Source organism: Arthrobacter sp. OAP107, assembly GCF_040546765.1.
Taxonomy (GTDB): domain Bacteria; phylum Actinomycetota; class Actinomycetes; order Actinomycetales; family Micrococcaceae; genus Arthrobacter.
The window spans coordinates 402704-457719 of sequence record NZ_JBEPOK010000001.1 but is presented as its reverse complement, the minus strand read 5'-3'; the positions used below and the strand labels follow the sequence as shown (position 1 = coordinate 457719).

Below are 55016 nucleotides of genomic sequence, written 5' to 3'. Positions count from 1 at the left end.
ATCGCGACGGCCGCCAGAATGGGTCGTGAAAGCGGCAGGATGATCTGGGTGAAGATCCGCATCCGGCTGGCGCCGTCCATCACCGCAGCCTCCTCAAGTTCGCGCGGGATCTGGTCGAAGAACTTCTTGAGCACGAACACCATGGCGGGGTGGATGACCTGCGGCAGGATGACGGCCCACGACGTGTCGATCATGTGCAGCGCCACCATTTGGTAGAACAGCGGGATGATCAGCACCGGCGGCGGGATGATGATGGAGGCGATGATCACCGTCATCAGCACCCTCTTGCCGCGGAAGTCGATGCGGGACAGGGCGTAGGCCACCAGCGCGGAGATGGCCAACGTGATCACGGTGATGGCGGCGGACGTGTAGAGGGAGTTCCAGGTCCACAGCGGGATGTTGCCGTCCTGGAACACCTTGATGAACGCGTCGGCGGTAAAGCCCGACGGCGGGATCCAGCTTACTTTCGGCGCTGCGGCGTCTGTTTCGCTCTTAAAAGCGGTGACGGTTGCCCAGGCGAAGGGGATGAGCCAGAGGACGGCCAGGACGGCGGCAACGGCCAGGACGACGGCCCTGCCGGCCGTCAATTTCTTACGGGGCTGGCGGAATCTGGTGGCAGGCGGTGCGGGTCGGGTGAGGGTCTGGGTTGCCATGGTTATGCACTCCTGCGGCGAGTGATGAAGAACTGCATGGCCGAGACGGCCACTATCAGCCCGAAGAAGATGTAGGAGATGGCTGCGGAGTAGCCCAGCCGGTAGCCGGTGAACCCGGTTTCGAAGATGTACTGCACCACCGGCCGGGTGGAACCCGCGGGGCCGCCGGCGGTCATCTGGTACACCTGATCGAAGATCTTCAGCGAGGCCAGGATCTGCAGGAGCACGATCATCACGGTGGTGGGGGTGAGCTGCGGCAAGGTGATGGAGAAGAACTGCCGCCAGGATCCTGCGCCGTCCAGCGATGCAGCCTCGTAGTGCTGGGCGGGGATGTTCTGCATGGCGGCCAGGTAGAGCAGGAAGTTGAAGCCCACCGTCCACCAGAGGGTAGCGATGACGATGGCCCACATGGCCACGTTCGGGTCGTTCAGCCAGGCCACCTTGGGCAGTCCGATCTTCGCCAGGGAATCATTGATGAGGCCCAGTTGCGGGTTGTACATCCAGGAGAAGAACAGGGACACGACGGTGGAGGCGAGCAGGTAGGGGGCGAAGTAGGAGAGCCGCCATAGCCACTGGGCCGGCAGTCCGACGTTGACCAGTGCGGCCATGACGAGTGCCACGAGCACCAGGGGGACCGTGCTGATCACTGTGAAGTAGAGGGTGTTGCCGAGTGAATGCCACATGTCGGCGTCGGCCAGGGCTTCGCCGTAGTTGGCCAGGCCGATCAGGCTGTCATTGGCGCCGGTCAGGGACTTGCCGGTGAGGCTCATGTACAGGCCGTACACGAGCGGCCAGACGAGGAACACCAGGAAGAATGCCAGGAACGGGGCGGCAAAGCCCCAGCCGTTGCGGTTGTCCCGGGTCCGCCGGGGACTGGGCTGGGCCGGGTTGGGTGGGGCAGCGTTTCTGCGGGGCTGGTTTCGACGGGGCTGGCCGGACAGGGACCGCGCCGTCCGCTCCGCGCCTTGGGATGTTGCTAAGGAACTCAATGGGGACTCCTTCGTCGCTCAATGCTCTCGGATGCTCAGACCGGGTTGGGCCGGGAAAGAAGGGTGTTGGTGCGCCGGACAAAGGCGTCCCAGCCGTCGGCTGCCTTGTCGCGGCCGAGGAGTACGTTCTCCACGTTTTCCGCAAAGTAGGTCTGCCAGTCCGAACCCGAGCCGCTGAACCAGGCCTCGGGGTCGTAGGCGATGATGTCCGCGGCGTTGGCGTAATGGATCTGCGGCGTGAGGTCCCGGTACGCCTGCGACTTCACGATGGGCTGGTAGGCCGGAATGTGGCCGGCCTCGGCCCAGGACAGCGACCCCTTGAGGATGTCGCTGACGAACTTGTATACGTCGCGCCGCTTCTTGTCGTCGACGTTCAGCTGCCGCGGCAGGACGAAGGAATGCGAGTCGGCGTAGGACGCCGGGGTGCCGTAGAGCGTGGGGATGGTGGCGGCGTCGACGGGCAGCTCCGCCTTCTTGAAGGTGGGCAGTTCCCAGACGCCGCTGAACAGCATGCCCGAGCCGCCGCGGGCGAATTCAGCGATGCCTGTGCCGATGTCCCCGCTCTTTGCGGCGACGGTGTCGTCGAACAGCGAGGCCATGAATTCCAGGGATTCGACGGCGGCATCCCGGTCGGCCTTCATCGGCTGGCCCGGGGTCAGTTCCATGTCAGCCCCGTGCTGCTTGTAGAGCGTGTAGAACAAGCGCCACATCTGCGACCCGCTGCCGAGGTAGCCGAAGGACAGTCCGTGCGCCTGCGTCACCTTCTGCATCTCACGGGCCATGGCGAGGAAGTCCTGCGGGGAGCTCACTTCCTGCAGCTGGCCGCTGGCGCCCAGTACGCCTGCCTTGCCGGCGATGTCCGTGTTGTAGAACATGACGAAGGGGTGGGAATCCAGCGCGATGGAGAACACTTTGCCGTCGTGCTGGCTCTTCTCCCAGATCCTCGGCGCGAAGCTCTCGGCCGTCACGCCGTGCTCAGCCAGCAGGGACATGTCCCACGGGTCGATGAGTCCGCCCGGCGCGTAGCCGGGGACCCTGCTGGCGTGCATGATGGCCAGCTCCGGCGGCCGGCCGCCTGCCGATGCCATGGCGAGCTTCGTGTAGTACGGCGGGCCCCAGGCCAGGACGGTCGGATGGACTGTGAAGCCGGGGTTGGCCTGGTTCGCCGTGCTGATCATGGCCTGCATTTTGATGCCGTCGCCGCCGGACAGCAGATGCCAGAATGCAATGTCCCGCACGGCTGCCGCCGAGGCGGTTCCCCCGCAGCCCGTGAGGCCGGCCGCGGCAAACACGCCGCCCAAGGCTGCCGTCCCCGCGAGCAGTTGCCTGCGGGACACCTGCCTGCCGGCTACCTGTTTTCCGGGGAACTGCTTCCCGGCGAATAAATCAAACTGCTTCACCCGTCACTCCTTTGGATGGGTCCGCTGAAAGTAATCCTGATGGCACCGCGCCAGCCTCTCCCATTTGCTTCCTCCCGGGTCCGGTGAAGGCTGGCGTGTGACGCAGGCCTCACATTACATCGTTGTAAAAGCTAGTACAAGGGAAAATTGTTAGCGCCAACAATCTGATGCCGCAGTCTCGCTTAGCTGCAGTTTTCCCTACGAGGCGGTGCTGTCCCGCTCGACGATCCTGTAGTCCACCGTGACCACCCGCTGCCCGCCGGCCCGGTCGGCCATCCGCTCGGTGAGGAGCCGCAGCGCCTCGGTTGCCACCCGGCGCTTGTCGAAGGAAACGGTGGTGAGCGACGGCACGGCATATTGCCCGTCGGCGATGTCGTCGAAGCCGGCCACGGCGATGTCGTTGGGGACCCTGATTCCGCGCTTCCACAGCACGCTGAGCGCGCCGATGGCCATGGAGTCGGTGAAGCAGAACAGCGCGTCGGGGAGCGGGTGCGCGTCCAGGTGGGAGTCGAGCGCCTCCGCCGCCGTCTGGGGCGTCCATTTTTCGCAGGGGATCAGCAGCGAGTCATCGCGGTCAATGCCGAGTTCCTCCAGCGCGGCCTGGTAGCCGCGGGTGCGCAGGACTGCCGCTGCCGAGTGCCGTCCTTCGGCGGTTCCCAGCACGGCGATCCGGCGGCGGCCCGTCCGGCCCAGCGCGAGGGTCATGTCACGGGCGGCGGCAACGCTGTCCACCCACACCCGGTCCGCCAGCTGTTGGGACACCTCCCCCAGCATGACCACCGGCGGCAGGGAGACGCCCACTTTGACGGCAGACTCGTCCAGCACCACGGGGTTGAGGATCAGCCCATCGACGAGGTTGGACCGCGCCCGGGACATCAGTTCGTATTCGCGGCGGGGATCGGACCCGGTTTCCTCGATCTGGACGCTCCAGCCCTGTTCGTGGGCCACTTCCACCACGTGGTGCGCGATCTCGGCTGAGTAGGGCGTGGCCAGGTCCGGCAGCGCCAGGGCAATGACGCCCGACCTGCCGTTGCGCAGGCCGCGGGCGGAGAGGTTGGGCACATAGTCGAGTTCGAGGATGGCCTGTTCCACCTTGAGCCGGGTGGCTTCGCTGACCTGCACCACACGGTTCATCACGTTCGAGACGGTCTTAGGTGAAACCCCGGCACGGCGCGCGACGTCCTTGACCGTTGCGCGCACTGCTCCCCTTTCAACCACGGATGTGAACGATGTTACAGCCCGCTACCCCGCCTGGCTGGCGCCGGCGGCCAGCCCGGCCCTCCGGCGTCGGGCGTTCACCAGAATCCAAACAACGACGCCGACGACGGCGGCCACTACCCCGCCGGCAACTGCGGGGAGAGCGTTCCACGAGCCGGAGGATGGGCGGGCCGCGGCTTCACCCGCCCGGGTTGCAGCCGGCGCTGCGGACGCAGGCGGCGGTGCCGCCGTCGAACCTTGCGACGCCTCTGCCAGGGCTGCCGCGCTAAACCGGACCACCGAGCCACCGGCGGCGCCGGTTTCGGGGCTGATCACGATGACGGAACCGTCCGGGGCCACCGCGAGGTGACCGGGGCCGCCATCGGTGGGGAGGGAGCCCGACACGTCCGTGGCGTCCGGACGGATGACGGACAGCTTCTGGGTCAGCAGGCTCGTCACATACAGCGAGCCGTCCTGTGCGATGGCCACGTCCTGCGGTCCGCCCTCAACGAAGATCCGATCAGACACGGTGTCGGCACCGGGTTTGATGACGGCGATGTCGCTGGACCGGATGTTGGCTACATAAACGGTTCCGTCGGGGCCGGCGGTGATGCCGTGCGGCTCCTCCGAGGTTCCCGTGTCCGAGACCAGTTCTATGGACTTGGAGACGGTGTCCGCCCCGGCCGGGATCACGGAGACTGTACCGGCGGTCTGGTTGGTCACGAACGCGGTTCCGTCCTTGGTCACCGCTACCTCCGCCGGGCCCGCCCCGACTTTGACAGTCCGGTCCACGGCCGTCCCGTTCGGCGCAATGACGGAGACGGTGTTTCCCGCGGGGTTGGCGACATACACCGTGCCGTCGGGTCCGGCGGCGAGCGGGTGAAGCCCGGCCGACACAGGAATGGACCGGGCAATGCCTGTATCTCCTGCCGGGACAACGCCGACGACGTTCTGATTCGTGTCGTCCGCTGTGGCAACGTAGAGCGTGCCGTCCGGTCCGAGCGCGAGCCCCGTGGTCGGGTGACCTCCCGTGCTGATGGTGCGGGACGCTCTTGCTGCACCGGCGGGAACCACGAAGATACCGCCGCCCTGGCCGTAGTTGCCGAGGAAGGCCGTGCCGTCGGCGGCAATCGCCACCCGTACCGGGGTGCCTGCGACGTAGATTGCCTCGTCAGGCGCCGCTACGGCCGGCGCTGCGGCCAGGCCCATGATTGCGCCGAAAACGGCGGTGAATGTGGCCCAGCGGTACTTCATGAAATTTTCCCCCGACAGATTTCCGAATGATGCGCCAGCGTAAAACCAACCGGAAGAAGCCTACTAGTTGCCGGGACCGGCCCATTGACCGGCGGCTCGGGAGTCCGAATAGTGGGGGCATGGCAACCGCGATTTCCGATGCAGAGTTCTCATCCGCCGACGGCGTCGCGGAGTGGCGCGTGCTCTTCTGGGGCGCGACAACACTCTACGAAACAGGCGACTTCGCCACCGGCGCCAGGTTCGTTGACGCGATCGCAGAGGCCGCCGAAACCCTCGGCCACGCCCCGCTGGTGGACCTCAGGCCGGACACCGTCACCGTCCAGGTCATCACGCCGGGCGTGGGGCTGAGCGACCGTGACCTCGAGCTTGCGCGCAGCATCTCCGGAGTAGCCGCGCGGCTGGGCCTCAAACCGGACCCGTCGGCCGTGCAGCACGTCCAGCTCGCGTTCGATGCCGCCGACCGGCCAGCCGTCATGGAGTTCTGGCGGGCGGCTCTGGGCTACGTCGCCGTCGGGGACGAGGACCTGATTGAGCCCAACCTCATCGGCCCGCCCGCATGGTTCCAAGACAAGGAGTTCGTCCCGCCGCGCAACCGGATCCACATGGACGTCTCGGTCCCGCACGACCAGGCGCAGGCGCGCATCGACGCGGTCCTGGCCGCCGGCGGCCGCATCCTGGGCGACCGCTACGCTCCCGCCTGGGTGTCCCTCATCGACCCCGAGGGGAACGTGGTGGATATCTGCACGTGGCAGGGACGCGACTGATGTATCCGGAAATAGGCAGCTGGCCGAATCACATACGGAACGGACGACGGCGGGAAGTTCTGCCGTCGTCCTCCCTCGCCTAGGCGAGGAAGCGCTGAAGGAACGGGAGGGTCGCGAGCATGGACTGCAGGTCGCCGTCGCTGGCGGCGAGTTCACCGAGGTAGTCGCCGTGGCCGCCGGGCACGATCAGCAGCCGGGCACCGGGGATGGCCCGGGACATCCGCACGGCGTGGTCGGGACTCATCACGTCCTGGTCGGCACTAAGCACCAGGGTTGGCGCGGTGATCCTGCCGAGATCCTGTTCGGACCAGCCGGGGAAGCCGACGATGCGCTGCCGGTCCAGCTCGAAGAGCCGTTCGAGGTGCCCGGGTTCCGGATTGAGGCTGCGGTCGGCGTCCTGGTAGACAGCAGGCATGTTGTCCAGAGTGGCCATTTTCATGCCCTCCCAGAACTCGTCAGGCACGGCGTCGCGGCTGAAGAACGTGGAGGCGGCAACAAGGCGGCGTACCCTGTCCGGGTGCTGCATGGCCAGGGCGAGAGCGGTGTGGCCGCCGGCGCTGAAACCGAGCACGTCCACCGAGTCCAGCTGCAGCTGGTCGAGGACCGCCAGCACGTCGCCGGCGGAGTTTTCGGCGGTGACCGGCCGATCGATCGGCAGGGTGCGGCCGTGGCCTTCCTCGTCGACGGCGATCACCTGCCGTTCTGCTGCCAGGAGCGGGATGACGCTGGCGAAGTTCGTCTGGATGGTGGAGCCGCCGCCGGGGATGAGGAGCAGGGGCGTCTTGTCGGTGATCGCGCTGCCATGGACCTCGTAGTACATGCGCAGGTCGCCGTTGGCCGCGTATCCGTGGGTGAAAGTCACACGGCATCCTAACGCCGTGCGGTTGCAGGCGGATAGGGGTTCCCATCCGGCCCTCCGCCGGTTCCGAATGCTCTTCATCCACCACGTTCGCAGTGGCCGAGGTGAAGATGAATGGTGGATGAATGGTTGGGGAAACCGGGTCCGGCACAACGTCCCGATGGCTATCCTTGCCCAATGGTTCTCGATGCAAAGGGCTCGGGGGAAGCGCATCCGGAGTGGACCCTCATGTACCGGATGGGCCTGTCCCGGAAGAAAATCGCCGAACTGGCGCGGGTCAAGGTCTCTGCCGTCACGGCCCACGTAACGGCGGTCAAGGCAGCGGATCCAGTCCTGAAAACGGACCACCGGGCAGCAGCCGCAGCAGCGACCAGCCAAGCGGCGCCCGGCACCAAACGCATGTACCAGCTGCTCGCCGTAGTGGAGGCAACAGGCCGCTACCCCTCCCGCAACGCGGAGGACAAGGCGGAACGGGAACTCGCCCAATGGCTGCGCCGCCGTCGCCGTGATGCGGATGCCGGCATCCTGAACCCTGTGATTGCGGCAGGCCTGTCAGTGCTGCCTGATTGGCGGCGCAAGCCCCGCGAGGCCAGGGAAGACGAGAAATGGCGGGACCACCTGCAGCGGCTGGCCGCCTACCTGGCCGCGGGGAATCCGTGGCCCCGCACAACACCCGGTGTGACCGGGCCGGAAAAGGCCTCGCGGCTACGAAGCGGCCGAATCCAGGTGCGCGCTCTTGACCTCCGGAGCGGTTGCGCCCTGAAGGACCCAGCGGTTGCCGTCCGGGTCGCTGAGGAAGGCGAACTGCACCCCTCCCATGTCCTGGACCTCGCTGATGCCGGCGCCGCGGTCCAACAGCTCGGCGCGCACCGCGTCGATGTCGGGCACGACGAGCTGCAGCCCCTCCAGGCTCCCCGGTGCCATACCGGTCATGCCAGTGCCGATGACGATCGAGGCAGCGGAACCGGGCGGTGTCAGCTGCACCACCCTCATGCCGGGGATGTGCTCCACGTCGTGGTCCAGGACAAAGCCCAGCTTCTCCACGTAGAACGACTTCGCCGCGTCAACGTCGGCTACCGGCACTTGCACAACTTCGAGGCGCATCTCCATGCGCCCACCCTACCGCCGACCATCCTGCGGAGACGCATAGCTCAGGCTCAGCTGGAGGACGGGAGCGCCGGGGGCTTCGACTCGGAACGCCGCCTTGCCGCTTTGAGCCCGCGCTTCCGGGCCAGAACAGCCCGCCTTGGGACGTGGTTTTTGTGGTTCTGGCGCTCCTTCATGCGCAACGCCTTCCGTTGCTGCCTTACGGCCCGCCGCACATCCCGGTTGATCCTCGAGAGCAACAGCACCGGAACAATGAGCCAAAGCAGCGCCACGGCGAACACCAACATGATCGACACCAGCGGTTCCATGCCATAAGTGTAGGGTCGTTCCGGAGGAATAATAAGCAGCCTTACCAACTCGTTATAAGACGGCCGTGCAGGTCATCCCGCCAGGACCTGCCGGATGCCGAACTCCCCCACCGAAAACATCCGCGGATTGTCGTCGGAGTTGCTCAGCATGGCGGTGGACAGGACGAGAGCCCAGCCGCGGGCGCGCGCCCAGGTGTCCCGGTCCACTGCGCGACCAAAGGCGCCGATGAAGCGCTGCCGTGTGCCGGCGTCGAACATTAACCAGCCGACGGCGAGATCGACGGCGGGATCCCCTGCCCCGACGTCGCCGAAGTCAATCACGCCGGCCAGCGACCCGTCGGCCGCCAGCAGAATGTTGGCCGGATGCAGATCGCCGTGGAGCATCATCGCCGGACCGTCCCAGGCAGGAGCCGCGCAGGCTTGGGCCCATACCGCCCCCAGCTCCGCGGCCCGCGGGTAGCGCTGCCGGTCCCCGAGCCGTTCCAGCACCACCGAACTCCGGTCCAGCAGCGGCACCCCGCGGACGGGGTTCACCGGTACTTCTGCGTCGGCGGGGACGTGGAGCCCCGTGAGAAAGGCGGCCAGGCCGTCTGCGGCCGGCGCACGGTCCGCCGGTCCTGCGTCCACAGCAGGGACGCCGGGAACCCACCGGGCGATGCTCCACGGCCAGGGAAAGTCCGGCGTCGGCCGGCCGGCATGGACGGGCACGGGAACCGGAACCGGGGACCGGCTCGCGATGCCGGGAAGATACCGCTGCTCGTGCAGGATCAGCGGCACGGCCTCGTCCCGGCGGGGCAGCCGGACCGCCAGGCCGTCACCGAGCCGGAAGGTCGCGTTGTCCCAGCCGTTGGCCACCCGCACCAGCGGGCTGTCCACCAGGTCGGGTTGCTGGTCCCGGAGGAGGGCGCGGACGACGGCGGCACTCACCTCCACGGTGGCCGGCGGCATTCCTGCCATGCGACCCGCCTTCCTCTCAGCTTTGAGGCCTGCACTCCCATGGAGAGCCTCAGTAGACGGTTCCCTCCAGCAGTTCAGCGAGCCGGGCTGCAGCGCGGCGCAGTTCGGGCACGCCCGCCTTCAGCCCCTCCTCGGTGGCGGCTTCCACCGGGCTGGTCAGGGCAATGGATTCGCTGGGCAGCCCCGACCTCTTGATGGCCATCGCCACCGAGAGGACACCGGTGGCGCGCTCGTCGGCCGAGTATGCGAAATCGGTTCCAGGCTCGGGCAGGCGCTCTTTGAGCTCTGCCAGGCTGAACGTGGGCTTTTCGTGCCCGGCCGCCACCGCCCCCTGCACCACTTCCTGGAGATGCCCGTCCGGAGCGCCGGCCAGCAGGACCTTGCCGGCTGCGCCGACCGTCAGGGGAAGCCGCTTGCCCAGGGGCATGTCATACCTGAGCGGGGCATCACCGTCGACGCGGACCACCAGGATGCGCTCAAATCCCAAACGGGTGTACAGGGATGCGGTCATTCCCGTCTGCGCCGCCACCTGCTGGAGCACCGGGCGGGACGTGGTGACCAGGGGGTCATTCTCGATGTAGCTGCGTGCCGCGGGCAGCACTGCCGGGCCGATCCGGTAGGTCTTGTCGGTCTGGCTGACCATCCCGAAGTCCTGCAGCACCCGCAGGATGCGCAGCGTGGTGGGTAGGCTCATGCCGCAGTTCCGCGCCAGATCGCTAAGCCGCTGGGGGCGGTCCGCCCGCTGCAGTTCCGCGAACACCTCCATCGCCCGGGACAGCGAGCGCATGTTGGAGGGTTTGCCGCCGTCGTCCGCTGCAGTGCCGGACTGCGCATTGGTCACCGTCATTCTTTCATTCTATGTAAGTTTCGGCTCTTTCCACGCGCTTGACAGCGCCTGTGGGCCGTGTCACTATTTCTTCTGATGTAAGACACTTTCATTCTATGGAAGCAATTGGAAGGCATTTTGATGACAACGGAGTCGACCATGACCCAGTCCCCCGCCCGGGCGAGGCCGGCGCGCAGCGTGCTGGCCGGGATCGCCGCCTTCGGGGCACTGGGCGCCTACGTGCTCGTCAGCTCGGTGAGCCTCGGCCTCTGGACCTCTTTGGGTCCCGGCCCCGGGCTGTTCCCGTTCGCCATGGGCGCGGTGCTCGCCTCGATGTCAGTCCTGTGGCTGCTTCAGGAGCTAAAGCGCCCCAGCGCGGCAGGTGAGGGGGCCGACGGCGGACTGGTGCTCGCCGTCGTCGGAAGCCTTGTGCTGCTGGCGGCGCTGCTGGACCTGCTCGGCTTCCAGCTGGGCATGTTCCTCTTCCTGATGTACCACCTGAAGATCCGGGGAAAGCGGGGCTGGCTTTCCGCCCTGCTCACCGCCCTGGCTGGAAGCGTCGGAGCCTTCTACGCCTTCAACTACGGACTGAACGTGGCCCTGCCTGTCTCATCCATTCCCGTCCTGAACCTGATCGGACTCTAGACATGGACACCCTCAACGAACTGCTCGGCGGCTTTGCCACCGCCATGACCTGGCAGAACCTGATCTTCGCCTTCCTGGGCTGCCTGCTGGGCACCATCATCGGGGTCCTGCCCGGCGTCGGGCCCGTCGCCGGCGTGGCACTCCTTATCCCGCTCACCCTGAATCTGGACCCCGCCGGGTCCATCATCATGCTGTGTGCGATCTTCTATGGCACGCAGTACGGGGGCACCATCACCAGTGTCCTCCTCAACACTCCGGGTGAGGCATCCTCAGCGATCACCACCATCGACGGCTATGCGATGACCAAGATCGGCAGGGCGGGGGCGGCGCTGACCCTGGCCGCCGTCGGATCCTTCATCGGCGGAACCGTTGCCACCATCGGACTCGTCGCCGCGGCCAAACCCCTGGGCGAGCTCGGCCTGCTGGTCGGTCCGCCGGAGTTCTTCGCACTCATGGTGGTCGGCATTTCCCTGCTCGTGGCGCTGGCCGGAAAATCGATGGTCAAGGCCCTGATCTCCGGAGCCCTGGGCCTGCTGATCTCCATGGTCGGCATCGACCCCGTCGCCGGCGCCCCACGCTTCACGTTCGGCATGGACCGGCTCCTGGACGGCGTGAGCTTCGTGGCCGTCATCGTCGGCGTCTTCGGCCTCTCCGAGATCCTCTCCTACCGCAAAAACGCCGAGACTCCCTTGGTGCACGCACCCGGTTTCCGCTCACTGTTCCCCTCACGGACCGAATGGCGCCGCAGCGCACCGGCCATGGCCCGCGGCACGGGTGTCGGCTTCGGGCTCGGCCTGATCCCGGGCATGACCGGATCGGTGTCATCTCTTCTGTCCTACGCCTCGGAAAAGAAATTCTCACACTTCCGCCACGAACTCGGCAGGGGCGCCGTCGAAGGCGTTGCCGGTCCCGAAACGGCCAACAACGCCCACGCCAACGCTGCCCTCATCCCGCTGTTCACCCTCGGCATCCCCGCGTCGCCCACCATCGCAGTCCTCATGGGTGCCTTCCTCCAGCAGGGCCTGACTCCGGGCCCCAGCCTGTTCACTGAACACTCCGAGATCGCCTGGGCCATCATCGCCAGCCTCTTCATCGGCAATGTCCTGCTGCTCTTGCTGAACGTTCCCCTGGTAGGGCTCTGGACCTCGATCCTTCGGGTCCCCACTCCCATCCTGACCGCCCTGATCCTGCTGTTCATGGTCATCGGCGCGTACACCATCAACTTCAGCGTCTTCGACGTCTTCGTCATGATCGGCTTCGGCCTCCTCGGCCTGGCCCTGAGGAACCTGGATATCCCGCTGGCGCCGATGGTCCTCACACTGGTGCTGGGTCCCCTGATGGAACGGTCCCTGCGCGAATCACTGGAAATCTCCCAGGGCGACTTCAGCGTTTTCCTCAACCGCCCCATATCCGCAGTGCTCATCGCGCTGGGCGTGCTGATCATCTGCAGCCCGCTCCTGAAGTTCCGCAAGCCCAAGGCCCTCACAGAGGACCCCGAAGCCTGAGGTCCCCTTCATCCGTCCCATTACCTATCCACCCTGCAGTCCGAACATCTCTCTTCAAAGGAGAAGACCCTTGTCACCCAGGAACCAGTCACGAATGAAAATCTCCGCAGCCGTCGCTGCAGTTGCCCTGCTCGCCCTCACCGGGTGTGGCGCCAGCGCCGGTGCAAGCTCTGCCACCGGCGATGACTTCCCCAAGAAGGGCAAGTCCATCGACCTCGTCGTTGCGTTTGCTTCGGGCGGCGCCGTGGACACCGCAGCCCGCCTGGTCCAGCCGGTCCTGGAGAAGGAACTCGGCACCAACGTCGAGGTCATCAACAAGCCCGGCGCCGGCGGCCAGATCGGCTACACGGCACTGACCAGCGCCAAGCCTGACGGCTACACCATCGGCGCCACCGGCTCCCCGTCCGTCGTCGTATCCCCGCTGGACCCCAGCCGCGGCGCGAAATACACCCGCAGCAGCTTCCAGCCGCTGGGCCGCCAGGTCATTGATCCGGCCGTCATCGCCGTCCAGCCGGACAACCCGTACAAGACGCTGAAGGAACTGCTGGACGCCGTCAAGGCCAACCCCAAGTCCCTCACGGCGAGCACCACCGGCCTGCAGACCGGCGAGCACTTCGCGCTGGCCCAGATCCAGGAAACCACCGGTGCCGAGTTCGCACCGGTTCACTTTTCCGAAGGTGCCTCGCAGGCCACCACAGCATTCCTCGGCAAGCATGTCGACGTCCTGGTGGCCAACGTCAGCGATGTCACCGATTTGACCAAGCAGAACAAGGCGCGCGTCCTGGGCATCATGACCGCTGAGCGCTCCCCGTCGCTGCCGGACGTCCCCACGTTCAAGGAAAGCGGCTACGACGTCGAAGCCGGCACCGCCCGCGGCTACTCCGCCCCCGCCGGCCTTCCGGACGCCGTCGCCAAGAAGCTTGAGGCTGCCCTGCAGAAGGCCATTGAGGACCCCGAGGTCGTCAAGAAGATGAACGACCTCGGCCTGCAGACCAGCTACCTCTCCGGCAAGGACTACGAGACGTTCTGGGCAGGCCAGGAAGCGGACTTCAAGAAGGTCCTGCCCCTGGTCCAAAAGAAGGACTAGCCCGCCCGCGTTCGGCTCAGACTGCCCGTCCCAGCTCAAACCAACACACAAGGGAAGACACCGCCATGACAACCCCCGCCCTTCAGGACATCTCCTTCACCCGCCCGGACCAGGAACTCATCGACCGGCTGGCCAAGCTGCCCGCTGCGAACATCGGAGACGCGGTGGACCGGCTCGGTGTGGCGGATTCCGCGATCCAGGCGGTCTGGCCGGGAGCGAAAATCGCCGGACCCGCCTTCACCGTTTGGACCCGCCCGGGGGACAACCAAGGCATCCACGAAGCGTTGAAGCTGGCGCAGCCGGGGGACGTCATCGTTGTTGCGGGCGGCGGCGACGAGTCCCGTGCCCTCCTCGGTGAGCTGATCGGCGAGCGCGCCATCAGCCTCGGCATCGCAGGCTTTGCCCTGGACGGCGCGGCACGCGATGCCGAGGCCCTCGGCGAGATCGGCATGCCGGTCTTCGCCCGGGCGGTCACGCCGGCGGGCCCGTACAAGAACGGGCCGCACCGGCTCGGCGGTCCCGTTGCCTTCGGCGGCGTCCCCGTCCTGCCCGGCGACATCATCATCGGTGACTCCGACGGCATCGTGGTCATCCCCAGCGAGCAGGCCGCAGCCGTGGCAGAAGCCGCCGAGGCGGTTTTTGCCGACGAAACCAACCGCCGGGCGTCGATCATTGCCGCCCGCGGCCAGTAACGGACACCCAGTAAGTAAGGAACAAGTCTCATGACAAAGTGCACCATCATCGGCCTGGGTGAAGCGGGCGCGGCCTACGCCTCCGCGCTGGCAGCGGCCGGCCACCAGGTCACCGGCTTTGACCCCGTGGCCCCGAACACCCCGGCCGGAACAACACGGGCGGCCACGGCCGCTGAAGCCTGCCAGGGCGCGGACATCGTGCTGGTGCTCACCGGTGCGGCCGCTGCCCGCAGCGTGGCCAGGGACTGCCTGCCGGTGCTCCCCGCCGGCAGCACCTACGCGGACTTCACGTCATCGTCCCCCACGGTGATGGCGGAACTGGGCCGGCAGGCCGGCCAGGTCGAGTTCGCCGACGTCGCGATCCTTGGGCCCGTCGCCGCCCTGGGCGCCAAAACACCGCTCATGGTCAGCGGCCCGGGATCCGCCGCGGTGGTGCAGCTGCTGGCGCCGCTGGGCGTCGACGTCGAAATCGCCGACGGCGGGCCGGGGGCCGCGATGTCGCACAAGCTGCTGCGCAGCATCCTGATGAAGGGCTTGGCATCGGTGGTTGTTGAGGCCGTAACCGCCGGCCGGGCCGCAGGGCTTGAAAGCTGGATCCGGGAACAGATTTCCCGGCAGCTGGCGGGCGACGGCCAGGCCGTAATCGACCGGTTCCTGGCGGGAACGTCCAAGCACGCCGTGCGCCGGTCCCGGGAAATGCAGGACACCGCAAATTACCTTGCCGACCTCGGCGTCCCCGCGGAAATGACGGAAGCCTCAGCGGCCGCCCTGACCCGGATTGCGGCAGCACCGGCACAGGAGGCGGCCCTGCGCTGAGCGCATGAGGCAGAATCAATGAACACGGAGTCAACGATGAACCCGAAAGCATACGAACACGCCGAAGGAGCCGCCCGATGACCGGCATCTGGGCACTGGGAGCCTATCTGGCCGTCATCCTGCTGTGGACGACGGTCATCAAGCGGAGCGTCGGCGAGGCCATGCTCCTCGGGTTCCTCGTTGTCCTTCCGTTTACCGGAGCCGCCGCCCAGACCGGCTGGGACGCCTTCTACGAAGCCATCACCGATGAGATCGTCTATGCCACCATGGCCTTCGTCTTCATGGGGTACCTGCTGGAGCGGACCGGGGTGCTGGAGCGGCTCATCGACCTGCTGAACTCACTGATCGGCGGGGTCAAGGGCGGGCCGGCCTGGGTCTCCACGGTCGCGTCGGCCGGCCTGGGCGGCGTGGTCCACAACCAGGCCGCGATCGCCGCGACCGTGGGATCGGTGACCATCCCGTGGATGGAAAAGTCCCGGCTCGACAAGCCCTCCGCGGCAACGCTCGTGGCAGGCAACGCAGGCATGGGGATCACCTTCCCGTTCAGCGCCTCGATGTTCGTCCTGGTGGGATCCTCCACCGTCGGGCCGCTGCTGAAGGTCAACGACCTCGTCCTTCCCCTGCTGCTCGGCGGACTCTGGTGTTTCCTGCACCGCCTGATCGTCACGTACGTGCTGATCCGCAGGAGTGACATGGCACCCGTCGATGCGGCGCACCGGGCGCCCGTCCGCCGGGCGTTCGCCCAGGGCTGGGCCACCATGATCCTGTTCGTCGTGGTGGCCGTCCCGCTGATCCTCACCTCCGGTGCAATCGCCGAAGCCCTTTCCGGCTGGACGGGCTCGGACGTAGCCAAGTCCGTCAGCGTCATCGTCTGGATCCCCGTGGTCCTGATCATCACGGGCCTCATCCTGGGACGGAAACGGCTGCCGCGGGGCAGGAAAGCCTACTGGAACTTCCTGCAGCAGTCCGCACCCCGCTTCGGCGTCGTGGGCGTCACGGTGGTTTTCGCCTTCGCCGGCGCCAACGCCCTGGCCGCCACCGGCCTGCCCAAGCAGATGACGGCGCTGCTGAACCAGTTCAACCTTCCGCTGTGGCTGCTGGCCATCCTGATCGGACTGATTGTCATCGCCGTGGCCGCACCGCTGTCCGCGACGGCGACCATGGCCGCCGTCGGAACCGTGGGGGTGGCAACGCTGGTGGCCGCCGGCGTTCCGGCAACCACCGCGGCAGTCGCTGTGCTGGTCTTTTCCTCCTGCGAGGCAGCCGTGCCGCCCGGCGGCGCTCCGCTGTACGTCGCGTGCGGCATCGCGGACGTAGACCCGTATAAAACGTTTGCCCGCCTGTTCGTCCTCTACGCCCTGCCGCTGCTGGCCATCGGCGTGCTGATCGCCGTCGGCGTCCTGCCGATCTAAGGAAGCGTGGAAATGCAGAAGTTACGACACACCATCAACGCCATCTTCGTAGTCAGCCTGGCGGTACTCCTCATCGCCGGAATAGTTTTCGTGGCCGGGCAGGCCCTCGCCCTGGTCACGGGGCAGGGTGACTGGCTGGCTGTCCTCAACGAGGCCGTCAAGGGCCCGGCGTGCATCGCCGCGTCCGTCTGTGCCATCGCCGGATTCCTGCTCAGCTACAAGGCGCCCGCACAACAGAACAGCCCGCAGCAGGAAGCCCGAACACCATGACATCCACGGAATCCGGCACAACCTACCCCTCCTACGAGGCACTCCTGGAACGGGAAGGGCAGCTTTCCGGCACGTCCTGGGGCCTGTTTCCCGACCCCGGGCGCGGCACCCCGTCCTTCATCGGGCCCGGTTCCGTCCGGGACGCTGCCGGCTGCGTCAGGACCGGCACCGTCTTCGGCCTCGACTACCCCGCCGACGCCTTCGACCCCGGGATGTCCCTGAAACGGCGGGCTCCCCGGCACACGATCTACTCGGCACACCCCGCCCACCGGGACGACTACCTCGACGGGTACTACCTGCAGGGCTCCAGCCAGATCGACGGCCTTCGGCACCGCAGGGCGGACGACGTGGGCTTCTACAACGGCACGCCCGACGACGATGTCCGGGAAGGAACAGCGGCCCTCGGCATCCAGGCGTGGGCGGAGCAGCCCATCGTCGGCCGGGGTGTGCTGGTGGACGTCGATGGATATTGCCGTGAGCAGGGCACGCCCATCGACCATGCGGCCGGGCAGCCCCTTGGCCTGAACCTGGTCCAGGCCGCTGCCGAGGCCCAGTCTCTGGCTCTCCGGCCCGGGGACATCCTCATGATCCACACAGGCTGGTGCGAGTGGTTTCTGGCTCTCCCGTCCGGGGAAAAGGAGAGCCAGCGCGACAGCCGCCGGGCCAGCGGCATCGAACAATCGGCCGAGTTCGTCGCCTGGGCGTGGGACAGCCAGCTCGCCGTTATAGCAGCGGACAACTTCGCCGTCGAATGCCTGCCGCCCGTCCCTTCCAGCCCCTACCGGCCTATGGCGCCCAATGACCACGGCATGATGCACCAGCAGCTCCTCGCCAAACTCGGCCTCCCCCTGGGCGAACTCTGGCAGCTCGGCCCGCTCAGCCGGCACATGAAGGCCACCGGCAGCTGGGACGCACTTGTCACCATTAAGCCGCTGAACATCACTGGAGCAACGGGGTCACCGGCGAACGCCACGGCGGTGACGTAACCCGCTAAGGAAGATAGCCCCCGACCCTGTGGACCTGCACCGCCGCCTAAGCGGGTGCGCTACTACGCCTCCGGCTCAGACCGGCCGGAGCCGAACTCCCGGGTCGCGGCCCACGCGGCGAGCAGGAGGAGCTTGTCCGCCGATTCGGAGCCCTCGTCGGCGGTGTACGTGCCGATGGACAGTCCCGGCTCGCCCGGCATCTCGAACACGTCGTAGGTGAGGTCGAGGTCGCCAACCTCCGGGTGGCCGTACACTTTCCGGCCGGTGCGGTGCTCGTGCACGTCATGGTCCGCCCAGTCCCTCCGGAACTGGGGGCTGCGGGTGGCGAGTTCGCCGATGAGTTCGGTGATCTCGGCGTTGAGCGGGTCACGGCCGGCCTCGTAGCGGAGCATCGCGGCGGTCAGGCTGCAGGCGAGCGGCCAGTCGGCGTAGTAGTCCTTCGCCCGGGAGTCGAGGAAGATGAAGCGGGCCATGTTGGGCCGGTCGGATTCGAAGAGCGGCGAGAACAGCGCCCGGCCCAGCAGGTTTGCCGTCACGAGGTCCTGCCGGGAGTTGTAAACGACGGCAGGCACGGCGAGGCTGTCCAGCACCCGCTGTACCGACCGGCGCACGGTGACGGCCGCCGTCGTTCTTCCCGGAACGTTTGCTGCTGCGGAGGCGGGCCGCGCGAGGTCCAGCAGGTGCTCGCGTTCGACGTCGGTCAGGTGCAGTGCCCGGGCGATCGCGTTGAGCACGCCCTCCGATGCGCCGTGGATGTTGCCGCGCTCCAGCCGGGTGTAGTAATCGATGCTGACGCCGGCGAGCTGGGCGACCTCTTCGCGCCGGAGTCCGGGCACGCGCCGTTCGTCGCCGAAGTCGGGCAGCCCGGCCTGCGCGAGGGTGACGTTCGCGCGCCGGGAGACGAGGAACTTCCGGATGTCGTCTTTGTTGCTCATGTGATCACGCTATGCCTAAGTGGAAGGGCGGGGGTCAGGTCTGCTCTTGCCATTAGACCGCGGCGGCCACCCGTTCCGGGAGGCCCGGATAGGGCCTCCCGGAACGTCAGGCCGCCGCTTTCCGGCGCCGGGCCTGTGCCGTGAGTTCGTGGGCTCCGTAGCTGTTGTCCTCGGGGTTGACGGTCACGCCGGGCGCGACGATCTTGTCGATCCGGTCCAGCACGTCGGAGGACAGGGTGATGCCGGCCGCCGGGAGGTAGGACTCCAGCTGCTCCATGGTGCGCGGTCCGACGATAGCGGACGTGACGCCGGGGTGGTTGATCACGAACGCGATCGCCAGCTCGATGAGGCTGAGTCCGGCCTGTTCGGCGAGCCGGGCGAGGTCTTCGACGATGTCGAGCTTGCGCTGGTTTGCCGGGCTGGTCATGTCGAACCGGGCGTTCGGGCGGGCACTCGAGGTCGGTGCGGAGGCGGAGTCTTTGCGCCAGCGTCCGGAGAGCCAGCCGCCACCGAGCGGGCTGTAGGTGAGCGTGCCCATGCCGTGGCGCTGCACGGTGGGGAGGATGTCCTCCTCGATGCCGCGGACCAGGATCGAGTAGGGCGGTTGCTCGGTGACGAACCGCTCCAGGTTACGTTCGCGGGATGCCCACTGGGCTTCAACAATCTGAGATCCGGAGTACGACGACGAGCCGATGTACCGCACTTTGCCCTGCCGGACGAGGTCGGTGAGGGCGCCGAGGGTCTCCTCCACGTCGGTGTCCGGGCTGGGCCGGTGGACCTGGTAGAGGTCGATGTAGTCGGTGTTCAGGCGGCGGAGGGAGTTTTCCACCTCACGGATGATCCAGCGCCGGGATCCGCCGCGCTGGTTGGGATCGTCCTCATTCATGGGCATGAAGAACTTGGTGGCGAGGAAGACGTCGTCGCGGCGCCCGGCCAGGGCTTCCCCGACGATCTCCTCAGACACTCCGCCTGAGTAGACGTCGGCGGTGTCGATGAAGTTGATGCCGGCGTCGAGGGCGCGGTTGATGATGCGGGTGCTGTCGGCGCGGTCGTGGTTGCCCCAGGGGCCGAACATCATCGCGCCCAGGCACAAGGGACTGACCTGCACGCCGGTGCGGCCAAGGGGACGGTATTCCATGCTGGTTCCTTCTCTCTGTTTTAGGCTTCGGGGTTTTAGGCTTCGGGGTTTTAGGCTTCGGGGTTTTAGGCTTCGGGGATGAGCATGGCGAAGCGCTCCTCGCGGGCTTCGTCCGGATCGGGTCCGTTGCGCACGCCGGCGTCGAGGGCGTCGATGGCAGCGAGCTCCTGAGAGCTGAGCTCGAAGTCGAAGACGTCGAAGTTTTCGGCGATGCGTGCCGGGTTGGTCGATTTCGGGATGGCTGAGCGGCCCTGCTGCAGGTGCCAGCGCAGCATGACCTGGGCGGCGCTCTTTCCGTGTGCTTCCCCGATGGCGGCGATCGCGGGGTCCTCCATCACGTTCCGGCGGTCCTCGCCCCAGCCGGGGTAGAAGGTGATGCCGCCAATCGGCGACCAGGCCTGGGTGAGGATGCCGTTGTCGGCGTCGGCGGCCTGGACGGCCGGCTGGGTGAAGTACGGGTGCAGCTCGATCTGGTTCACTGCCGGAACCACGTCGGTTGCGGCGAGCAGCTGATTCAGATGGTGCGGCATGAAGTTGCTGACGCCGATCGCCCGAACGCGCCCCTCGGCGAGCAAGGTCTCCAGCGCCCGGTACGCGGCGATCGTCTTCTCGAACCTGTCGGGTGCGGGCTGGTGCAGGATCAGCAGGTCGAGCTGGTCGACGCCGAGCTTCCCGGCAGCCTTCTCGAAGGCGTGCAGGGTCTGGTCGTAGCCGTAATCGCTCACCCAGACCTTGGTCTCAATGAACACGTCCGAACGGTCGAGGCCGGAGCGGCGGATGCCTTCGCCCACCTCCCGTTCGTTGCCGTACGCGGCGGCGGTGTCGATGTGCCCGTAACCGGCGGACAACGCGGCCTCGACCGCCGCCGTCGTCTGCTCCGGCGGGCTTTGGAAGACGCCCAGTCCGAGGGCGGGCATCGTGACGCCATTGTTGAGTGTGAGTTCTGGTTTCATGCTTCAATGCAACCGTGATCTGCGCGCGGCCGGGAGTTCCTGCTGTTCCAAGTACTGCCAGTGCCTCCCTCGGGCGTCGGCCGCCGCGTAGCGTTGGTGCCATGACACACAGCGACGACGTGCGGAAGTTCCTGACCTCCCGCCGGGCCCGGATCACGCCCGAGGAGGCCGGCCTGCCGGTCTACGGCGGCAACCGGCGTGTGGCGGGCTTGCGCCGCGAGGAAGTCGCGATGCTCGCCGGGATGAGTGTTGACTACTACATCCGGCTGGAGCGCGGAAACCTCTCCGGCGCCTCGGACGGCGTCATCGAGGCCCTCGCCCGGGCACTGAAGCTCGACGACGCCGAAACGGCTCACCTGTTCGATCTCGCCCGTGCCGCCACGGCCTCCCCGCGCGTGCGGCGCAAGCGCAGCCCGCAGACGGTGCGGCCCAGCGTGCAGCGCGTCATTGATGCGATCACGACGGCGCCGGCCTGGGTCCGCAACGACCGCGGGGACGTGCTGGCCGCCAATGAGCTCGGAGGCGCCCTGTATATGGACCTGATGGCCGAGCAGGTCACCCCGCCGAACAGCGCACGGTTCACCTTCCTGAATCCCAAAGCGCGGGAGTTCTTTGCGGACTGGGAGCGCTCCGCGGACGACATCGTCGCCGTCCTGAGGTCGACAGCCGGGAAAAACCCCTACGACAAGGACCTCACTGATCTGATCGGCGAACTCTCAACCCGGAGTGAGGAGTTCCGCAGCCGGTGGGCGCGGCACGACGTGAAGTACCACCGGACCGGCCGCAAACGGCTGCACCATCCCATCGTCGGCGACCTGGACCTGAGCTTCGAGGCCCTGGAGCTCCCCTCCGACCCGGGGATGCGGATCAACGTGTACACTGCCGATCCCGGTACTCCGTCCGAGGACGCGCTGAAGGTCCTGGCCAGCTGGGCCGCCACCCAGCGTGAAACGGCGCAGGCAGCAGTCACGGAGAAACAATAAGCCACAGCCCCGGCTTGTTACCCGCGTCACATTCGTCTATCGTAGTCGGGGGCCACAGCGTGGTGGCCCTTTCTAAATTGGGGAGACAACTTAGTGAATGAGAAGCTGCGGGTGCTGGTCAGCGTTGACCTCGACGGCGCCAAGGCCCAGGTAAAGACCCAGGGCCACGTAACTGTTCAAAGCATTCAGGGCCTGTACGACGTCATGAAGCGCGCCGACTCGCTGGTTCCGGGACTGGCACTGGAATTGGATATGACCCTGGCCGATGTGGAGCCGCAGGCCATGGAGGAGCTCCGCGGCTGCGCCCGTTCCCATCACCTTCCGCTGCAGGTGGATCCGCTCCAGCGCGACTACCGGTTCAGCATCCTGACGCCGAAAATCACGGCCTCGAACACTGCAGCACCGACGCTGGCAGCACTTCCGGCCGTGCCGGCTGAACTGGCAGCCGCCTGACCTTCGCCGCACGAAACAGGGACTAAATCCCGGCGGCCCAGTCGTCGTCGTAATAGCGGCCGCGGAAGTGGGCACGGAGGTACTCCCCCACCACGGCGGCCCCCAGGTCACCGGTGTCGGGGGCGACCACCCGGCCGTCGATCCGGCGGGCCAGCCGCCGCACGAACCGTTCCAGGCCCGGGTCATCGCCGAGCCGGAAGAAGGTGGCTTGCGTGCCGGCGCGCGCCAGCCGGTCCAGCTCCGCGACGGTGATGCGGATGGTTTCCGGATCCGGCGGCCAGCTGAACCACGATTCGCCGTCGGCCAGCAGATGGGCGGTAGGCTCGCCGTCGCTCACCACCAGCAGGACGGGCTGCATCGACGGGTGCTGGCGGAAGAAGCGGCCGGCCAGCAGCAGGCCGTGGTGCAGGTTGGTCCCCTGTTCGCGGAGCGCCGGCAGAGCCGTGAGCTCGCCTATGTCCATGGACTGCGCATACCGGCCGAACGTGATCAGCTGCAGCCGGTCGCCGCGGAAGCGGGTAGAGACGAGGTGGTGCAGGGCCAGCGCCGTGCGCTTCATCGGCACCCACCGCCCCTCGGCTGCCATCGAGAAGGACACGTCGGCAAGCAGGACGACGGCGGCCTGGGTGCGGGCCTCCGTCTCCGTCACCTCAATATCGCCCACGGCGAGCCGCAGTCCCTGGCCGGGATCGCCGCCGTCGGCCATGGTGCGCCGGATGGCGTTGGTCATGGTCCGGGTGACGTCCCAGGGCTCCGCGTCGCCGAACTCCCACTGGCGGCTGGAGCCGGTCTGCTCGCCGGCGGCCCCGGCGACGCGGGTGTCCCGGCCGCCCTGCCGACCGGACAGCTGCTTGGCAGTATCCCGCAGAAGTGACTTTCCAAGCCGCCGCATGGCCTGGGGCGACAGCCTCAGGTCGCCGTCGGCACCGCGCCGCAGGTAGCCGCCGTCCTGCATCGCCCGCTCGATCTCCGCGAGCGTGCGGGCCGTCACGGCGGCGTTCTGCCCGAGCTGGCGCGCCAGGGCATCGAGGTCCAGGTCGTCGAGGGTCGATCCGTTGTAGGACTGGGACAGCTGTTCGGACAGTTCGTCCAGTTCGCCGATGTCCTGCAGCACTCCTGTGCCGTCGCCCAGACCAAGCCCCTCCTGGCCTTGGAAGCGTTCGGAGCCGTTCCAGTCCTCGCCGGGACGCAGGGCGCGCAGGCTGTCGTCGAGCTGGTTGAGCTGTGCCATGAGTTCCGCCGAGCCGAACGCCTGCGCGGACAGCCGCATCAGCTCCTCGCGTTGCTCGGGGGACATGGACTGCAGCATCCGCTGGGCCGCGGCGGCACGCTTGGCGAGGGCGTCCACCAGTTCCTCGACCGACTGCGGGTTCTCCGGAAAATAGTCGCCGTGCTTGGCCATGAACTCCCGGAAATCCGCGTCGGTGTCCTCGCCGCGGCGGTGCTTGCCGAGCAGCTCGTTGAGGTCACGCAGCATCTCGCCCACGGCTTCGCGGTCTTCGTCGGTGGCGTTCTCGAGCGCCTGCTTCATGCCGGCAAACCGCTGGTCCAGGACTTCGCGGCCCAGCAGGTCCTTGATCCGCTCGTAGGCTTCCCGTGCGGTGCTCGACTGCCAGTCATAGGACGCGAGTTCGTTGACCGCAGCCGCCGTGGACGGTGGCAGGTTCTGCAGCTGCATCTCCCGGAAGGCGCGGTCGTTGTTGTCCATCATGGCATCGCGGGCCAGCTGCTTGCGCTCCTCCAGGACGGCGGTATCGAGCAGCTTCTTGACCTCGTTGAGCGTGCCGTCCAGCCGGTGCCGGCCCAGCAGTTCACTCCGCCGCTGCTGGACGCGCCGGGCCAGGTTGTCCAGCCCTTCGCGGTTCTGGCCGCCGCGCCGCAGGAACTCCTGCAGGGCGTGGCGGGGGGAGTACCCTGCCATGACGTCCTCGGCGATCGCGTCGAGCGCCTCCGCCAGGTCCACCGGCGGGGCAAGCGGATCCGGACCTCCGGCGTACCGGCCGTACCTGGACCGGTTGTGAAGGGTCATGATGCCTCCTGTACTGGCTAATCTGGACCCGGCGGAAACTGGGTTTAGCCGTAGACCGTTTCCTCGTCGTCGGACTCCTTGGAGATCCGCCGGGCGAGGTAAAGGCCCTCCAGGGCAAGTTCGACGGCGGCCGCCCGCTGTCCGTCGTTTGTCGCGCCAAGGCGGTCACCGATTTTGTCGTAGAGACTTGAGCCGTTGAGGGACGGAAGGTTCTCGAGAAACTCCCGTGCCGTGACCTGGTCCCCTGTGGTCACGGTGGTGTGGCCGTCGAGCGCGGCCACGAGCGGGCCCATGTCGATGCCCTGGAAGTGCGCCCGGACAGCTTCCGCGGTGGCCGTCCGCAGGAGATGGTCGAGGACGCCTTGCTCACGGCCTTCCTCGCCCGACTCGAACTCGATCTTTCCCGTCAGGACCTCGACGGCGGTCTCGAGGTCGATGATGCGCGCCACGGCCGGATCCTCGCCGCGCACGCTGGCCCGGCGCAGTGCGGCGGCGGCGACGGTTTCGGCGCCGGCGATGGCGAACCGCGCGGAAACGCCGGAGGTCTGGTTGATGGCCGGCGACTGCCGCAGCGCCCGGGTGTAGCGGGCCAGGATCTCAAGGATGACGGGCGGCACGTCCGCCACCAGCTTCCCCTCCTGCCGAATGACAGAGACCTCGTCATCGAGCTCGATGGGATAGTGGGTGCGGATTTCGGCGCCGAAACGGTCCTTCAGCGGCGTGATGATCCGGCCGCGGTTGGTGTAGTCCTCCGGGTTGGCGGAGGCAACGACGAGCACATCCAGCGGCAGCCGCAGCACGTAGCCGCGGATCTGGATGTCGCGCTCCTCCATCACGTTGAGCATCGACACCTGGATCCGCTCGGCGAGGTCCGGGAGCTCGTTGATGGCGATGATGCCGCGGTTGGAGCGCGGGACGAGGCCATAGTGGATGGTCTCCGGGTCCCCGAGGCGGCGGCCCTCGGCCACGCGCATCGGGTCGACGTCACCGATCAGGTCGGCCACGGAGGTGTCCGGCGTCGCGAGCTTTTCGACGTAGCGTTCGGAGCGGTGGCGCCAGGCCACCCGCATCCGGTCCCCTTCGGTGAGGGCGCGGGCGCGGGACTGCTCGGTGATGGGTTCGTACGGGTGTTCGTTGAGCTCGGAATCCTCGATCACCGGCGACCACTCGTCCAGCAGCCCGGCGAGGGTGCGGAGCAGCCGGGTCTTGCCCTGCCCGCGTTCGCCGAGCAGGACGACGTCGTGCCCGGCTATCAGGGCACGCTCGAGCTGCGGCAGGACGGTCCGGCTGAATCCGAACAGTCCGGGCCACGGATCGCGTCCGGCGGCGAGCGCCGCGATGAGGTTGTCGCGGATTTCGTGGCGCAGGTCCTTGTGGACGTGGCCGGATGCACGCAGTTCGCCAACGGTGAAGATATCGGGACGATCACTCACCCCTCTACCGTAGTCCTCGGGGGTGCGGGGAATCGAGCAATTTCCTCTTGCCGCTACGCTTAATTCTGATGACAGCAGATATACCGTCGGCCCCCGCACCGCCGTCGAAACCGGAGAGCACGCTCCTCCTTCTGGTGCGCCACGGGGAAACACCCACCACGGGCATGGTGCTGCCGGGCCGGGCACCGGGACTTCACCTGTCCGACCGTGGGCGGGTCCAGGCCGAGCGGGTCGCGGAACGGCTGACGGGCCTGCCGGTGGATGCCGTCTACTCCTCGCCGCTGGAGCGCACCCGCGAGACGGCTGAGCCGACTGCTGCCGGCTTTGGCGTTGAGGTGCGGGAGGAGGCCGGCCTGGTCGAATGCGACTTCGGCGAGTGGACCGGCGCGGCGCTCTCGGAACTGGCTGGCCTGCCGGAATGGCAGAGCGTGCAGCACAACCCGTCGGCCTTCCGCTTCCCCGACGGCGAGAGCTTCCAGGAGATGCAAGCGCGGATCGTCGGTGCGCTGGAGGTGCTGGGAACAGCGCACGCCGGGGGCGTCGTCGTCTGTTTTTCCCACGCCGACCCAATCAAGGCGGCCGTCGCCCACGCCCTGGGCACGCCCCTGGACCTTTTCCAGCGGATCGTCATCAGCCCGGGGTCGGTCTCGGCGATCTCCTTTTCGGACGGCCAGGAGCCCGCAGTGCTCACGGTGAATTCGACGTCCGAGCCGCTGAGCGGGCTGCGGGCGTCCTGACATGGCTGGGTGTGAACGCGAGCTGACCCTTCTCACAGAGGGCGGGATCGAGCTGCTCGGACGCATCCCGCGCAGCAGCAACGAGACTTTCCTGGTCGGGATCTCCGCCGGGGAAGACACCGCCTATGCCGTGTACAAGCCGGAGGCCGGGGAGCGGCCGTTGTCCGATTTTGAGCCCGGGCTCTACCGGCGCGAGCGCGCGGCGTACCTGCTCAGCGAGTCCCTGGGCTGGGGATTCGTGCCCACGACGGTGGTCCGAGAGGAGGCACCCCTGGGGGTCGGGTCGCTGCAGTGGTTCATCGATTGCGACTTCAGCGAGCACTACTTCACGCTCTACGCCGACGTCCCGGAGACGCACCCCGACCTGGCGCGGATCGCCCTGTTCGACTACGTCGCCAACAACACTGACCGCAAGAGCGGCCACGTGCTGCGCGGCGACGACGGGCGTGTGTGGGGCATCGACCACGGGCTGTGCTTCTCGGCGATCTTCAAACTTCGCACGGTGATCTGGGACTTCGCCGGCGACCCCATCCCCGAGGCCCTGCTCGAGGACATCGCCCCGCTCGCCGACGCCGTGCCCGAGGCCGTGGCGGAGCTCCTCGACGGTTCCGAGGTCGCCGCCCTGCAGCGCCGGGTCCGCCGCCTGCTGCACGAACCCGTGCTGCCGGTGGACCGCACCGGCATGAGGTATCCCTGGCCGCTGGTGTAGGGACGTTGGAAGCGCGAACGGACACTTGTGGCCCTTGGGAAACGTTTCCCTGGGGCCACAAGTGTCCGTTCGCGCCATGCCGTGGATCTACGCGTAGGGGTCTGCGATGCCGATGTACTGAGTGGTGGTGTACTCCGCGATGCCTTCGGAGCCGCCTTCACGCCCCAGGCCGGACTGCTTCACCCCGCCGAAGGGTGCCGCGGCGTTCGAGATGACACCCGCGTTGAAGCCGACCATGCCGAACTCGATCCGTTCGGACACGCGCAGGAGCCGGTTGAAGTCGCGGCTGTACAGGTACGCGGCGAGGCCGTACTCGGTGGAGTTGGCCATGGCGATGGCCTGTTCCTCCGTGACGAACGTGGTGATCGGCGCCACCGGGCCGAAGATCTCGGTGCGCAGGATCTCCGCGGTGTTGGCGACGCCCGCCAGGACCGTGGGCTGGTAGAAGTAGCCGGCGCCATCCACGGGCGCGCCGCCGGTCACGACAGTTGCACCGGCAGTGACAGCGTCCTCCACGAGGGCGTGGACGTCCTTGCGCGCGCCGCCGTCGATCAGCGGTCCCACCGTGACGCCGGATTCGGTGCCGCGGCCGGGGCGGAGTGCCTTCATCGCCCCGGCGAACTTGGCCGTGAACTCCTGCGCAACGGACTCGTGCACCAGGAACCGGTTGGCGGCGGTGCAGGCCTCCCCCATGTTCCGCATTTTGGCCGCCATCGCGCCCTGCACTGCCTTGTCCAGGTCGGCGTCCTCGAACACAATGAACGGGGCGTTGCCGCCGAGCTCCATCGAGGTGCGCAGCACGTTCCGGGACGCCTCCGCCATCAGCTGCTTGCCTACCGGCGTCGAACCTGTGAAGGAGACTTTCCGCAGGCGGGAATCCCTTAGCAGGGGACCGGAGATGGATGAAGCCGACGACGACGAGACGACGTTCAGCACCCCGGCCGGCAGCCCAGCCTCGATCATCACCTGCGCAAAAAGCTGCGAGGTCAGCGGGGTAAGCTTTGCCGGCTTGAGCACCATGGTGCATCCGGCCGCTACGGCGGGCGCCACCTTGCGGGTGGCCATCGCCAGCGGGAAGTTCCACGGCGTGATCAGCAGGCACGGTCCCACCGGCTTGTGCTGCACCAGGATCTTGTTCTTGCCCTCGGGGGTGGTCAGATAGCGGCCATAATCGCGCACCGCCTCTTCGGCGAACCACCGCAGGAACTCGGCAGCATAGGCCACCTCGCCCCGCGCCTCGGCGAGCGGCTTGCCCATTTCCAGGGTCATCAGCAGGGCAAAGTCCTCGGCGCGCCCGGTCACCAGCTCGAACGCCCTGCGCAGGATCTCGGCCCGTTCGCGCGGGGCGGTCCGTGCCCAGGTCGCTTGGACGGCGTCCGCTGCATCGAGCGCGGCGAGCGCGTCCTCGCTGGTGGCCGAGGCCAGCGTGGCCAGGACTTCCCCGGTTGCCGGGTCTTCGACGTCGAACGTGCCGCCGCCGGAGGCGTCGCGCCATTCGCCGTTGATCAGCAGCCCGGTGGGAACTGATGCCAGCAGTCCGGCCTCACGTTCGGTGGTCATATTGTTTCCTTCAGCCACATCGGGCTCCTTACTATGCGTAGCTCTTGGTCAGGTCCGCTCGGCCGGCGTGGCTCGCGCGAGGAGTTCCCGGCTGGTGACCACCTCGCACATCGGCGAGAGCAGCTGCAGGAGGGCCAGGGTCTGCTGCTGGGCTTCGTCGCTGACCGCGGCGCAGGCGTCGGAAACGACGGTGACGAAGCGTCCGGCATCCAGGGCGCCGAGGGCGGTGGACAGGACACAGCAGTCCGTGGCCACCCCGGTGAGGACCATTTCGCCGCCTTCGGGCACAACGGCGGCGAGCTCCGGTCCCCACTTGGAGAACGTCGATGCATCGATCACGGTTGCCCCAGCTGGGACATCCATGGTGATGTCCCAGGCTTCGGAGTCTGACGGGAACCGGCCTGATCCACAGCGGGTTGTTTCACAGGGTCTGGGCGGCGGCGCTGCGGTCGAGCATTTCCCGTCCGGAGAGTCGCTGGCGCCGGTGGGTGGCGAAGTAGACACCCGCTGCGACGGCGGCACCGACGTAGTAGGACAGGTCACCGATCTGCGGGAAGGCGGCCGCGATGGGGCCGGTGTAGATCGAGGACATCCAGAACGGGGAGGAGAGAACGACGCCGGCGGCCCAGGCCACGAAGCCCCATTCGAACTTCCGGCTCTTGTCGAAGAGCTCGCGCAGGCCACGTTCGGTGCGCCGGCCGCCGAACAGGTAGTCGCACACCAGGACGGCGACATACGGGGCGATGCAGTAGGCGGTCAGGTTGAGGAAGGCGGTGAAGCCGCTGTTGAATCCCGTCTGGCCCCACAGCGCCACGAGGTAGGAAGCGACGCAGATGAAGACGACGGCGGTATGGCGCTTCACGGGGACGCCCATGGTCTGGATGGAGATGGCGCCGCCGTAGACGTTCAGGAAGTTCTGGGTGAAGGAGGACAGTGCGACGACGCCGAGGCCGACGGCGGCCCAGGGGCCCATGAGCTCCTTGAGCGCACCGATGCTGTCGGAGGCGGTGGTGGTCGATCCGAGCAGGGTGCCCAGGATGCCCATCCAGACGAGGGTGACGAAGTTGCCGGACATGGTGGCCCAGCCGGCGCCGCGCCGGTTGCCGGGAGTGTTGGGCAGGTAGCGGGAGTAGTCGGACGCGAACGGCATCCACGCCACGATGAAGGAGAAGAACCAGCCGAAGAAGATGATCCAGCCGCCGATCCCGTCAAAGCCCGGGGCGGATTCGTTGGCGGTGTTGATCACTTTTCCGTTGGCCGCTGCCACGATGGTGATGAACACGAAGCCGACCACCAGGACGAACGACAGGATGCGCTGCAGGAAGTGGATCAGGTTGTAGCCGATGACCGCCACGCCGAGCTGGATGCCCATGAGGATCAGGGAGGAGACCCAGAACGGAATGTCGGTCAGCAGGGCGATGGCCTGGCCTCCGAGGATGACTGTCACGGCGGCCCAGCCGATGCCGGCGAACACGTTCACGTAGGCCACGGGGAACAGGTTGCCGATGAAACCGAGCGGTCCCCGGCCCTGCATCTGCTGGGGAACGCCCAGCCGGACTCCCATGGCCGACAGGTATCCCATGCCTGCCGAGGAGGTCACGCCGGCGAGGACGATGGCCAGGACTGCGGCCCAGAACGGAAGGCCGAAGTAGGTGGCGCTGAAGCCGAGGACGACGATGGGGAAGTTCATTCCCGCGGCGAACCAGAGGAAGAACTGGGAGCGGGGCTTCCCGTGGCGTTCGACGTCGGGGATGTGCTCGATGCCGTAGGGCTCGATTTTGGTGAGGCTGTCGCGGTAACCGCGGTCTTCGGCGACGCTGTTTTCGGCGGCGCTCATGGTTTCTGGGCTCATTGTTGTCCTATTGTGGGATGCGCACCTAGGTGCGCTGCTTGAGAGCAGATTGGGTCGGCGCGGCTGGTTTCCTGTGCGAGGGTGGTCAGCCGCGCCGGAACTTTAGAGTTGGGCGAGTTCAGCGCCGTCGAAGAACCGTCCGGCCTTGTAGACCATGGGTGCGGTGCTGCTGGTTTCCGCATGGCGGACCCGGCAGATGAAGACCGTGTGGGTCTTGGCTTGGAACCGTTCCTGGATTTCGGCCTCCAGGGAAGCTGCAGAGCCGTCCAGGAGGGGGCTTCCCTTAGGCCCTTCATGCCAGTCGAGCTCGGCGAACTTGTCCGCGGCCTTCGAGGCGAAGACCTTCACCGTGTCCAGCTGTTCAGTCCCCAGGATGTTGATGCCGAGGTGGCTCGAGGAGAAAAGCGCAGGGTAGGTGCTGGACGTCTTCTGGACGCAAACGAGCACCAGCGGCGGTTCGAGCGAGACAGAGCAGTAGGAGTTGGCCGCGAGCCCCTTGGGGGTTTCGCCTTCCTTGGTGGTCACGACGGTAACGCCGGTGATGAACTGCCGGTTGAAGGCCTTCATCAGGTCCGGGTCGAGTTCCGGGAAGTCGTCGCCGTCGGAAACGGCGGGCGCCGCGATGCCGCGCAGGGGCCGGATGCCGAGGCCGGCGAGCAGTTCGCTGCCGTCCCAGGTCACTGATTCCCTGACGATCCTCCCGTCCTCGAGGACCAGGATGTTCGAACCCCGGGTCTGGACGGTGAGTCCCGTTGCCGGAACTCCAAGGTATTCATTGGTGTGCGTGCCGGTGGAGGTCCAGAAGACGGCGACGGTGCCGTCCCCTTCGACGACGTCATCGACCGTGGTGCGCAGGTCGGGGAATGCTTCCCGGACCGCGGCGATCTCTGACTTGAGGCCAGCGAGGTCGACAGTTGCACCCGTCGCCTTGCTGGTGCGCGTGTAGCCGGCGGCGACGAGGCCATCGAGGGCATCAAGGTCTCCCTTGTCCCAGGCCGCGAGCCAAGCCGATGTGATGAGCGGTTCCAAGGTCTGTTGCATACCAACGACGGTAAGCCAGCTCACATCCTAAGGTCAAGAGGAATACGGAAATCCGCGGATTTCCTTGAAAACAAAGAGTTTTCGAAAAGAATGCTCGAACCTGTTGACGCTGCTGATGCATGCAACATACGCTTTCATGTATGCAAGATGATCTCGAAGTAGTCAGGGAAGCAGCTGACCGGGACGGGCTCCTGGACCGGATCCGCCGCCTCGTCCTGGGAGGAGACTTTCCCCCGGGCGCAGTCGTCCCCGAGGCTTTCCTCGCCCAGGAGTTCGACGTGAGCCGGACCCCGATCCGGGAAGCGCTCAAACAGCTGCAGCATGAGGGTCTGGTGGAAATCCGCCCGAAGGTTGGCACCTTTGTGCGGGAACCCACCCGCAGGGAGATCATCGAGCTCTTCCAGCTCAAGGAGTCCCTTGAGGGACTGGCGGCATCCCTGCTCGCCCGCCGCGGCGAGGTCCAGGAGCTGGCCGTCCTGCGGCGGAACCTTGAGGAGTCAGAAATGGCTTCGCTCACCCATGACACCGACGCCTATGCCCGGCTGGTGCATGAGTTCCACTGGACGATCGTCCGCGGCTCGGACAACCGCAAGCTTGTTGAGCACTACGAGCGGCTCATGAACCAGCTCGCCTACCAGCGGCTGGTCCTGCGCACGGTTGAACATCCGGGCCGGCTCGAAGCCTCCACCCGCGAACACCGCGCCGTCCTGGACATGATCGAACACAAAGACCCCTTCGGGGCCGAGTCCGCCATGAGGAACCACGTTCACGCCTCATCCCGGGAGGCCCTGACCGACCCGGCGCAAGACCGCCGGCACTGAACCAACGACCCACGAAAGGAAGCCATGCGCTTCTCCATGATTGAAGTGATCCGATGACGAACGAGCACGGGTCCGGCATCCGCAAGATCGTGTACTACAGCGAGGAAATCCTGCTCGAGAACGGCGCCTCCCCCGCCGTTCCCGCCGTCCGCGCCACGGCAGCAGCCGTGGTCAGCAACCCCTGGCTGGGCGGCAACCCGACGGACGATCTCAGCGACGAGGTGGTGCAGCTGGCCCCGGTGCTGGCGCGCAAGCTCACCGAGGTGCTCGCTGCCAACCTCGGCGGCGTTGACGCCATCGAGGCCTTCGGCAAGGCGGCGATTGTGGGCACGGACGGTGAAATCGAGCATGGCGCTGCGCTCATCCACACACCGTTTTTCGGCAATCTCGTCCGTGAGTTCTTCGAAGGCGAATCCATCATCTGCTTCGCCGACGACCGCGGCGACGCGGGCGCCTCCCTCGTCGTACCCCTGTGGCACAAGAACGCCGCAGCAACCCGCACCCACTACCAGACCATCACCACGCGCATCGGTGACGCACCCCGCCCGGGTGAGATCGTCGTCGTCCTCGGTGCCTCAACCGGGCCCCGCCCCCACTCCCGCATCGGTGACCGCCTCACCGACCCCATCGTCAAAGCAGACACCCTAGGAGAACTTGTTTCATGAGCATCCGTAAGATCGTCACCCTGACCGAAGACGTCCTCATCGAAGGTGGCCGCGAGGTCAGCCCCGCCGCACGGGTCGCCGTCGTCGCAGCCATCGTCAAGAACCCCTGGGCCGGCCAGGGCTTCGTGGAGGACCTCTCCGCCGGCATCGACGGGAACGCCTCCGACATCGGCGCGCTGCTCGCGCCCCGCGTCCTCGAAGCCCTCGGGTCCCCGGCCGAAGCGTACGGCAAGGCCGCCATCGTGGGCCTGAACGGCGAAATCGAGCACGGCTCCGGGCTCATTCACACGCTGGCCTTCGGAAACCACTTCCGCGACGCCGCCAAGGCCACCACGCTCCTACCCGCAGTGGAAAAGCGCGGCCCGGCAGGTGTTGTCTTCGACATCCCGCTCAAGCACATCACCGACGCCACCATCCGCTCGCACCACCAGAGCATCGAGGTGCGGATCAACGACGCACCGCACGCCGATGAGATCGTGATCGCCCTCGCCGCCGCTGCCCAGGGACGGCCCCAGCAGCGCCTGGCAGCGTTCGCCACCGAAACGAAGTAGGTGCCAGCCGCCGTGAGCCGCGACCGCATAGCCCTCATCCACGGCGTCGGCCTCGACGGGTCGATGTGGGGCCCCCTCCGCGAATTCCTTGAACCGGAATACGACGTCCAGGTCCTGGAACTCCTGGGGCCACGGGAGCCGGCCAAAGGCTCCCGAAGGGGTAACGCTGGCCGAGCTCGCGGCGGACGTCGCCGAACGGCTCGAGCCGGATACTCACCTGGTGGGCTTCTCGCTGGGCGCCCTCGTGGCCCAGCACGTGGCCAGGTTCCGGCCCGACCTGGTCGCCAGCCTGGTGTCGGTGGCCTCGGTCTGCGCACGCACCTCCGAGGAGCACGCCGCCGTCATGGTGCGGCTCGCCTCGGCGGGATCGGATTTCCCGGCAACCGTGGAGGCATCGATCCGCCGCTGGTATCCGGAAGGGTCCGCCGTGCCGGCGGAGACGGTCAAAGCGACCCGCGAGGTCCTGCTGAAGAACGACCCGAAGTCCTTCCTGGCCTGCTACCGCGTGTTCGCCACGGCAGACGCGGAAATCGCCGCCGAACTGCCCCTGATCACCGTTCCTTCCCACGCCGTGACCGGCGAGCTGGACCCAGGGTCAACGCCCGGGATGAGCGCGCGGCTGGCCGCGGGCCATCCCCGGCTGCACCTACTCCGTCATCAGCGGCGCCCGCCACATGATGCCGGTGGAACGTCCCCACGAGCTCGCCAACACGCTTACCGCTTTCATCAAGGAGCATTCACATGTCCGTTGAACGCCGCTACAACCACTTCATCAACGGGGAATTTGTCCCGCCGTCGTCCGGCGACTACTTCGACAGCACCAACCCGGCGACCCTCGACGTGCTGTACCAGGCCGCACGGGGCAACGCTGCCGACGTCGAAATGGCTGTCTCAGCGGCATCCGCAGCCTTCGAGAACCCCAGCTGGCGGAACCTGAGCCAGACCAAGCGCGGGCACCTGCTCCGCCGGCTCGGTGACCTGGTCGGTGAGCACGCCGATGAGCTCGCCCGGATGGAAAGCCAGGACAACGGCAAGCTCCTGCGGGAGATGCGGGCGCAGCTGGCGTCCATGCCGGAGTATTACTACTACTACGCCGGGCTGGCCGACAAGATCCAGGGCGACACCATCCCCGGTTCCACGCCGGCCATCCTCAACTACACGCTCCGCGAACCGCTGGGCGTGGTGGGTGCCATCACGCCGTGGAACTCACCGCTGACGCTGACCACCAGCAAGCTGGCACCAGCCCTCGCGGCCGGCAACACCATTGTCATCAAACCATCCGAATACACCTCAGCCACCGTCCTCCGGCTGGCCGCGCTTGCCGACGAGGCAGGGTTCCCGGCCGGCGTGATCAACGTGGTCACGGGCTTTGGCGCAGAAGCCGGTGCGGCTCTCGTGGACGACGCGCGCCTGGCCAAGATCTCGTTTACCGGCAGCACCAGCACCGGCGCGCGGATCGCCTCGTCCACGGCATCGCGCTTCATCGGCTCCACCCTGGAGCTGGGCGGCAAGTCACCGAACATCGTATTCGAGGATGCGGACGTCACCAATGCGGCCATGGGTGTTGTGGCAGGCATCTTCGCCGCGGCAGGCCAGACCTGCATCGCGGGAAGCCGCGTCTTCGCCCACAAGTCCGTCTACGACGAACTGCTGGAACGCGTCGCGAACCGTGCCCGCAGCATCGTGATCGGCGACCCGCTGCTCGACGCCACCGAGCTTGGCCCGCTGGCGTTCCAGGACCAGCGGGACAAGGTGGCCAGCTACGTTGACCTGGGCGTCTCGGAGGGCGCCACCATCCTGACCGGCGGCGGCCGCCCCAACATTCCGCTCGGCGGGTACTTCTTCGAGCCCACCGTGCTGACCGACGTCGACAATTCCATGCGCGTGGTGCGCGAGGAGATCTTCGGCCCGGTCGCGGCGATCATGCCCTTCGAAACCGAGGAAGAGGTGCTCCGGCTCGCCAACGACACCGAGTACGGCCTCGCCGCCGGCGTCTGGACCACCAATCTGGCGCGGGCACACCGGATGGCCAGCCGGCTGGAGGCAGGAACGGTGTGGGTCAACACCTACCGCGCCATGTCCCCGGCGTCCCCGCGCGAAGGGTTCAAGGCCAGCGGCGTCGGCGTGGAGCACGGCATCGAAAGCATCCGCGAGTACACCAGGCTCAAGAGCATCTGGATCAACACGGACGAGTCCCCCATCGCCGATCCCTTCATCATGAGGAGTTGATATGCCTCTTATCGAAGTTTCCATCGCCCGGGGCCGGACCCCCGAGCAGCTCCGCGCGCTCATCGCCGAGCTGCACCGCGCCGCGGAGAACGCCGTGGGCGCGGTACCGGAAAACACCACCGTCATCATCCGCGAGATTGAGCACGAGCACTGGTCCCGCGGCAACCAGACCATCGCCGAACGCAACCCGGCAGCGGCAGAAAGCAGGAGTTCCTAATGCGCTTTTCCCTCTTCGTCCACATGGAGCGCTGGGACGAGTCCGTCTCGCACCGCGAGTGCTTCGAGAACCTGACCGAACTCGCCCTCATCGCCGAGGCCGGCGGCTTCAGCACGGTCTGGATCGGTGAGCACCACTCGATGGAGTACACCATCTCCCCCAGCCCGATGCCGCAGCTCGCGTACCTGGCGGCCCGCACCTCGCGTATCCGCCTCGGCGCCGGCACCATCATCGCGCCCTTCTGGAACCCGCTTCGCGTGGCCGGCGAAACGGCGCTGCTGGACGTCATCAGCAACGGCCGGATGGAAGTGGGACTGGCCCGCGGCGCGTACCAGTTCGAGTTCGACCGGCTCATGGGCGGCATGTCAGCTGTCGACGGCGGCAAGCACCTGCGCGAGATGGTCCCGGCCGTGCGAGCGCTTTGGGAAGGTGACTACGCGCACGACGGCGAGGTATGGCAGTTCCCGACGTCCACCAGCGTCCCGAAGCCGCTGCAGAGGCCGACGCCGCCCATGTGGATCGCCGCCCGCGACATCTCCTCGCACGAGTTCGCAGTCGCCAACGGCTGCAACGTGATGGTGACGCCGCTGATGAAGGGCGACGAGGAGGTGGAGGACCTCGCGCGCAAGTTCGACACCGCCGTGGAGAACAACCCCGGGGTGCCCCGCCCGGACCTCATGGTGCTCCGCCACACCCACGTCCACCCCGCGGACGAGCCCGAGGGCTGGCGGCGTCCGGCCGAGGGCATTCAGAAGTTCTACCGGACGTTCGATGCCTGGTTCGGCAACAAGACGACGCCGAAGAACGGCTTCCTTGAGCCCAGCCCCGAAGAGAAGTTCGCCGACCGCCCCGAGTTCACGCCGGAGTCCCTGCACCGGACGGCGATGATCGGCACACCCGCGGAAGTCATTGAACGGCTCCGCCACTACGAGGCCCTCGGCGTCACCGAGTTCAGCCTCTGGTCCGACAACAGCCTCACGCACGGGGAGAAGAAGCGCTCGCTCGAGCTATTCATCGAGCATGTGGTGCCTGCCTTTCAGGAACAGCCGGTAGCCGCGGCACGCTGAGTCGAACTGAACAGCGCCAACGGACACTTGCGGCCCTGCTTTTTGGGGCCCAAGTGTCCGTTCGCGTTAGTGACCGTGCCCGTCAGCGGTCAGTACACTGGGACGCATGACCGAGCAGGAACCGGCCCCGGTCCAGGATGCCGAGGCTCCCCGTCTGACCGATCCTGACGCCGTCGATACCTCCTTGCGCAGTCCGGCACAGCGTTCCCGCACCTTCGCCGGGATCCTGGTGAACACCGCGCTGGCCAACATCACCACCAGCTACCTCTGGTTCGCGCTGACCTTCTGGGTGTATCTGGAGACGCGCAATGTGATCGCCACGGGGGTGGTGGGTGGCGTCTACATGCTGCTGATCGCCCTGTCCAGCATCAGCTTCGGCACCTTCGTGGACCGCTACCGGAAGCTCGCGGTGATGCGCTTCGCCGCCGGCTTCACCCTGGTGATGTTCATGCTGTCCGGAGTCATGTTCCTGCTGGCACCCACAGCCCTGATCCTGGACCTGTCGCAGCCCTGGTTCTGGCTCTTCACGCTGATCATCCTGGTGGGCGCGGTGGTGGAAAACACGCGGAACATCGCGCTGTCCACGACGGTCACCATCCTCATCGAGCCGGACCGCAGGGCCAACGCCAACGGGCTGGTGGGCATGGTGCAGGGGCTGATGTTCATCGTCACCTCGCTGCTCTCCGGGCTGTCCGTCGGGCTGCTGGGCATGGGCTGGACCATCGTCGTCGCCCTGGTGCTCACTGCGTTGGCGTTCGCGCACCTGCTTACCCTGCGGATGCCCGAGGAAGTGCGCGCGGCCGCCTCGGATGCCCAGGGCGGATTCGATCTGCGCGGTTCACTCGCTGCCGTGCTGGCCATCGCAGGGCTGTTCGCGCTCATCCTGTTTTCGACGTTCAACAACTTCATCGGCGGCGTTTACATGGCGTTGATGGATCCGTACGGACTGGAAATGTTTTCCGTGGAGACGTGGGGCGCCGTCTTCGCGCTCGGCTCCACCGGATTCATCGTGGGCGGTGCACTGATCGGCAAATTCGGGCTCGGCAGGAACCCGTTGCGGACGCTGCTCATCGCCGTGGCCGTGATGGGGCTGCTCGGCGCGGTGTTCACGCTGCGGGAATGGGCCTGGCTGTATGTCGCGGGCATCTGGCTGTACCTGGTGCTGATACCGTTCGTGGAGGCCGCCGAGCAGACAGTCATCCAGCAGGTGGTGCCGCTCCCCCGCCAGGGCCGGGTGTTCGGGTTCGCCATGGCCTTCGAGTCGGCCGCGGCGCCGGTCACCGCCTTCCTCATCGCGCCGATCGCCCAGTTCTGGATCATCCCGTACGCGCGGTCCGCCGAGGGTGCCGCGCAACTGGCCCCGCTCCTGGGCGAGGGCACCTCGCGGGGCATCGCCCTGGTGTTCCTGGTGGCCGGAATCATCATGATCGCGGCCGCGCTGGCGGCTTTCCTGACGCCGGTCTACCGCCGGGTGTCAGCCTCCTATACGCAGGCGGCAGCAGACGGCGCGGCGACCTCTGCGTGAACGGCTCCTTACGGTGTGCCGCCGCCTGTTTTCTGAGCCGGGTCTGACTTCTAAGCCGGGTCTGACTTCTAAGATGTGGGAGCAGACCGGCTGATGGCGACGATCCGGACGGTCACGCCCGCCAGTACCAGGACGACGCCCAGCGCAATCAGGATCCAGGTGGGAACCGCTGCGGCCCCGATGCTGCGGTAGCAGCCCGCGGCTGCTCCGGCGCCGCGGTGCAGCGCGTCGAATGCTTCAGCTGCGCGGCTGTCCGGCATCAGCGGGCTGCCACAGAGCGGGCCGGTCTTCTGCAGGCCGAAGACGATGCCGCCGAGCAGCACAGCGAAGCCGGCTCCGATCAGCCAGAGCCAAGCCTGCCATGCGGCGGATTTCCGCCGGACCGATGTACCTCGCACGTCACTCCCTGGAATACGGCGGTACCGAAATCATAAGGGGAATCGTCCTCAAGCGGACGACGGCGGGCCGTCCCGCCGTCGTCGTCTTTCAGTTAAGCGCAGCGGGCCTGGGGTGCCTCAACGATGGCCAGCTGGCCGGTTTCGGGGACGCCGGGAAACTGCACCGGCGCAGGCTCGACAGCCGGCGCGGGGGGCACCTGCTGGGAGCGCATGCGAACCAGCGCTACCGCGGAAATGAGGAACCAGGCGACGTTCGTGACCACAGAGGGCCACGCTTCATGGAAGGCGCCATTGATAATGAAGGCGCATGAACCGAGGAGATTCGCGATCTGGAAGCCCTTGCCGGCCTTCAGCCAACCCATGGACACAGCCAGGTATGCACTCAGAATGGCGACCGCGCCTGCCCAACCGGAGATTTCCCACAGCAGTTCCATGATGTCCTTTCAGGGTTGATGCCCGGCTGCCATTCACTGGACGGAGTGGAGATGAGGGCTGTATGTAAAGTGTTTCGGAAGTGGCTCCATTGCCAATGGGATCAGTGGTGGTTCGAACAGCATCTGCCAGCCCTCCGGCCATGTTGTGGACGGCCGGACTGTATCCCTTACCTGTACTTTTAACAGCAATTATGAGGAAGAAGTAACTTTAGATCAATTGCATTCCACTGAAGATATGGTTTAGAACTACTTAACATGGATATCGATCCGCGCAGGCTGCGGGTTCTTCTCGCAGTTGCCCGCACAGGCGGGGTGCTCGCCGCGGCTGACGAACTGGGAATTACACCCTCGGCGGTGTCCCAGCAGCTCAATAAACTGGAGGACGAGACGGGGCACGCGCTGGTGGTCCGCACACCCAAAGGCTCTGTCCTGACACCCGCCGGCCTGGCCATTGCAGAAGCCGGCGAGGAGATCGAACGCGCACTCAGCGTGGCCCGCGCCCGGATCGAAGGCGGTGCGAAGATCGCAGGAGTGGTGCGGGTGGGCGGATTCACCAGCTTCGTCCGTACGGTGGTGATCCCGCGCCTGCCCGAGTGGCGCGTCCAGTACCCGCAGCTTCAGATCCGGATGATCGAGGACGACTTCCCCGCCCTGATGCGGCTGCTCCGGCAGCGCGCGCTCGACGCCGTAGTGGTGGAACTCGATTCGACGACGGCCGGAAACCGTTCCCTTACCGCCGGGATGACCGAAGAACCCCTGCTGGACGAGCCCTGGAAACTGGTGGTTCCCGCGGGCGCCCTGCTCAGCACCGAGAACATCGACCTTGGCCGCTTGCCGTTGCCGTGGCTCGGCGTCGACTCATCTGCGGCCAACGCCTCAGTGCTCGGCCGGCTCCGTGAATCAACGGGCGCCCAACTGGAGACCGTGCACCAGTACCAGGACACGCTGACCGCGCTGGCGCTGGTCGCTGCGGGCGAGGGCGTCGCCATCGTGCCCACCCTGGCGTTGAGCGGCATCAATCAGGCCGGGGTGGATATCCTGGACGTCCCGGGGCTGGGTACGCGGCGCATCGTTCTGCGGCGGTTCGACCGGCGGCGGTCAGCCAGTACCCCTGTGGATACCGTCGCGCGCCTGCTGCGGGAATCGGCTGCGGCGTTCGACACGCGGTCGACATCCTGAGCTCTAGTTGACCAGAGGGTTCTGGGCAAATAGGCGGGCATGGCTATTTCCGGCAACCAGATGCAGGCATATTGTGGAAGCACCACCGATGGAGCGGCAGGGACGCGAAATTAGCGTTGCCATTCGCGACAAACAAAGGAGACTGTCATGTTGCTTTGGATAGCCATCATTATTGCGGTTCTCTGGCTTCTCGGCCTGCTCGGCAACATCGGCGGCGGGCTGATTCACCTGCTTTTGGTTATCGCCGTGGTGGTCCTGATCTTCCACTTCGTCCGCGGCAGGTCCTCCCGAGTGTAGCCTGCCCCCTCCGGGCTACCAGGTCTTCTTCTGCGCCTTGACGACATAGTGCCCGTCGCGTTCGGTGAACGTGACGAGATACCCGCGCTTGGCACCGTTGACCCTCGCCTGACAGTCGGTGTGGGTGCCCACCTTGATATTCGGAAAGTTCTTGCACTCCACCCCGGTGATCTTGACTCCGGCGTCCTTCGGGTGGGCGCGTGCCATAAGCCGGGCCGCCAGGAGCTTGCCACTGGCGGCTGCCTTGAACTTCTGGGCCGCGGGCTTGGCTACGGCCTTCGTTGCCTGCGCCGTGGCGGGCGCCGCGGTCACCGTGACTGTTGGCGCCGGGGTTGATGAGGCGCAGCCGGCCATCGCCAGGGCCCCAAGCAGTGCCGCTGCCGACAGGTTAGTGCGCCTGATGTTCATTGCCGTCCTCCCGATCCGAAATGAAGCCCGTCCGGCCGCTACCACTCTGCGGGGTATTCCTTGAGGAAAGGTTGGCGCGGGGGGACCCGCACTGATTGCAGGCGTCACACCCGTCGGCCAATGAAAGGTGCAACCGGGAAGCCGGGTGCAGTTCCCGCCCGGCTTACCGGTTGCCCGATCAATGCGTAGGGTAGCCCTGCGGGGTCACTGGGTGCCCGCCGCTAGGTTCGTACTAAATGTCCTCGGGTGCAGCGAGATCCATCTCGAGCAGCGGCACCACCTTGGACCTGGTGATGAAGCGGTGACCCAGCCAGAGGGCGATGAAGACCGGCAACCCGATGTAGGAGGAAAGCACCTCCATCACTCGCCCTGCAAGCACAGCCTCGTAGTTCTGTCCCGCGATGACCAGTATCAGCAGGGCGAAGGCCAACAGTGGGCCGGTGGGGAACAGGGATGCTTTGTACGGCAGGTCGCTGACCTTGTTCCCCTGCGCCAGGAAGCCTCGCCTGAAACGGTAGTGGGAGACCGCGATCCCCGCCCAGACGATGAAGCCGCACAGGCCTGACATGTTCAGCAGCCAGGAGTAGGCCGCGCCCTGACCGACGATTGCGGAGAGGAACCCGAAGAGCCCCACGGCCGCGGTCGCCAGCAGCGCCGGGATCGGCACGCCGCGCGCGTTGGTTCGGCCGAAGACCTTTGGGGCCATGCCGTCGTGGGCCATGGCGTAAAGCATCCGGGTGGAGGCGTAGAGTCCGGAGTTTCCCGCGGACAGGATGGCGGTCAGAATGACCGCATTCATCAGGGCCGCGGCGAAGGCGATCCCGGCGCGTGAGAAGACCAGGGTAAACGGCGATGCCGCAACATCGGCCTCGCCGGAAGCCAACAGGCTCGGATCGGTGAACGGGATCAGGCAACCGATAATGAAGATGGCACCAATGTAGAAGAGCATGATGCGCCAAAAGACGGTGCGGATAGCCCTCGGCACCTCGCGGCGCGGGTTCTTGGCTTCGCCTGCGGCCACGCCCACCAGCTCGGTGCCCTGGAAGGAGAATCCGGCAATCATGAAGACCGAGATGATCGACACCCAGCCTCCGTGGAACACTTCATCCCGGGTTTGCCAGTTACTGAGCCCCGGGGAGTTGCCGCCGAGGATGCCGAAGATCATCAGCACACCGGCGATCAGGAAGAGCACCACTGCGGTGACCTTGATGAGGGAAAGCCAGAACTCTGACTCACCGAAGGATTTCGCCGAGAGGGCGTTGAGCCCGGTCAGCACCACTAGAAAGATCCCGGCCCACACCCAGCCAGGGACCCCCGGGAACCAGAAGTCCATGATGATTCCAGCCGCGACCAGTTCGGCGGCCACAGTGATGGCCCAGTTGAACCAATAGTTCCAGCCGATCGCGAACCCAAAGGACGGGGATACAAAACGGGTGGCAAAGGATTGGAAGGAACCGGCGACCGGAATTTTGGCCGACATCTCCCCCAGCGACTGCATCAACAGGAAGACCATCAGCCCAACCAGCGCGTAGGCGACCAGCGCACCGCCTGGGCCCGCCTGGGAAATAGTGCCGCCCGAGGCCACGAACAGCCCAGTACCGATCGCACCGCCTATCGCGATCATCTGCAGGTGGCGGCTGCTTAGCCCGCGCTTGAGTTCGTTGGCGGTTTCGTCGGACCCGCGAGCCGCACCTGTGGCTGGGGCGTATCCGGGTTGTGCCACTGCATCGTCTTTGATTTCTGTGGAAGTTGTGCTCGTTGGTGTCATGCAACACCACCAAGGGGCGTCAATGCGGGGCGGCTCGGGTTCCCCGTACCGAGGCACAGTCCTGAGCTGAAGCGCGGACCGGCTTCAGGGGGGCCGGGAGCGATCGCCCGATTATCTGCTTGCGTGAGGGAGCTGAGTCCCATGATGCCTCCGGGAAGGTAGCTGCGGTGGTTTGAGCTTTCCGGCGGGCCCGGCCGGGAAGGACGGTGATCAAGCTAACACATGGAAAGAACGAGCCCGTTAGCGAAGCGAATGTTGCCCGGGTGAACGCTCGAAGTCTTACGGATAGGTCCAGGCGAAGCCGGACTGAGCACAAGAGTTTCTTATTCTTGTCGAAAAAACACATCATCCATGCTTAGCCATTGCTACGTTCTTCGGGACCGCTCAACGGAAGGAACGAACATGTCTGTCATCGCAAGCCCCGAAGTGACAACCACCCGGGCAGAAGATCTCAAGGCACTCCCGGCATGGCAGGCTCTAAAGACAGCCGTCATTGGACTGCAGCAGGTTCAAGCCCAGGACGGTTCCGTTCCGGAACCCGCTGAGCACGACCGGGCCCGCCAGAACGTCAGCGCCATTACTGACGCAATCGACGAGCTGCGTCCCCACCTTCCCCATGACAGGAAATACCTTGAACTGCTCGTGCAGGACTTCCGGCGGTGGGCGTCCGAGGGCTTCGTCGTACCTGATTTCCTCGACTCATTGGTAGCATTCCATCCCGAGCACTGGCGCATCGATGGGCTGCCGCACCTGGTGGTGTTTCCCATGTATACGCAGAACGGCAGCACCAACCGCTACTTTGAGGCCGTCCTCGTCGAGGTTATTTGGCCAGCTTTCGTCGCTGAACTGGAGGCAGGAAACTACTCCAACAAGCTGTTCGTCCCCATCAGCTTCGCCGATTTCACGCCCGGCTATGACACGAACTCAGCAGTGCTCTTCCCCGAGAGCGTGGCGGTCCGGAGCACCCCGTCATTCACCTGGGGAGGCATTTTCGCCGACCGCGAAGCTGCCCGGTTCCGTCGTGTGCTCAAAGCTGCTGCCGGCATTACTGCACTGGACCTGCCGGCTGACGCCGCGGAATTGCTCGAGGACCAACACCTCACGGAGAAGACCTTCGTGATGTGGGATCTAATCCATGACCGGACGCACATGCGCGGCGATCTGCCCTTTGACCCGTTCATGATCAAGCAGCGGATGCCGTATTTCCTCTACTCCCTCGAGGAGCTTCGCTGTGACCTGACCGCCTTCCGCGAATCAGTCCTCATCGAGCGGGACGAAACGGCTTCCGACGACGCCCGCAAGCACGCCAAGCTGGTCCAGTACGCGGTGATCTTCGATCGCATTTTCCGCTTCGCGATCACCGGGAATCGGGTCCGCAACTACGACGCCGTGGGCGGCCAGTTGCTGTTCGCCTGGATGCACCAGCACCGGGTCCTGCACTGGACCGATGGAAAGCTGAGCATCGACTGGAACAACGTTGCCGGCGTGGTCGTCGAGCTGGGTGTCCGCATCGAGGAACTCTACTGGCGTTCGATCGACCGGCCGAAGACCGCACACTGGCTGGCTTCCTATCAGCTCGTCTCGGAAACCCTCACCCCAAGCCCGTCCTCCGTCTGGGCCAAGGGACCGGATGCCCTTCCGCTCGATGGCCCTCCCCGGGGACTGACGGACCAGGTCCTTGATGACGAATTTCCCCTGTCAATGTTCTACGAGGCACTGGAGAAGAAGATGCGCCCGGTCATTGAATCAACTGCCGGGATCACCGGTAAGAGCCCTGTGAAGACTGAGGGCGAGGCAGGCGCATGAGCCAGAACCTCTCGGGGCGTACGGTCGTCGTCGCCGGCTCCACAAGCGCTGCCGGCGTTGCGGTGGTTCGCACCCTCTCGCAGTCGGGGGCACACGTGGCCGCCGTGGACATTCTTGAGGACCGCGTGCAGGAGCTCTCAGGCATGTATGACAACGTCACAGGCTACGTCTGTAACCTCGCGGACCTGCAAGCCGTTGAAGACCTGGCGAAATCTGTCCGACAGGATTTCGGTCCCGTTGACGGCCTTATCCATCTTGTAGGAGGGTGGCGCGGCGGTCAGGGCATCAAAGGCCAGGCGGACGACGACTGGGACTTCCTGCACACCAGTGTCCTCACCACCCTGAGAAACACCAGCCGCGCGTTTTACGATGACCTGGCTGCTTCCCCGGGCGGACGCCTGGCCATCGTTTCCGCGCAGTCCGCTTCCTCGCCGACGGCGGACGGTGCCGCCTATGCTGCCGTCAAGTCTGCCGCAGAGGCATGGACCCTCGCCGTGGCCGACGGTTTCCGGCAACTGCAGGGCGGAAACGAAAGCCTCTCCGCTCAGCACTCGGCCGCCCTGGTCTTTGTCGTCAAGGCTTTGGTCGATGACCGCATGCGCGCAGCCCAGCCGGAGCGGAGATTTCCGGGCTTCACCGATGTCAGTGTCCTTGCCGATGCTGTCGAGCGGACCTTCCACCTGGAGGCAGAGCAGATCAACGGGCAGCGCCTGCCCCTCACCGCCGGCCACCTTGCGGGTGCACTGTCCTGAGCGTCAGCGCCGATTCCAAAGCAGGCGTCCCGCAGTGCGGGGCGTCTGCGCGACGCGAACTACCGGGGCTTGGCCTCGGACCATGGCTTGTGCTCGTGCGCGAGCCAAACCCTTTCAGGGTTCAGAGAGCGCACCAGTCGTTGTCCCTCGGTCCGGGGGTAGTCGAGGTCGTCGAACCGCACTGCTGTGTCTCCAGCGATAATAGTCGGGCCTTGGCCTCCGTCGATGACAACAATCTGCGAGCCCCGGGTGTGCCCCGGTGCCGAAAGGAGTCGTAGGCCCGGAAGCAGTTCAAACTCGCCATCTACCGGTACGTATTGCACTCCGGGCGCGTCGACCCATTCGCGGATGGTGTAGTCATCCTGGTTGCGCGCATCGTCGAGTTCCTGACGCTGGACGTATATGGGCTTGCCCGCAAAGAGGTGGTTGCCTCCGCAGTGGTCGAAGTGCAGGTGGGTGTTGACGACGATGTCGACACCTCGGATGTCGAAGTCCTGCTCGTTCAACGGGCAAAGGCGCGGATCCATATCGGCGACCGCCGGATGAAGTTCGGTGAAGCCGGTGTCAACCAGCACACGCGCTTCGGGGTGGTCAATGATGTGCACGTAGACGGGCATCGGCTCGCCTTCGGGAAGCAGCTCGGCCACACGAACGGCGGTGACAGGGATTGCAGCGGCTGAATTCACTTTTACCTCAGTTCCACATGATGGCCTTTGACATGTCCCGGAGCAGTAAACAGTCCGGGCCCGGGCGACGTGTCTGCTGCCCTGAAAACAGGGACCAGGCCGAGGCCCGGCGCAATCCAGTATTGCACCGCTCCCCAAGCCACCTTATGGCGCTGACAACCGGCGTTTCGTCGGTAGACCCCCGTTACGACGCGTGTCTCCGCTGGAGCCACGAAACCGGGCGGTTCGTCTCGATGGGAAGGTGTGAGGCGTGGGCATACTGCGACCATCCGCCGACGAAGAGCCGGCCGAGGCCCAGCCCAACATGCTCCATCACCAGCAGGTTGTGGCAGGCGGTGACACCGGAGCCGCAGTAAGAGATGACCCCGTCGGCTGACTCGATGCCTGCCTTCCGGAAGTTCTCCCGGAGCTGCTGCGGCTGAGCAAGCCTGCCGTCCGGCTCAAGGTTTCCGCGGCATGGAACGTTTACCGCGCCAGGTATATGCCCCGGTCGCGGATCGATGGGATCCTGCCTGCCCTCGTACCGGTCGCGGTTTCTGGCATCCATTACCACGGCTCCGCCCTCGACGGTTTCGTCGATCCCGGCAAGCAGATCCGCCGGCCACGGACGCTCCGTGAAGGCGCGGGGCTGGATTGCAGGCGCTGCCGTTTCCAGGGCGCCATCGTAGGCGGCCATGCCGCCATCAAGTACTGCTGCCGCATGCCCAATGCTCCTGAGCATCCACACCAGGCGCGCCGCAATAACTCCGCCAGCATCGTCATAGGCGACCACTACGTCGCCGTCACCGATGCCCGACGCGGACATTCCTGCGGCAAAGACTGCCGGAATCGGCAGAGGGTTCCTGCCATGTTTGCGTGAGGCCGGACCTGACAGCCACCGGTCAAGGTCGACGAACACCGCCCCCGGGAGGTGCCCGGACTCATAGGCGTCACGCCCGGAACTGCCGTCCAGGTACCAGCGCACATCGGCCAGGGCCACAGACAGGGCCTGTGGGCGCTCCCTGATCCATTGCAGGTCTACGAATGGTGGTGTTGAGCTCAGCAAAGTCATGACAGAAGCGAATCACACGTCTCTTATTGTGAGACAAAAGGTCTCACAATAAGAGACTGGCATACTCATGCGGCGCCTAGAAAATAGCGTCCCTCACTGCCCCGATAAACGGGATCGCGGTGTTGACCGTAAAGGACCAAAACGCAGCCACGATGACTGCCAGGACCGTGAGCATCACGATCCAAAAGAACACTGGCCATTCAGTTCGCCTTGGGCGGGTTAGTGGGCTGGCAAGTGCATGTGCCGCCTAGCAACCGATCGTGGGTGTGGCCCTAAAGGCGTTGGCAGCCCTATCTGCGACAACTTGGGCGTCACTTCCGGAATCAAGAATCGTATTCAGAACTGAGTCGGGATCGACCATGACGGCCGTGACGGCGAGGCCGTCCGAAGAGTCGGTCGCCAACAGGGCGTCCACCTGGGCCGAGAAGCAGTCGTCGCTTGACTTGGAGCTAACGTCCATCGCCACCACGTGGTTGTTGGAGACGAAGTTGCCAGCCCCCGCCATCAGCCTGATGATGACAGGGGTCGCGCCTGCCGGTCGGATGCTCTGTGAGTCGATGACCTCGGAGAAGTGGTTGCTGACGACTGAGTTGTTGCTGCCGCTGACGCAGAGAAGTCCGTTGAGGTCATTCAATCCGTTGTCGACTCCCAGGAACGGCGTCCAGGGCTCGTGGTCTCGCAGGAAGTGGTTCGTGGCCACGAGGTTTTCCGAGCTGTTCGCTGCGAGCATCACCATCCCGGGATAGAACGAATGCAAGCGGTTGTTGGTGATGCTCGAACGCGTGACGCCGTTGAGATGGACGCTGCTGGCACCACGGGGGAAGACGTTGTTCGCGGTTATCAGGAGCCCGCCATGGTTCTCGGCGTAGATGGAGTGACCCTTGAAGCCTGCCCCGACCAGGTTGCCGGTGATCTTTGATGCCTGCCCCCACCCGCGCAGCTCAATGCAGCTTCCGCATTCGGCGATGAAGTTGTCGGAAATGGAAAGCGCGTCCGCGTTGTAGATGGTCAGTGCATTCTCGAGGTAGACGAACCCCATACCGGTCACGCGGAATGAATCATTGGCGCTGGCCACATAGATACCGGTCTTGCCGTTGACATAGGTGTTCTCCGGATGCATCCCCGAGCCATCCGGGGTGAAGTGCAACCCGTCGATGCAGAAGTTGGAGAATTCGACCGAGCTGATCCGCGGGCTCCCGCTACGCTCAATGTAGAAGGCGGCTCCCCTGGATTCCTCCCCATCTTCGCCGATGGGAATGTCGACGAGAATGCGGCTCCCTCCCGGCCACAGCTCATGCAGGTCGGGCCATTCGTCTTCGGGAACATTGAACCGGATGCTCGAGGACGTGAATCCGTGTCCCGAGCCATGGATCCTGAGGAAGCTGACGTCGATCACCACCTGCGTACGAAGGTGGTAGTCCCCTGGCGGAATGTAGATCACCGCGCCCGGTTTACCGCCGTTGTTCGTATCGGTGACGTTCTGCCGTTCCTTGATGTCGGCAATGATGCTGTTGATTACTTCGCCGACGTCCTCCGAGGGGTTGCCGACGGGCCACGTAGTCACGTCGTAGCAGTTGTTGCTTGACATAGGTTCTTCCCTTTGTTGGCGGTTAGGTGAGCGTCGAGACCGCGAGCTTCAGTATTGTTGCTGAACCTCCCACAGCCGATAGCGAGTTCTCCGGGCTTTCGGTTTCGGGGAAGATGAGGTCGGTCATGACGGTCCTGCCGTCTTGCGCGAAGACCTCCACCGAGCAGTGGTCGACGACGATCAGCAGCTTGAGCACGCCGTCCTCAAGGCCCAGCGGGGCTGACTCAGCTGATGAAAACTTTTCGTGGAAACGCGTGTTTCCTGATTGTCTGCGGTCAAGGGTGAGTTGGGCGCTGGCTGTGTTGTAGCTAAGAATCGTGCTCTTGCTCCCGTCACCGCTTCCGACGAGCCGGAAATCAAGACGTTCGGCACTTCCGGGCAGTATCTCCGCCTCGATGATTTGGGCGCTGCCGGGTACCGCATCCGGCAACCGGAGGGCTGAATTCCGCAGCTCAAAGGAGCTTGCGCCCATGTGGTCCTTGGCCGGAGTCAGCTCTTCCCTTGCACAACGATCGGCCAGGACCGGTTGCTGGATCAGAAGCGCGGAGCCGCTAACTGCTGTGAGGCGCACTTCACGGGCGAGGGTCATCGAGGACCGCCAGGGGGCGGTAGGCAGCTCGTTGGCGTAGTCCCAGTTATTCATCCAGCCGATGATGATGCGCCGGTCATCCGGGGCGTTGCTAAAGGATACGGAAGCGTAACAGTCGCGTCCCCAGTCCAGCCACAGGCATTGCTGCAAGGCAGCGGCCATCTCGGGGTCAGGGAGGGAGGACACTCCCGTCGGCGCCACGAGGGTACCGATGTCCGGGAGGAACCGCTCGCCGTCGAAGTGCCCGATGAAGTATTGGCCACCGGAACCTCCTGCCACTGCGCCGGGGTTAATATTCACGATCAGTACCCATTTAGTGTTGTCCGGGTCCCCGTCCACCGCCAGGGGAAAGAGATCCGGGCACTCCCATTCGCCGGCGTCGGCGTTGGCCGGGCCGAAGTCGCTCAGAAAGTCCCAGGATTTGAGGTCGTCCGAACGGTAGAAGACCACCTTTTGCTGCTGCGCTTCGACGGCGACCATGACCCAGCAGGCTCCTTGATCCCCCTGATAGCGGAAGACTTTAGGATCGCGAAAGTTCGCGGAATTTCTGGTGAGAACAGGGTTACCTTCGTATTTTCGCCATGTCATTCCAGCGTCTGTGCTGTACGCCAGAGACTGTGCCTGCGTGCCGCCGTGTTCGGAGGCCGCTTTGTAGGCGCTGGTGTAAATGGCTACGAAGGCAGGTGCATCCGCCGTGCTGAAACCGGACGTGTTGCCGTGGTCAACTACGACACTCCCGGAGAAGATGTCCTCTGTCCCGTCGCAGGCAATGGCAACGGGGTGTTCCGTCCAGTGCAGCAAATCACGGGAGGTTGCGTGGCCCCAGGACATGTTGCCCCAGACGTTGCCGTACGGGTTGTTCTGGAAGAAGAGGTGGTAGAGGCCGTCGTAGAAAACCAGGCCGTTGGGGTCGTTCAGCCAGGTATCCCTTGCAGTGAAGTGGATGGCGGGCCGGAACCTGGAGGTTTCGGCCGGGTCTGTTTCCGAGCGTGCGGCATCAAGGCAACTGGACATGTATGGCGTTCCTCTGAGGACGTTGAAGGGACTGGCTGCTATTGCCGGGGAGCCGTGATGGAATCGCGGCGCACCAGGGGGCAGCTCAGGATGGTCGGGTGAAGTGCCATGAGGGTAAGGTCGGTCTTACCCTCGACGGCGTCAATGAGGTGCTCGGTGGCCCAGGCGCCCATCTCGTAGTGGGGCAGGGCCACGGTGGTGAGGCCCGGGTGAAGGTTGGCGGCGATCAGTTCCTGGTCATCGAAGCCGACGACTGAAAGGTCAGCGGGGATGGTGAGTCCCAACTCCGCTGCGGCGCGGTAGGCTCCCATCGCCATCCGGTCGTTGTAGCAGAACAAGCCTGTGGGCCGGTCCTTGCGTGACAGGATCCTCCGGGCCGCCTCATAGCCGCCCTGCACCTCGGAGACCTCGGACTCGACAGGTGCCGCGTTGCCGTCGAGCCCCGCTTCAGTCAGCGTGGCCCGGAAAGCCTGGAGCCGCTGACGGGTTGCGGGGACATCATCGGTGTTGTTGATGAAGCCCACCCGGCTGTGGCCTGCTTCGAGGAGCGCGCCCACGGCGGCGCGTGCGCCACCTTCTTCATCCGGGATCACGGCAGTGATATTTCCGCCGGTGGCCACCGAATCGACCAGGACGGAGGGCACGCTGCCGAGGTTAGCCGGCAGCTCCACGTTGCGGTGGTACATCGTGGCGTAGAGGATTCCGTCCACCCGGCGTTCAAGGAGGGCCTGGACGTCGGCCTGCCGGGATTCGAGGCTGGCTGAGCCGGGGGTGTTGATGATCATGAGGCTGTACCCTCGGGCCTTGGCGGCCTCGTCAGCGCCGAGGATGATCCGGCCGGCGTGGGGCGTGGTGGCGATATCCTCGCTGACCAGGCCCAGCATGCCCGTCCTCTGGGTGCGAAGGGCCTGGGCAAGGCGGTTGGGGCCGTAGCCCAATTGCTCCGCAACAGTCCTGACCTTGTCCCGGGTTTCGGGGCTGATTCGGGCGTAGGAAACCTCGTTCAGGACGTGGGAGACAGTTGTCACCGATACACCGGCGGCGACGGCCACGTCCTTGATACCGATGTTCTTGTTGCTCATCTGTGTCCCACGTCCTTATGGTTGGTGCTGCCCCTGGGGTCATCAGTAGGCTACCGAGGAATAGTCGTTGGCCTAGCCCTTGACGGCGCCGAGCGTCATGCCTGCGACGATCTTGCGCTGCAAGAGAAGGGTCAGAAGGATGACCGGGATGGAGTAGACGGCGGCCAGCGCCGTCATGGATCCCCAGTCGAGGCCGAACTGGGTTTGGAAGTTCGCGATCACCACGGGCGTTGTCTGGGAGCGGATCGCTGTCATCAGGAGTGCGAAGAGGAACTCGTTCCAGGAGGCCAGGAAGGCGAAGATCGCGGTGACGGCGATGCCGCCGGAGACCACCGGGATCACCACCCGCCACAGGGCCCCGAGCCTGCTGCACCCATCCACAGTGGCAGCTTCCTCCAGGTCTTTCGGCACCGCTTCGAAGAAGCTGGACATCAGCCAGATCGAGAGCGGCAACGAGATGGTGGTGTGGGCGATCGACAGAGCGATGGGCGTATCTGCAAGACCAACGGCTGCCATCATCGAAGCCAGTGGAATGCCGATCGCCACCGGCGGCACCATGCGGGTAACCAAGGCGCCCATGATAAAGATCCTGCCGCTGAGGGTTTGGTACCGGGTGATGCCGTAGGCCGCCGGTACCGCCAGCACCAGGGAAAGCACAGTGCTGATGATGGCCGTCTGGACGCTGTTGATGAAGGAAGCCAGTACGCCGTTGCGGCCCAGGGCGTTGGCGTAGTTCTCCAGCGTCCACTCTCTGGGGAGGATGGTCGGCGGTACCGCGATGGTGTCGATGGGGGTTTTGAAGGACGTAAAGAGCAGATACAGGAAGGGGAACCCGTAGAGCACCATCGCTGCCGCGAGGAGGATCCAGAGCAGGGCCCGGGTACTCCGGCGGCCTGCTTCCAGGCCTTCCCGGTTGACGCCCCGGCGCCGATAGGGTGGCGTGGCTGGGGGCACGGTAGGTTCCGTCGGCACTCCGGCCGGCGTCCCGCCGTCGTACGTTGTTCGTTCAGCGACGCGCATCAGCTGTCCTTTCCTGGCCGCCAGATGGTGGATACCGCGACGAATGCGACGGCGAGCATGGCCAGCAGATAGAGGGTGCCCATGGCGCTGGCCAGTCCGGGGTCACCAAAGCGGATCATGGTCCGGTAGATCAGCAGGCTCATGGTTTCCGAGGCGGACTGGGGGCCGCCGTTGGTTTGGATGAGGATGGTGTCGAACGCGCGGGCTGCGTCAATTCCGCGGACCACCAGAGCCACGGCGATGACGGGCCGCAGGAGCGGCAGGATGATGCGGAACAGCAGGGCCGGTGCGCGAGCGCCGTCCAGCCGTGCCGCCTCAATGAGGTCGCCGGGAATGTTCTGGAGTCCGGCAAAGAGGACCAGGCACATGAACGAGGTGGTCAGCCAGATGTCGGGGATGGCCACGGAGTAGAGCACGATGCCCGGGTCGGAGAGCCAGCCGATCTGATTGGGGTTGTCCAGGATGCCGGCCTGGTGCAGGAGGGTTCCGATGAGGCCGAAGTTGTCGATCATCAGGAACTTCCAGAGCAGACCTGCCACGATCGGGGCGATCATCAGCGGGTACATAAACACTGTCCGCCAGATTTGGGAACTGCGCCCGAGGGTGGTGAATAGCAGGGCCATGCCCAGCCCCAGGGCGAATTCGAGGGTGACGACCACCAGGGTGTAGGCCAGGGTCCGCCACCCGGCACCTGTGAAGGCCTCGGAGGCGAAGGCCCGGAAGTAGTTGTCCAGGCCCACGAAGTCGCGAGGGCCGCCGGCGATCGGGGAAATTTTGAAGAAGCTGTCCGCTATGAGGCGGAACAGCGGGAAGGCCACGAATACTGCCAGGAACAGGGCCGCTGGTGCCATCAGGAATAATGCGAAGCGGCGATCGGAGATGCGCACGGTTTTCTCTTCCGCTGGTTGGGGCCCGCGGCCGGCACCGGACTTGCTGTGCCTCTTCGGCAGATGCCGGCCGCGGGGTCTTACTTGAGGAGGTCCTCGATCTGCTTCTTGGCGTCGGCGAGGAGTGCGGCGGAGTCACCGCCGGCCACAGCCTTCTGCAGCATCGGGACCAGGACGGTGTCGACGATCTGCTGCCACTTCTCAGTGGCCGGGCGGGTTGCTGTGGCCTTGCCCTTGAGGGTATCGATCAGCGGCTTGAAACTCTCGTAGCCTGCCTTGTCCTGGTACTTCTCGAAGGCGGAGATCCGGGAAGCCAGGCCAAGGCTGGATTCAATGCCTTTGTCGTTGTAGTCGTAGGCGCACTTGACGAACTTCTTGGCCGCGTCCGCGTTCTTCGTGGCCTTCGGGACGGTGAGGTACCAGGGTCCGGGAACTGCGCCCACACCGGCGGATCCGGCAATCATGGGAGCAGCTCCCACCTTGCCGGCCACCGGTGAATCCTTGGGGATCTGCCGGTAAGCGTGGGCCCAGAAGCGGGTCATCGCGGTCTTGCCCTGGTTGAATAGGTTTTGCGCTGCCGCCCAGTCCACCTGCGCAGCGCCGGAGGGAGCGGACTTGGCGAGGCCGACGTAAAAGTCCAGGGCTTCCTTGTGGGCGGCGTTGTCGATGACGACGTTGTTGTTCTGGTCCAGGACCATGGGCGAGCCGGCCTGAAGGACATGGGCCAGCCATTCGGTTTCGACGCCGCCCTTGACGTCCGTGCCGTACATGCCGTCTTTGGTGAAGAATTCGGCGATGTCCTGGTATTGCTTCCAGGTGGTGGGGGCTGCGAGCTCGTAGCCGTACTTCGCCTTGAAGTCAGCCTTGTTCTTGGCGTCCTCGAAGAGGTCCTTGCGGTAGAGGATGATTTCGGCGTTGGTCCAGGCGGGCATGCCGATGAAGTGCCCGTCCACGTTGGCCTCCTTCACCAGGGCCGGGAAGATGTCCTTCTTGGCTTCGTCGGTAAAGAGTTCGTCGATGGGCTGGACCGCGTCCTTGAAGCTGGGAAGCCAGACGGAGTCCAGTGCGGCCACGTCGAAGGAGACGTTGCCGGAAGAGAACTCGCTGGAGAGCCGGTTGAACATGCCGTCGTAGGGCAGCTCGACGAAGTTGGCGTTGACGCCTGTTTCCTTCTTGCACGTTTCGGCGACGCCCGTGAGCTCGGCGTGGCCGCCGGCCTCGACGAGGACGTTGACTGTGCTGGTGCCGCCGCTACCCGACGGCGTGGCCGGGCCCCCAGCGCCGCAGGCGGTTGCTGCCAGAAGCACCGCGGTGGACAGCCCGCCAATGGCGGTGATCCGGGAAATCGTGGTTCGAGAGGACATCGCTGTCGACTCCCTTTCTTTTGAACGGAAACTACGTTGGGGTGGGTCTGTAAACTCAAGTCAGTCGC

The 55016-nt window shown here is 65.7% G+C and carries 55 protein-coding genes and 1 pseudogene (1 of these 56 cut by a window edge); 25 read left to right on the top strand and 31 right to left on the bottom strand.

All coding sequences use genetic code 11. The features are described from left to right. The 5 genes from ABIE00_RS02055 to ABIE00_RS02035 all read right to left on the bottom strand — a co-directional run. Window positions 1–653: the 5' portion of a carbohydrate ABC transporter permease gene (locus tag ABIE00_RS02055; protein ID WP_354256104.1), read on the bottom strand. It extends 235 nt beyond the left edge of the window; only the first 653 of its 888 coding nucleotides appear in the window; the start codon lies at window positions 651–653; the stop codon falls past the left edge of the window. A 2-nt stretch (window positions 654–655) separates the two neighbouring features. After that, window positions 656–1594, bottom strand: coding sequence for a carbohydrate ABC transporter permease (locus ABIE00_RS02050; protein ID WP_502914265.1), 939 nt, complete (start codon window positions 1592–1594; stop codon window positions 656–658). An 83-nt stretch (window positions 1595–1677) separates the two neighbouring features. Beyond that, window positions 1678–3042, bottom strand: coding sequence for an extracellular solute-binding protein (locus tag ABIE00_RS02045; RefSeq protein WP_354256097.1), 1365 nt, complete (start codon window positions 3040–3042; stop codon window positions 1678–1680). Window positions 3043–3240: 198 nt separating this feature from the next. After that, window positions 3241–4242, bottom strand: a complete 1002-nt coding sequence (locus ABIE00_RS02040; protein WP_354256094.1) for a LacI family DNA-binding transcriptional regulator — start codon at window positions 4240–4242, stop codon at window positions 3241–3243. A gap of 42 nt (window positions 4243–4284) precedes the next feature. After that, window positions 4285–5493 carry a hypothetical protein gene (locus ABIE00_RS02035; protein ID WP_354256091.1) on the bottom strand — a complete coding sequence of 403 codons (1209 nt, stop codon included), beginning with the start codon at window positions 5491–5493 and terminating at the stop codon, window positions 4285–4287. A 119-nt stretch (window positions 5494–5612) separates the two neighbouring features. On the opposite strand from ABIE00_RS02035, the gene ABIE00_RS02030 reads away from it, so the two are divergent. Continuing rightward, on the top strand, window positions 5613–6257 hold the full coding sequence (locus ABIE00_RS02030) for a 4a-hydroxytetrahydrobiopterin dehydratase (protein WP_354256088.1): 645 nt from the start codon (window positions 5613–5615) through the stop codon (window positions 6255–6257). 79 nt (window positions 6258–6336) lie between these two features. On the opposite strand, the gene ABIE00_RS02025 is transcribed toward ABIE00_RS02030, so the two are convergent. The 5 genes from ABIE00_RS02025 to ABIE00_RS02005 all read right to left on the bottom strand — a co-directional run bounded on the left by ABIE00_RS02025 (window position 6337) and on the right by ABIE00_RS02005 (window position 10335). Continuing rightward, window positions 6337–7119: an alpha/beta fold hydrolase gene (locus ABIE00_RS02025; protein ID WP_354256085.1), complete on the bottom strand. Its 783-nt coding sequence runs from the start codon at window positions 7117–7119 to the stop codon at window positions 6337–6339. A 702-nt stretch (window positions 7120–7821) separates the two neighbouring features. Beyond that, window positions 7822–8226, bottom strand: a complete 405-nt coding sequence (locus tag ABIE00_RS02020; protein ID WP_331570413.1) for a VOC family protein — start codon at window positions 8224–8226, stop codon at window positions 7822–7824. A 47-nt stretch (window positions 8227–8273) separates the two neighbouring features. Next, window positions 8274–8531: a hypothetical protein gene (locus ABIE00_RS02015; RefSeq protein WP_354256082.1), complete on the bottom strand. Its 258-nt coding sequence runs from the start codon at window positions 8529–8531 to the stop codon at window positions 8274–8276. Window positions 8532–8603: 72 nt separating this feature from the next. After that, the gene (locus ABIE00_RS02010; protein ID WP_354256079.1) at window positions 8604–9488 is read right to left on the bottom strand and encodes an aminoglycoside phosphotransferase family protein; all 885 of its coding nucleotides are present in this window, start codon (window positions 9486–9488) and stop codon (window positions 8604–8606) included. Between the two features lie 49 nt (window positions 9489–9537). Then, complete coding sequence (locus ABIE00_RS02005; protein ID WP_354256077.1) at window positions 9538–10335, bottom strand: IclR family transcriptional regulator; 798 nt, start codon at window positions 10333–10335, stop codon at window positions 9538–9540. A gap of 120 nt (window positions 10336–10455) precedes the next feature. Between ABIE00_RS02005 and ABIE00_RS02000 the strand changes: the two genes are divergently transcribed. From ABIE00_RS02000 to ABIE00_RS01965, 8 genes are all read left to right on the top strand, one after another. Next, the gene (locus ABIE00_RS02000) at window positions 10456–10959 is read left to right on the top strand and encodes a tripartite tricarboxylate transporter TctB family protein (protein WP_502914184.1); all 504 of its coding nucleotides are present in this window, start codon (window positions 10456–10458) and stop codon (window positions 10957–10959) included. A 2-nt stretch (window positions 10960–10961) separates the two neighbouring features. Next, window positions 10962–12464 (top strand): tripartite tricarboxylate transporter permease, encoded by a 1503-nt coding sequence (locus tag ABIE00_RS01995; protein WP_354256071.1) that lies wholly within the window; start codon window positions 10962–10964, stop codon window positions 12462–12464. 94 nt (window positions 12465–12558) lie between these two features. Then, the gene (locus tag ABIE00_RS01990; RefSeq protein WP_354256068.1) at window positions 12559–13551 is read left to right on the top strand and encodes a tripartite tricarboxylate transporter substrate binding protein; all 993 of its coding nucleotides are present in this window, start codon (window positions 12559–12561) and stop codon (window positions 13549–13551) included. A 65-nt stretch (window positions 13552–13616) separates the two neighbouring features. Then, window positions 13617–14243 carry an RraA family protein gene (locus ABIE00_RS01985; RefSeq protein ID WP_354256065.1) on the top strand — a complete coding sequence of 209 codons (627 nt, stop codon included), beginning with the start codon at window positions 13617–13619 and terminating at the stop codon, window positions 14241–14243. 30 nt (window positions 14244–14273) lie between these two features. Continuing rightward, entirely contained in the window at window positions 14274–15059 is a 786-nt protein-coding gene (locus ABIE00_RS01980) for a DUF1932 domain-containing protein (RefSeq protein ID WP_354256062.1), read from the top strand. 77 nt (window positions 15060–15136) lie between these two features. Further along, complete coding sequence (locus ABIE00_RS01975; RefSeq protein ID WP_354256059.1) at window positions 15137–16471, top strand: TRAP transporter large permease subunit; 1335 nt, start codon at window positions 15137–15139, stop codon at window positions 16469–16471. A gap of 12 nt (window positions 16472–16483) precedes the next feature. After that, window positions 16484–16741, top strand: coding sequence for a hypothetical protein (locus ABIE00_RS01970; protein ID WP_354256056.1), 258 nt, complete (start codon window positions 16484–16486; stop codon window positions 16739–16741). Continuing rightward, a complete protein-coding gene (locus ABIE00_RS01965; protein ID WP_354256053.1) occupies window positions 16738–17727 on the top strand; it encodes a cyclase family protein in 990 nt (329 codons plus the stop codon). The genes ABIE00_RS01970 and ABIE00_RS01965 overlap by 4 nt, the downstream gene beginning before the upstream one ends. Before the next feature lie 62 nt (window positions 17728–17789). Here the strand turns inward: ABIE00_RS01965 and ABIE00_RS01960 are convergent, their stop codons facing one another. The 3 genes from ABIE00_RS01960 to ABIE00_RS01950 all read right to left on the bottom strand — a co-directional run bounded on the left by ABIE00_RS01960 (window position 17790) and on the right by ABIE00_RS01950 (window position 20753). Next, the gene (locus ABIE00_RS01960) at window positions 17790–18662 is read right to left on the bottom strand and encodes a helix-turn-helix transcriptional regulator (protein ID WP_354256049.1); all 873 of its coding nucleotides are present in this window, start codon (window positions 18660–18662) and stop codon (window positions 17790–17792) included. Between the two features lie 106 nt (window positions 18663–18768). Further along, window positions 18769–19800, bottom strand: a complete 1032-nt coding sequence (locus ABIE00_RS01955) for an aldo/keto reductase (RefSeq protein ID WP_354256046.1) — start codon at window positions 19798–19800, stop codon at window positions 18769–18771. A gap of 65 nt (window positions 19801–19865) precedes the next feature. Next, window positions 19866–20753 (bottom strand): aldo/keto reductase, encoded by an 888-nt coding sequence (locus tag ABIE00_RS01950; RefSeq protein WP_354256043.1) that lies wholly within the window; start codon window positions 20751–20753, stop codon window positions 19866–19868. Window positions 20754–20854: 101 nt separating this feature from the next. On the opposite strand from ABIE00_RS01950, the gene ABIE00_RS01945 reads away from it, so the two are divergent. Continuing rightward, complete coding sequence (locus ABIE00_RS01945) at window positions 20855–21736, top strand: helix-turn-helix transcriptional regulator (RefSeq protein ID WP_354256040.1); 882 nt, start codon at window positions 20855–20857, stop codon at window positions 21734–21736. A gap of 93 nt (window positions 21737–21829) precedes the next feature. Continuing rightward, window positions 21830–22189, top strand: a complete 360-nt coding sequence (locus tag ABIE00_RS01940; RefSeq protein WP_354256037.1) for a hypothetical protein — start codon at window positions 21830–21832, stop codon at window positions 22187–22189. 22 nt (window positions 22190–22211) lie between these two features. On the opposite strand, the gene ABIE00_RS01935 is transcribed toward ABIE00_RS01940, so the two are convergent. Continuing rightward, on the bottom strand, window positions 22212–24218 hold the full coding sequence (locus ABIE00_RS01935; RefSeq protein ID WP_354256034.1) for a vWA domain-containing protein: 2007 nt from the start codon (window positions 24216–24218) through the stop codon (window positions 22212–22214). 44 nt (window positions 24219–24262) lie between these two features. Continuing rightward, window positions 24263–25651, bottom strand: coding sequence for a sigma 54-interacting transcriptional regulator (locus ABIE00_RS01930; RefSeq protein WP_354256031.1), 1389 nt, complete (start codon window positions 25649–25651; stop codon window positions 24263–24265). 68 nt (window positions 25652–25719) lie between these two features. Here ABIE00_RS01930 and ABIE00_RS01925 point away from each other — a divergent pair, with 68 nt between their 5' ends. Together ABIE00_RS01925 and ABIE00_RS01920 are read left to right on the top strand one after the other, a co-directional pair. Next, window positions 25720–26388, top strand: coding sequence for an MSMEG_4193 family putative phosphomutase (locus tag ABIE00_RS01925; protein WP_354256028.1), 669 nt, complete (start codon window positions 25720–25722; stop codon window positions 26386–26388). 1 nt (window position 26389) lies between these two features. Beyond that, window positions 26390–27097 carry an SCO1664 family protein gene (locus ABIE00_RS01920; RefSeq protein WP_354256026.1) on the top strand — a complete coding sequence of 236 codons (708 nt, stop codon included), beginning with the start codon at window positions 26390–26392 and terminating at the stop codon, window positions 27095–27097. An 87-nt stretch (window positions 27098–27184) separates the two neighbouring features. On the opposite strand, the gene ABIE00_RS01915 is transcribed toward ABIE00_RS01920, so the two are convergent. The 4 genes from ABIE00_RS01915 to ABIE00_RS01900 all read right to left on the bottom strand — a co-directional run bounded on the left by ABIE00_RS01915 (window position 27185) and on the right by ABIE00_RS01900 (window position 31550). Beyond that, entirely contained in the window at window positions 27185–28657 is a 1473-nt protein-coding gene (locus ABIE00_RS01915; protein ID WP_354256023.1) for an NAD-dependent succinate-semialdehyde dehydrogenase, read from the bottom strand. A gap of 48 nt (window positions 28658–28705) precedes the next feature. Next, window positions 28706–29020, bottom strand: a complete 315-nt coding sequence (locus tag ABIE00_RS01910) for a cysteine hydrolase family protein (RefSeq protein WP_502914183.1) — start codon at window positions 29018–29020, stop codon at window positions 28706–28708. A 58-nt stretch (window positions 29021–29078) separates the two neighbouring features. Next, complete coding sequence (locus ABIE00_RS01905; RefSeq protein ID WP_331570441.1) at window positions 29079–30509, bottom strand: purine-cytosine permease family protein; 1431 nt, start codon at window positions 30507–30509, stop codon at window positions 29079–29081. Window positions 30510–30611: 102 nt separating this feature from the next. Further along, window positions 30612–31550, bottom strand: coding sequence for a flavin reductase (locus tag ABIE00_RS01900; protein WP_354256017.1), 939 nt, complete (start codon window positions 31548–31550; stop codon window positions 30612–30614). 140 nt (window positions 31551–31690) lie between these two features. On the opposite strand from ABIE00_RS01900, the gene ABIE00_RS01895 reads away from it, so the two are divergent. From ABIE00_RS01895 to ABIE00_RS01860, 8 genes and pseudogenes are all read left to right on the top strand, one after another. Continuing rightward, a complete protein-coding gene (locus tag ABIE00_RS01895) occupies window positions 31691–32371 on the top strand; it encodes a GntR family transcriptional regulator (protein ID WP_331570445.1) in 681 nt (226 codons plus the stop codon). 53 nt (window positions 32372–32424) lie between these two features. After that, on the top strand, window positions 32425–33036 hold the full coding sequence (locus ABIE00_RS01890; RefSeq protein WP_331570447.1) for an amino acid synthesis family protein: 612 nt from the start codon (window positions 32425–32427) through the stop codon (window positions 33034–33036). Then, window positions 33033–33587: an amino acid synthesis family protein gene (locus ABIE00_RS01885; protein ID WP_354256013.1), complete on the top strand. Its 555-nt coding sequence runs from the start codon at window positions 33033–33035 to the stop codon at window positions 33585–33587. The genes ABIE00_RS01890 and ABIE00_RS01885 overlap by 4 nt, the downstream gene beginning before the upstream one ends. Before the next feature lie 88 nt (window positions 33588–33675). Further along, window positions 33676–34179 (top strand): annotated as a pseudogene (locus ABIE00_RS01880) (alpha/beta fold hydrolase); the annotation flags it as partial. A gap of 149 nt (window positions 34180–34328) precedes the next feature. Further along, window positions 34329–35816 carry an aldehyde dehydrogenase gene (locus tag ABIE00_RS01875; protein WP_354256010.1) on the top strand — a complete coding sequence of 496 codons (1488 nt, stop codon included), beginning with the start codon at window positions 34329–34331 and terminating at the stop codon, window positions 35814–35816. Window position 35817: 1 nt separating this feature from the next. Continuing rightward, window positions 35818–36033 (top strand): tautomerase family protein, encoded by a 216-nt coding sequence (locus tag ABIE00_RS01870; protein ID WP_354256008.1) that lies wholly within the window; start codon window positions 35818–35820, stop codon window positions 36031–36033. Beyond that, window positions 36033–37100, top strand: a complete 1068-nt coding sequence (locus tag ABIE00_RS01865) for an LLM class flavin-dependent oxidoreductase (protein ID WP_354256006.1) — start codon at window positions 36033–36035, stop codon at window positions 37098–37100. The genes ABIE00_RS01870 and ABIE00_RS01865 overlap by 1 nt, the downstream gene beginning before the upstream one ends. Before the next feature lie 106 nt (window positions 37101–37206). Next, window positions 37207–38625, top strand: coding sequence for an MFS transporter (locus ABIE00_RS01860; protein WP_354256003.1), 1419 nt, complete (start codon window positions 37207–37209; stop codon window positions 38623–38625). 68 nt (window positions 38626–38693) lie between these two features. On the opposite strand, the gene ABIE00_RS01855 is transcribed toward ABIE00_RS01860, so the two are convergent. Together ABIE00_RS01855 and ABIE00_RS01850 are read right to left on the bottom strand one after the other, a co-directional pair. Then, window positions 38694–39023 (bottom strand): hypothetical protein, encoded by a 330-nt coding sequence (locus tag ABIE00_RS01855; RefSeq protein ID WP_354256000.1) that lies wholly within the window; start codon window positions 39021–39023, stop codon window positions 38694–38696. 92 nt (window positions 39024–39115) lie between these two features. After that, the gene (locus tag ABIE00_RS01850; RefSeq protein WP_354255997.1) at window positions 39116–39457 is read right to left on the bottom strand and encodes a CBU_0592 family membrane protein; all 342 of its coding nucleotides are present in this window, start codon (window positions 39455–39457) and stop codon (window positions 39116–39118) included. Window positions 39458–39712: 255 nt separating this feature from the next. Here ABIE00_RS01850 and ABIE00_RS01845 point away from each other — a divergent pair, with 255 nt between their 5' ends. Beyond that, complete coding sequence (locus ABIE00_RS01845; protein WP_354255995.1) at window positions 39713–40636, top strand: LysR family transcriptional regulator; 924 nt, start codon at window positions 39713–39715, stop codon at window positions 40634–40636. 147 nt (window positions 40637–40783) lie between these two features. Further along, complete coding sequence (locus ABIE00_RS01840) at window positions 40784–40933, top strand: lmo0937 family membrane protein (RefSeq protein WP_104137503.1); 150 nt, start codon at window positions 40784–40786, stop codon at window positions 40931–40933. 15 nt (window positions 40934–40948) lie between these two features. Here the strand turns inward: ABIE00_RS01840 and ABIE00_RS01835 are convergent, their stop codons facing one another. Together ABIE00_RS01835 and ABIE00_RS01830 are read right to left on the bottom strand one after the other, a co-directional pair. Further along, window positions 40949–41341 (bottom strand): hypothetical protein, encoded by a 393-nt coding sequence (locus ABIE00_RS01835; protein ID WP_354255992.1) that lies wholly within the window; start codon window positions 41339–41341, stop codon window positions 40949–40951. Between the two features lie 232 nt (window positions 41342–41573). Further along, window positions 41574–43109 (bottom strand): amino acid permease, encoded by a 1536-nt coding sequence (locus ABIE00_RS01830; RefSeq protein WP_354255989.1) that lies wholly within the window; start codon window positions 43107–43109, stop codon window positions 41574–41576. 402 nt (window positions 43110–43511) lie between these two features. Here ABIE00_RS01830 and ABIE00_RS01825 point away from each other — a divergent pair, with 402 nt between their 5' ends. Together ABIE00_RS01825 and ABIE00_RS01820 are read left to right on the top strand one after the other, a co-directional pair. Further along, window positions 43512–44915 carry a DUF6421 family protein gene (locus ABIE00_RS01825; protein ID WP_354255987.1) on the top strand — a complete coding sequence of 468 codons (1404 nt, stop codon included), beginning with the start codon at window positions 43512–43514 and terminating at the stop codon, window positions 44913–44915. Beyond that, window positions 44912–45667: an SDR family NAD(P)-dependent oxidoreductase gene (locus ABIE00_RS01820; protein ID WP_354255984.1), complete on the top strand. Its 756-nt coding sequence runs from the start codon at window positions 44912–44914 to the stop codon at window positions 45665–45667. Before ABIE00_RS01825 ends, ABIE00_RS01820 begins: the two co-directional genes overlap by 4 nt. 59 nt (window positions 45668–45726) lie before the next feature. Here the strand turns inward: ABIE00_RS01820 and ABIE00_RS01815 are convergent, their stop codons facing one another. From ABIE00_RS01815 to ABIE00_RS01780, 8 genes are all read right to left on the bottom strand, one after another. Beyond that, on the bottom strand, window positions 45727–46353 hold the full coding sequence (locus ABIE00_RS01815; RefSeq protein WP_354255981.1) for an MBL fold metallo-hydrolase: 627 nt from the start codon (window positions 46351–46353) through the stop codon (window positions 45727–45729). A 184-nt stretch (window positions 46354–46537) separates the two neighbouring features. Continuing rightward, a complete protein-coding gene (locus tag ABIE00_RS01810) occupies window positions 46538–47404 on the bottom strand; it encodes a sulfurtransferase (RefSeq protein ID WP_354255978.1) in 867 nt (288 codons plus the stop codon). Window positions 47405–47651: 247 nt separating this feature from the next. Beyond that, on the bottom strand, window positions 47652–48992 hold the full coding sequence (locus tag ABIE00_RS01805; protein ID WP_354255975.1) for a right-handed parallel beta-helix repeat-containing protein: 1341 nt from the start codon (window positions 48990–48992) through the stop codon (window positions 47652–47654). 22 nt (window positions 48993–49014) lie between these two features. Further along, window positions 49015–50595 carry a glycoside hydrolase family 32 protein gene (locus ABIE00_RS01800; RefSeq protein WP_354255972.1) on the bottom strand — a complete coding sequence of 527 codons (1581 nt, stop codon included), beginning with the start codon at window positions 50593–50595 and terminating at the stop codon, window positions 49015–49017. Between the two features lie 38 nt (window positions 50596–50633). Then, window positions 50634–51677 carry a LacI family DNA-binding transcriptional regulator gene (locus ABIE00_RS01795; protein WP_354255970.1) on the bottom strand — a complete coding sequence of 348 codons (1044 nt, stop codon included), beginning with the start codon at window positions 51675–51677 and terminating at the stop codon, window positions 50634–50636. A 72-nt stretch (window positions 51678–51749) separates the two neighbouring features. Further along, window positions 51750–52697: a carbohydrate ABC transporter permease gene (locus tag ABIE00_RS01790; protein WP_354255967.1), complete on the bottom strand. Its 948-nt coding sequence runs from the start codon at window positions 52695–52697 to the stop codon at window positions 51750–51752. Next, the gene (locus tag ABIE00_RS01785; protein ID WP_354255964.1) at window positions 52697–53584 is read right to left on the bottom strand and encodes a carbohydrate ABC transporter permease; all 888 of its coding nucleotides are present in this window, start codon (window positions 53582–53584) and stop codon (window positions 52697–52699) included. Before ABIE00_RS01785 ends, ABIE00_RS01790 begins: the two co-directional genes overlap by 1 nt. A gap of 80 nt (window positions 53585–53664) precedes the next feature. Further along, complete coding sequence (locus tag ABIE00_RS01780; RefSeq protein WP_354255961.1) at window positions 53665–54948, bottom strand: ABC transporter substrate-binding protein; 1284 nt, start codon at window positions 54946–54948, stop codon at window positions 53665–53667. Window positions 54949–55016 lie beyond the last annotated feature (68 nt).

Excerpts from the sequence above, each read along its gene's own strand:
- ABIE00_RS02035 (WP_354256091.1), bottom strand. The coding sequence starts at position 5,493 with ATGAAGTACCGCTGGGCCACATTCACCGCCGTTTTCGGCGCAATCATG.
- ABIE00_RS02030 (WP_354256088.1), top strand. The coding sequence starts at position 5,613 with ATGGCAACCGCGATTTCCGATGCAGAGTTCTCATCCGCCGACGGCGTC.
- ABIE00_RS02020 (WP_331570413.1), bottom strand. The coding sequence starts at position 8,226 with ATGGAGATGCGCCTCGAAGTTGTGCAAGTGCCGGTAGCCGACGTTGAC.
- ABIE00_RS02015 (WP_354256082.1), bottom strand. The coding sequence starts at position 8,531 with ATGGAACCGCTGGTGTCGATCATGTTGGTGTTCGCCGTGGCGCTGCTT.
- ABIE00_RS02010 (WP_354256079.1), bottom strand. The coding sequence starts at position 9,488 with ATGGCAGGAATGCCGCCGGCCACCGTGGAGGTGAGTGCCGCCGTCGTC.
- ABIE00_RS02005 (WP_354256077.1), bottom strand. The coding sequence starts at position 10,335 with ATGACGGTGACCAATGCGCAGTCCGGCACTGCAGCGGACGACGGCGGC.
- ABIE00_RS02000 (WP_502914184.1), top strand. The coding sequence starts at position 10,456 with ATGACAACGGAGTCGACCATGACCCAGTCCCCCGCCCGGGCGAGGCCG.
- ABIE00_RS01995 (WP_354256071.1), top strand. The coding sequence starts at position 10,962 with ATGGACACCCTCAACGAACTGCTCGGCGGCTTTGCCACCGCCATGACC.
- ABIE00_RS01990 (WP_354256068.1), top strand. The coding sequence starts at position 12,559 with ATGAAAATCTCCGCAGCCGTCGCTGCAGTTGCCCTGCTCGCCCTCACC.
- ABIE00_RS01985 (WP_354256065.1), top strand. The coding sequence starts at position 13,617 with ATGACAACCCCCGCCCTTCAGGACATCTCCTTCACCCGCCCGGACCAG.
- ABIE00_RS01980 (WP_354256062.1), top strand. The coding sequence starts at position 14,274 with ATGACAAAGTGCACCATCATCGGCCTGGGTGAAGCGGGCGCGGCCTAC.
- ABIE00_RS01975 (WP_354256059.1), top strand. The coding sequence starts at position 15,137 with ATGACCGGCATCTGGGCACTGGGAGCCTATCTGGCCGTCATCCTGCTG.
- ABIE00_RS01970 (WP_354256056.1), top strand. The coding sequence starts at position 16,484 with ATGCAGAAGTTACGACACACCATCAACGCCATCTTCGTAGTCAGCCTG.
- ABIE00_RS01965 (WP_354256053.1), top strand. The coding sequence starts at position 16,738 with ATGACATCCACGGAATCCGGCACAACCTACCCCTCCTACGAGGCACTC.
- ABIE00_RS01960 (WP_354256049.1), bottom strand. The coding sequence starts at position 18,662 with ATGAGCAACAAAGACGACATCCGGAAGTTCCTCGTCTCCCGGCGCGCG.
- ABIE00_RS01955 (WP_354256046.1), bottom strand. The coding sequence starts at position 19,800 with ATGGAATACCGTCCCCTTGGCCGCACCGGCGTGCAGGTCAGTCCCTTG.
- ABIE00_RS01950 (WP_354256043.1), bottom strand. The coding sequence starts at position 20,753 with ATGAAACCAGAACTCACACTCAACAATGGCGTCACGATGCCCGCCCTC.
- ABIE00_RS01945 (WP_354256040.1), top strand. The coding sequence starts at position 20,855 with ATGACACACAGCGACGACGTGCGGAAGTTCCTGACCTCCCGCCGGGCC.
- ABIE00_RS01935 (WP_354256034.1), bottom strand. The coding sequence starts at position 24,218 with ATGACCCTTCACAACCGGTCCAGGTACGGCCGGTACGCCGGAGGTCCG.
- ABIE00_RS01925 (WP_354256028.1), top strand. The coding sequence starts at position 25,720 with ATGACAGCAGATATACCGTCGGCCCCCGCACCGCCGTCGAAACCGGAG.
- ABIE00_RS01920 (WP_354256026.1), top strand. The coding sequence starts at position 26,390 with ATGGCTGGGTGTGAACGCGAGCTGACCCTTCTCACAGAGGGCGGGATC.
- ABIE00_RS01915 (WP_354256023.1), bottom strand. The coding sequence starts at position 28,657 with ATGACCACCGAACGTGAGGCCGGACTGCTGGCATCAGTTCCCACCGGG.
- ABIE00_RS01910 (WP_502914183.1), bottom strand. The coding sequence starts at position 29,020 with ATGGATGTCCCAGCTGGGGCAACCGTGATCGATGCATCGACGTTCTCC.
- ABIE00_RS01905 (WP_331570441.1), bottom strand. The coding sequence starts at position 30,509 with ATGAGCCCAGAAACCATGAGCGCCGCCGAAAACAGCGTCGCCGAAGAC.
- ABIE00_RS01900 (WP_354256017.1), bottom strand. The coding sequence starts at position 31,550 with ATGCAACAGACCTTGGAACCGCTCATCACATCGGCTTGGCTCGCGGCC.
- ABIE00_RS01895 (WP_331570445.1), top strand. The coding sequence starts at position 31,691 with ATGCAAGATGATCTCGAAGTAGTCAGGGAAGCAGCTGACCGGGACGGG.
- ABIE00_RS01890 (WP_331570447.1), top strand. The coding sequence starts at position 32,425 with ATGACGAACGAGCACGGGTCCGGCATCCGCAAGATCGTGTACTACAGC.
- ABIE00_RS01885 (WP_354256013.1), top strand. The coding sequence starts at position 33,033 with ATGAGCATCCGTAAGATCGTCACCCTGACCGAAGACGTCCTCATCGAA.
- ABIE00_RS01875 (WP_354256010.1), top strand. The coding sequence starts at position 34,329 with ATGTCCGTTGAACGCCGCTACAACCACTTCATCAACGGGGAATTTGTC.
- ABIE00_RS01870 (WP_354256008.1), top strand. The coding sequence starts at position 35,818 with ATGCCTCTTATCGAAGTTTCCATCGCCCGGGGCCGGACCCCCGAGCAG.
- ABIE00_RS01865 (WP_354256006.1), top strand. The coding sequence starts at position 36,033 with ATGCGCTTTTCCCTCTTCGTCCACATGGAGCGCTGGGACGAGTCCGTC.
- ABIE00_RS01860 (WP_354256003.1), top strand. The coding sequence starts at position 37,207 with ATGACCGAGCAGGAACCGGCCCCGGTCCAGGATGCCGAGGCTCCCCGT.
- ABIE00_RS01850 (WP_354255997.1), bottom strand. The coding sequence starts at position 39,457 with ATGGAACTGCTGTGGGAAATCTCCGGTTGGGCAGGCGCGGTCGCCATT.
- ABIE00_RS01845 (WP_354255995.1), top strand. The coding sequence starts at position 39,713 with ATGGATATCGATCCGCGCAGGCTGCGGGTTCTTCTCGCAGTTGCCCGC.
- ABIE00_RS01840 (WP_104137503.1), top strand. The coding sequence starts at position 40,784 with ATGTTGCTTTGGATAGCCATCATTATTGCGGTTCTCTGGCTTCTCGGC.
- ABIE00_RS01835 (WP_354255992.1), bottom strand. The coding sequence starts at position 41,341 with ATGAACATCAGGCGCACTAACCTGTCGGCAGCGGCACTGCTTGGGGCC.
- ABIE00_RS01830 (WP_354255989.1), bottom strand. The coding sequence starts at position 43,109 with ATGACACCAACGAGCACAACTTCCACAGAAATCAAAGACGATGCAGTG.
- ABIE00_RS01825 (WP_354255987.1), top strand. The coding sequence starts at position 43,512 with ATGTCTGTCATCGCAAGCCCCGAAGTGACAACCACCCGGGCAGAAGAT.
- ABIE00_RS01820 (WP_354255984.1), top strand. The coding sequence starts at position 44,912 with ATGAGCCAGAACCTCTCGGGGCGTACGGTCGTCGTCGCCGGCTCCACA.
- ABIE00_RS01810 (WP_354255978.1), bottom strand. The coding sequence starts at position 47,404 with ATGACTTTGCTGAGCTCAACACCACCATTCGTAGACCTGCAATGGATC.
- ABIE00_RS01805 (WP_354255975.1), bottom strand. The coding sequence starts at position 48,992 with ATGTCAAGCAACAACTGCTACGACGTGACTACGTGGCCCGTCGGCAAC.
- ABIE00_RS01800 (WP_354255972.1), bottom strand. The coding sequence starts at position 50,595 with ATGTCCAGTTGCCTTGATGCCGCACGCTCGGAAACAGACCCGGCCGAA.
- ABIE00_RS01795 (WP_354255970.1), bottom strand. The coding sequence starts at position 51,677 with ATGAGCAACAAGAACATCGGTATCAAGGACGTGGCCGTCGCCGCCGGT.
- ABIE00_RS01790 (WP_354255967.1), bottom strand. The coding sequence starts at position 52,697 with ATGCGCGTCGCTGAACGAACAACGTACGACGGCGGGACGCCGGCCGGA.
- ABIE00_RS01780 (WP_354255961.1), bottom strand. The coding sequence starts at position 54,948 with ATGTCCTCTCGAACCACGATTTCCCGGATCACCGCCATTGGCGGGCTG.